Here is a 57,010-nt window from a genome sequence, read left to right as displayed (position 1 = left end):
GGCGACAACTGCGAGGTGTGCGGCGCGACTTACAGCCCGACGGAGCTGATCGAGCCGAAGTCGGTGGTTTCCGGCGCGACGCCGGTGATGCGTGACTCTGAACATTTCTTCTTTGATCTGCCGTCGTTCAGCGAAATGCTACAGGCGTGGACCCGCAGCGGCGCGTTGCAGGAGCAGGTCGCGAACAAAATGCAGGAATGGTTCGAATCCGGCCTGCAACAGTGGGATATCTCCCGCGACGCGCCTTACTTCGGCTTTGAAATTCCGAACGCGCCGGGCAAATACTTCTACGTCTGGCTGGATGCGCCAATTGGCTACATGGGGTCGTTCAAGAACCTGTGCGACAAGCGCGGCGACAGCGTAAGCTTCGACGAATACTGGAAAAAAGACTCCAGCGCCGAGCTGTATCACTTTATCGGCAAAGACATTGTTTACTTCCACAGCCTGTTCTGGCCCGCGATGCTGGAAGGCAGTCACTTCCGTAAGCCGACCAACCTGTTTGTACACGGCTACGTGACGGTGAACGGCGCCAAGATGTCCAAGTCTCGCGGAACGTTCATTAAAGCCAGCACCTGGCTGAACCACTTCGACGCCGACAGCCTGCGCTACTACTACACCGCCAAGCTCTCTTCCCGCATCGACGATATTGACCTGAACCTGGAAGACTTCGTACAGCGCGTCAACGCCGATATCGTTAATAAGGTGGTTAACCTGGCGTCGCGTAACGCGGGTTTTATCAATAAACGTTTCGACGGCGTACTGGCGGCGGAGCTGGCTGACCCTGAGCTGTATAAAACCTTCACCGACGCGGCAGCGGTTATTGGCGACGCGTGGGAAAGCCGCGAATTTGGCAAAGCGATCCGTGAAATCATGGCGCTGGCCGACCTGGCAAACCGTTACGTGGACGAACAGGCGCCGTGGGTTGTGGCTAAACAGGAAGGCCGTGACGCCGACCTGCAGGCGATCTGCTCAATGGGCATCAACCTGTTCCGCGTGCTGATGACGTATCTGAAGCCGGTTCTTCCGACCCTGTCCGAACGCGTGGAGGCTTTCCTCAACACCGAACTGACCTGGGATGCTATCCAGCAGCCATTGCTGGGCCATAAGGTAAATACCTTCAAAGCGCTGTATAACCGCATCGACATGAAGCAGGTCGAAGCGCTGGTTGAAGCGTCGAAAGAGGAAGTAAAGGCGGCGACAGCGCCGGTCACCGGTCCGCTGGCGGACGATCCGATTCAGGAAACCATCACTTTTGACGACTTCGCCAAAGTCGATCTGCGCGTGGCGTTGATTGAAAACGCCGAGTTTGTGGAAGGTTCGGACAAGCTGCTGCGCCTGACGCTGGATCTCGGCGGCGAGAAGCGTAACGTCTTCTCCGGCATTCGTTCCGCGTACCCTGACCCGCAGGCGCTGATTGGCCGCCACACGGTGATGGTGGCAAACCTCGCGCCGCGTAAAATGCGCTTCGGCATCTCGGAAGGGATGGTGATGGCCGCAGGCCCGGGCGGGAAAGATATCTTCCTGTTAACCCCTGACGCAGGCGCAAAGCCGGGTCAGCAGGTTAAATAACCAAAAAGCCGGAGATCGTCTCCGGCTTTTTTTTACGCCTTCTTGCCCTGTGGCGGCTTCGCGCTATGTTCCCGGTTCGTCAGCCCGCGTAAAAAATAACGCATAAACTGATCGCCGCACTCGCGGTAGTTCTTATGGTCCGGCGCGCGCATCATCGCGGTAATTTCCGGCATTGATACGCGGAAATTCTGTTCGGTCATGATGGCAAGGATATCGTCCGTTTTCAGTGAAAACGCGATGCGCAGTTTCTTCAGCACCGTGTTGTTATTCACGCGGCGTTCGAGCGCTAATTCCGGCGCAGAGTCGTCTTTTCCGCGCTTGTCATAAATCAGGCCGTTGAGGAATCCGCTCAGGACAATATCCGGGCAGCGCACAAAACCGTCTTCATCCTCTTTGGTCATCCAGGTATCAAAACCCGCAGAGGTCGATTCCATACCGGCAAGCGCAAGAATGCGTACCATGTCGTTATTATTGGCTTTCAGGGTGTAGCGCAAGCTACGAAGAATATCATTACTAAGCATAGAGCCTTCAACTGTCGATGATGCAATGGCGCGCAGTGTACCAGTTTTACAGGCCAATCGCCTCTTTCAAACTTTTCAGATAGCGACGGCTCACCGGCACGGTTAATCCGTTGCGTAAAATCAGCTCCGCCTGGCCATTATCTTCCAGCCGAATCTCCTGAAGATGCGCCATGTTCACAAGATATTGCCGGTGGCAGCGCAGCAGCGGCGTACGGCTTTCCAGTGTTCTGAGCGTCAGTTCGGTAAAGCCTTCTTTACCTTCGCTGCTGGTGACAAAAACGCCGCTCATTCGGCTGCTGACGAAAGCGACATCATCCATCTGCAACAGATAAATCCGGCTGTGTCCGCTACAGGGAATAAACTTCAGCGCCTGCTGGTTTTCCGGCAGCACGGAAACGTCCTGTTTGCTGCGCTCCTGGCGCAAGCGGTTAAGGGTTTTCTCCAGACGCGCCTCTTCAATGGGCTTTAACAGATAATCAAAGGCGTGTTCTTCAAAGGCTTTGATGGCGTACTCATCAAAAGCGGTCAGAAAAACGATATATGGACGGTGTTCCGGGTCGAGCATACCGACCATCTCCAGTCCGCTGATGCGCGGCATCTGAATGTCGAGGAACAGCACGTCCGGGTGTAATTTATGCACCGCGCCAATCGCTTCTACCGCATTCGCGCACTCCCCGACAATCTCAATATCGCTCTGTTCCTGTAGCAGGATCCGCAGATTTTCCCGCGCTAGCGGTTCATCATCCACAATCAGCACTTTAATCATGCGTTCTCCTCCAGCGGAAGTCGTAGGGTTATTCGGGTAAAGCGGTCAGGCTCGCAGGCCACGCTAATGCCATAGTCATCGCCAAAACGCTCACGCAGGCGTTTGTCCACCAGATTCATTCCCAGGCCGCTGGCATTGGTCGTCGGTTGATACAGCCCGGCGTTATCTTCTATGTCCAGCATCAGGTGTTGTCCCTCCTGACGGGCGGTAATGGACACTTCGCCCGTCTCCAGCAGTTGCGATGTGCCGTGTTTGATGGCGTTTTCCACAATGGGTTGAAGGGTAAACGCCGGAAGTTGCTGGTGAGCCAGCGCCTCCGGCACGTTCAGATTCACCTTTAAGCGCGACTGAAATCGCGCCTTTTCAATTTGCAGATAGGCGTTGACGTGCTCAATTTCATCGGCAAGCGTCACAATTTCTGAGGGTCGCTTCAGGTTTTTGCGAAAGAAGGTGGACAGATACTGCACCAGTTGGCCCGCCTGCTCGCTGTCGCGGCGCACCACCGCTTTAATGGTATTGAGCGCATTGAACAGAAAATGCGGATTCACCTGGGCGTGCAGCAGCTTGATTTCCGACTGGGTCAGCATCGCTTTCTGGCGCTCGTACTGTCCGGCCAGAATCTGGGCGGACAACAGCTGGGCAATCCCCTCCCCGAGCGTCCTGTTGATGGAGCTGAACAAGCGGTTCTTGGCTTCATACAGCTTAATGGTGCCCATCACCCGCTGGTTTTCGCCGCGCAGCGGGATCACCAGCGTTGATCCCAGTTTGCACTGCGGATGCAGCGAACAGCGGTACGGCACTTCGTTACCGTCGGCGTAAACCACCTCGCCGGTTTCAATCGCCCGCAGCGTATAGCTCGATGAGATCGGCTTGCCCGGCAGGTGATGGTCATCGCCAATGCCGGTAAAGGCCAGCAGCTTCTCCCGGTCGGTAATCGCCACCGCGCCGATATCCAGCTCCTGGTACAGCACCTGCGCGACCTTCATACTGTTCACTTCGTTAAAGCCCTGGCGCAAAATCCCCTCCGTCGAGGCCGCCACCTTCAGGGCGGTAGCGGAAAACGCCGAAGTGTATTTTTCGAACATGGCGCGCTTGTCGAGCAGAATGCGCATGAACAGCGCCGCCCCGACGGTGTTGGTCACCATCATCGGCGCGGCGATATTACTGACCAGTCGGTACGCATCGTCAAAAGGCCGGGCGATCAGCAAAATGATCAGCATCTGCACCAGCTCGGCGACAAAGGTAATCGCGCCTGCGGTCAGCGGATTAAAGACTTTGTCGGTCCGCCCCCGCCGCGTCAGAACGCTGTGTACCAGCCCGCCGAGCAAACCTTCGACGATGGTGGAGATCATGCAGCTCAGGGCGGTCATCCCGCCCATGGAGTAGCGATGAAGGCCGCCGGTTAACCCAACCAATCCGCCGACCACCGGCCCACCGAGCAGCCCGCCCATCACCGCGCCTATCGCCCGGGTGTTGGCGATAGAATCGTCGATATGCAGGCCAAAATAGGTGCCGAGAATGCAAAAGATGGAGAAGGTAACGTAGCACAACAGCTTGTGCGGTAAGCGGACAGTGACCTGCATTAAGGGAATGAACAGACGCGTCTTGCTCATCAGCCATGCGATAACCAAGAACACGCACATCTGCTGAAGCAGCAGCAACACCAGATTAAACTCGTACATACCCGCAGACCACACTTCTATTAAAACCGCGTAACATACATCGACAGCGTTGATCTTTCTTTGAACTGTTGCAAAAAAAGATGAAATCGTGAGTACGATCACTCAATGTCGCCGCCGACTCTCAGATTTTTACCGCTAAATTGATTAAAAAACAGACAAAACTACCTGGTTCGAAAAAGAGCGTCTAAAGTTAAACTGGGACCTCGCGAGCAAGGATTAAAAGATGGCGCTTTACACCATAGGTGAAGTGGCTCTGCTTTGTGATATCAACCCTGTCACGCTTCGCGCGTGGCAGCGGCGTTATGGATTACTGAAACCGCAGCGAACAGACGGCGGACATCGTCTTTTCAACGACTCGGATATCGACCGCATCCGCGAGATCAAACGCTGGATCGACAACGGCGTACAGGTCAGCAAAGTCAAAGTGCTATTGAGCAATGACACGTTCGATCGGCAAAACGGCTGGCGCGAGCATCAGGAAACGCTCCTGCATTACCTGCAAAACAATAATCTGCACAGCATCAGAGTCTGGCTTAAAGAGCGCGGCCAGGATTATCCGGCGCAAACGCTCACCAGCCATCTGTTTATTCCTCTACGCCGCCGTCTCCAGTGCCCGCAGCCGACGCTTCAGGCGCTGCTGGGCATTCTCGACGGTGTGTTAATTAACTACATTGCGATTTGTCTCGCCTCGGCGAGAAAGAAACAGGGCAAAGACGCGCTGGTGGTAGGCTGGAATATTCACGACACCACCCGATTATGGCTTGAGGGCTGGATCGCCAGCCAGCAGGGTTGGCGCGTTGACGTACTGGCGCACTCCCTGAACCAGCTTCGCCCGGAGCAGTTTGAAGGCCGCACCCTCCTGGTGTGGTGCGGCGAAAACCAGACACCGGCGCAGCAACAGCAGCTGGCGGCCTGGCGTGCCCAGGGATACGATATTTATCCACTTGGCATTTAATGATTCATTAACAGGAGCGCTTCTCTGTATAATCTCTTGGTTAACATAAGGAGAACATCATGAGCGCAACGAAAATCGGCGTTATCGCCCTCTTTTTACTCATGGCTATCGGCGGTATCGGCGGCGTCATGCTCGCGGGTTATACCTTCATTTTGCGTGCTGGCTAAGCCGCTGAACTAATCGTTCAAACAGGCGGTCAATGACGATCGCCGCCAGCGCGACCAGTAACGCCCCCTGAATGACATAGGCGGTATTAAACCCGCTCAGGCCGATAATGATCGGCGTGCCCAGCGTACTCGCCCCAACCGTAGAGGCAATGGTCGCCGTGCCAATATTGATGATTACCGAGGTGCGGATCCCCGCCAGAATGACAGGCGCAGCCAGCGGCAGTTCGACCTTTCGCAGCTGCTGGCCGCGGCTCATTCCCATCCCGCTGGCGATTTCCCGTACGCTTGCCGGGACAGACCCCAGCCCCGCCAGCGTCGCCTGTAGCACCGGCAGCACGCCGTAGAGGATCAGCGCAATAATCGCCGGCTGCTGGCCAAACCCCATCACCGGCACCGCGATTGCCAGCACGGCGACGGGCGGAAAGGTTTGTCCTACTGCGGCAATGGTTTCCACCAGCGGACGAAACTCCGCCCCGGCAGGTCGCGTGACCGCGATCCCCGCCCCGACGCCAATCAGCACCGCGATCAGGCTCGACACGCCGACCAGCCAGAAGTGGGCCAGCGCCAGCGCGACAAAGCTCTCCTGTTGGTAGACCGGACGCGGCAGTTCAGGAAACAGGCGAGCGAACAGCGCCTCGCTATGCGGCAAGCCTACCAGCATCAGCACAAATACGACGATAAGCCAGAGCAGCGGATCAGTCAGTCGTTTCATCACGCAACGTCTCCGAAAGCAGATCGCGAAAGTGCAGCGTACCGCAGGCAACGCCATGCTGGTTAACCACCGGTAAGATTTCCCGGTTATGCGCCACAAACAGGGAGAGCGCGTCGCGTAGCGTCATCGTTTCCGTTAACGCATCGCCGTCAGTGTGCTCATCACGCCGCACATAGTCGGCGACGTTACGCAGCGACAGCAGACGTACGCCCAGTTCGCTACGTCCAAAAAACTGGCGAACAAAATCATCGTTCGGCGCGGTCAACATCTGGAGCGGAGTGCCCTGCTGCACCACTTCGCCGCCGTCCATCAGTACCAGATGTTCCGCCAGGCGTAACGCCTCGTCAATATCGTGGGTCACCAGCACAATGGTTCGCCCGAGCAGGCGGTGAATACGGGTCATCTCCTGCTGTAATGCGCCACGGGTAACCGGGTCCAGCGCGCCAAACGGCTCATCCATCAGCAGCACCTGCGGGTCGGCGGCCAGCGCGCGCGCTACCCCCACCCGCTGCTGTTGCCCGCCGGACAACTGATGCGGATAGCGTTCCCGCAGCCCCGGCTCCAGACCCAGCAGCGCCATCAGTTCATCGACCCGATCGTCTCGTTTCTGTCGCGACCACTTGAGCAACTGCGGCACGGTGGCAATGTTTTGCGCCACGGTCCAGTGTGGAAACAGACCGATCGACTGAATGGCGTATCCCATACGTCGGCGAAGTTCGAGCAGCGGCAGAGAGCGGATCTCCTCACCGGCAAAGCGAATTCGTCCGCTGTCATGTTCCACCAGGCGGTTGATCATCTTCAGCGTGGTTGATTTTCCCGAACCGGAGGTGCCAATCAGCACCGAAAAACTGCCTTCTTTAAAATGCAGATTGAGATCGTTAACCGCTCTCTGCTCACCGAAGGTTTTACTCACGTGGTTAAATTCAATCATGATGGGTTACCTTCAGCAAAGCGCTCCCTAAGTCAAACAGCGCGTCAATCACTACCGCCAGCACAATCACCGGGATCACGCCAAGCAACACTAAATCGATGGCGCTGCTGAGCAGTCCCTGAAAAACCAACGCGCCGAAGCCGCCCGCGCCAATCAACGCGGCAATCACGGCCATCCCGACCGTTTGTACCATGACCACGCGCAGGCTGCGCAAAAATACCGGTAACGCCAGCGGCAACTGGACGTGAAAAAAGCGCTGGGCGGCGCCCATGCCCATCGCGCGCGCGCTTTCCAGCACGTCACGCGGCACCTGGTCCAGCCCGGCGACCACGCCGCGCACCAGCGGCAGCAGCGCGTACAGCACCAGCGCGATCAGTGCTGGCGTCAGACCGGTTCCCGCGACGCCCAACGATGAAAGCCACGGGAAGGCCTTTACCAGCCCGGCAAGCGGCGCAATTAACAGACCAAACAGCGCCACCGACGGAATGGTTTGGATCACGTTTAACACGGTAAACACCGGTCCCTGACGGGCAGCGGAAAAGTGGCACCAGATGCCCAGCGGCACGCCAATCGCCAGCGCAGGCAAAACGGTTCCCAGCAGCAGCGTCAGATGCTGCGCCAGCGCGTCGTCAAAGACGTCCTGCCGGTTGGCGTATTCTTTAAGCAGAGAAAGCGCGTCGAACGCGCCGGAAAACAGCAGCGCCAGCGGCACGATGGCGATCTGGGCATGCAGAACCCAGCGCCAGAGCGGCTGGACGGTGATTCTGCGAATCGCGTCGCTACATGCCAGCAGCCCTAACGCCAGCGCCAGCCACAGACCGCTTCCCAGGCTGGTCCGCGCCAACGGCGAGCCCGTTTCAGCCAGATGGCTGGCGGCTTTTCCCGCGCTCCAGAGCATCAGGATCACCAACAGTTGCGCAACAGCAAGCGTGAGCGCAGCGCCTCGTCTTCCCGGCACGAAGCACAGCGTGAGCAAGGCGCACCCGGCGCCCACCAGCAGCGAAACCGAACCGGGCCAGACTGCCCAGATCGGACGCCCCTCGCCAGAAACCAGTCGGTTAGGAGCATAGTTTACGAACGGCAGCGCGGCGGCAACTGCGGTGAGCGCCACCAGCAGCAACAGCACGCGGTTAATACTGACTTTTGCCACGTCACCCAGCCTTATTTCAGTCCTTTTACTTCACCCATCCCTTTTGCTTCAGGTAATCTGCGGCGACTTTTTTCGCGTCCAGCCCTTCCACGGCAATACTGGCGTTTAACTGCTGCAGGGTTTTCGCATCAAGGCTGGCGAATACCGGCTGCAGCCATTCGGCCATTTGAGGATAGTCTTTCAGCACTGCTTCACGCACTACCGGCGCAGGGGCATAGATCGGCTGAACGCCTTTCGGATCGCTCAGGGTTTGCAACCCCAACGCGGCCACCGGACCGTCCGTACCGTAAGCCATCGCCGCGTTTACGCCGGACGTTTGCTGTGCTGCCGCTTTGATCGTTACCGCGGTGTCGCCGCCCGCCAGCGAAAGCAGTTGATCCTGACTCAGTTTAAAATCGTAGGCTTTTTCAAAAGCGGGAAGCGCATCGGCGCGCTCAATAAATTCGGCCGAGGCGGCCAGCTTAAAGGTTCCGCCCGCTTTCAGGTAGCGTCCGAGATCGGCCAGCGAAGTGAGTTTATTTTTCTCAGCGACATCGCTACGCACTGCGATGGTCCAGGTATTATTGGCGGGCGCTGGCGTTAACCACACCAGCTTATGCTGTTCGGCATCGAGCTTTTTGACTTTCTCATAGCCCGCGTTGGCGTTTTTCCACGCCGGGTCGTTTTCATCTTTAAAGAAGAAGGCCCCGTTGCCGGTGTATTCCGGATAAATATCCAGTTCGCCGGAGGTGATTGCCCCGCGCACAACCGGAGTCGTGCCCAGTTGGACTTTATTGACCGTTTTAACGCCGTGGCTTTCCAGCACCTGCAAAATGATATTGCCGAGCAGAGCCCCTTCGGTGTCGATTTTCGACCCCACCGTCACCGGCGACGCCGCCTGCAGGGGTAAACTCACCGCCGCTAACAGCGCCAGCGAGCCCGCACAGATCTTTGAGAGTGTCATTATGCTTTCCTCATCCTTTTGCCGCCCTTTTCAGCGACTTGAGCAAAAAGCATAGTCGAAAAGTGTCTCTTTAACCGGAGAATTCAGTTTTTTCGCGCCAGCGCAAAAAAGAGAGACGGGATTACGCCCGCCTCTCGTCTCTGTTACAGCAGCTCAAATTCCCCTTGCTTGACCCGCGCTGAGTCTACGCCGATAAAGACGTTAAACTTGCCCGGTTCGGCATCATACTGCATTTGTTGATTCCAGAACTTCAGCGCCTCGACGTCAATCGGGAAACTGACGGTCTGAGTTTCCCCTGGTTTCAGGGTCACCTTCTTAAAGCCCTTCAGCGCTTTCACGGGACGACTCACAGAAGCCGTCACGTCCTGCAGGTACATCTGAATCACCGTCGCGCCTTCCCGTTTACCGGTGTTCGTCACCTGCACGCTCGCGGTTACGCTGCCGTCACGCGTCATGCTCGGGGCGGAAAGTTTGACGTCAGACACGGTAAACGTGGTGTAGCTCAGACCGTAGCCAAACGGATACAGCGGGCCGTTAGCCTCGTCAAAGTAGCGTGACGTGTATTTATTGGGTTTATCGGCGTTATACGGACGACCGGTATTAAGGTGGCTGTAGTAGACCGGGATCTGCCCGACGGAACGCGGGAAAGACATCGGCAGTTTACCGGACGGGTTGTAGTCGCCAAACAGCACGTCGGCAATGGCGTTACCGCCTTCGGTACCGGCAAACCAGGTCTCCAGGATCGCGTCGGCCTGTTGATTTTCTTTCACCAGCGCCAGCGGACGGCCATTCATCAGCACCAGCACCAGCGGCTTGCCGGTCGCTTTCAGCGCCGCGATCAGATCGCGCTGGCTCTGCGGAATAGTGATATCGGTCCGGCTGGAGGCTTCGTGCGCCATGCCCTGCGCTTCACCGACGACGGCAACCACCACGTCGGACTGTTTCGCCGCGTTCACCGCTTCGTCGATCATCGCTTTCGGCGTACGTGGATCCACCTTCACCGCTTCTTCGTACTGGTTGAGGAACGTGACGATGTCTTTATCGTCAGTGACATTCGCGCCTTTGGCGTAAACGATTTTTGCTTTATCACCCACGGCGTTCTGAATGCCGGTCAGTACGGTCACTGACTGATCCGCCACGCCCGCCGCGGACCAACTGCCCATCACGTCACGTTTGCTGTCTGCCAGGGGGCCTACCACCGCAATGGTGCCGGATTTTTTTAACGGTAGGGTTTCCAGACGGTTTTTTAGCAGTACCAGACTTTCGCGCGCCACTTCTCGCGCCTCTTTACGATGCAGGCGGCTTTCGGCGTTGGTGTCCGCCGGGTCAGACTCTTTCGGCCCCAGATGGCTGTACGGATCGTTGAACAGCCCCATATCATATTTGACGTTCAGCACATGACGGGCGGCGTCGTCCAGTTCCTCCATCGTCACCTTGCCGGATTTGATCAGCCCCGGCAGGTATTTGCTGTAATACTCGTCGCTCATGCTCATGTTAATGCCGGACTTGAGCGCCACGCGCACCGCATCCTCGGGATCGGCGGCGGTGCCGTGTTTTATCAGCTCTTTGATCGCGCCGTGGTCGGAAACGGTAATCCCCTTAAAGCCCCATTTGTCGCGCAGAATATCTTTTAGCAGCCAGGCATCAGACGTGGCGGGGGTTCCGTTCAGCGAGTTCAGCGCCACCATGACGGCGCCACTGCCCGCGTCCAGCCCCGCTTTGTACGGCGGCATATAGTCGTTGAACAGACGCTGTGGACTCATGTCGACGGTGTTGTACTCTTTGCCGCCTTCCACCGCGCCGTAGGCGGCGAAGTGCTTCACGCTGGTCATCACCGAATAGCGGTCCGCCGGGCTTTTACCCTGCATCGCTTCCACCATCGTCTTGCCCATGATCGATGTGAGATAGGTGTCCTCGCCAAAGCCTTCGGAAGCGCGTCCCCAGCGCGGGTCGCGGGAAACGTCGACCATCGGCGCCCAGGTCATATTCAGGCCGTCATCTGCCGCTTCATATGCCGACACGCGCCCGACGGTTTTCACCGCCTCAAGGTTAAAAGAGGAAGCCAGGCCCAGGCTGATGGGGAAAACGGTACGCTGACCGTGCAACACGTCATACGCGAAAAAGAGAGGGATCTTCAGGCGGCTCAGTTCCATCACCTGATCCTGCATTTTGCGGATATCCTGGCGGGTGACGGTATTGAAGATCGCCCCAACCTGTCCGTCCTTGATCATTTCACGGATCGCTTCTTTCGGGTTATCCGGGCCGACGCTAATCAAGCGAAGCTGACCAATCTTCTCATCAACGGTCATTTTGGTCAGGAGTTCAGTCACAAACGCATCCCGCGCTTCCGGCGTCAGCGGGTGGTTACCAAACAGATCTTCCGCCAGCGCTGGCTGCAACGCCAGACTCACCGCGACACCTACAGAACATAGCCATTTCATGTTGTTTCTCTCTTTCTCATTAGCCCGACGTGGCTGCGAAAATATAACAAAAACCGCACGTTGCCATAAGCCTAATTGGCCGCCACGCAGAAAGCGAAGGTTATTCTCTTAATTTTCGCCGCCGCTGATTCACAGACAGGGTAAATGAGTAAGCGCAGGGTCAGACAAAGCGCTATGCTTGAACGTGATATTTTGTCCCACCACAAGGAGTGGAAAATGTCTTCCCTGACAACAACTGATAATAAAGCCTTTCTGAATGAACTCGCCCGTCTCGTGGGTCATTCACACCTGCTGACTGAACCTGAGAAAACCGCCCGCTATCGCAAGGGCTTCCGTTCCGGCCAGGGCGATGCGCTGGCGGTGGTCTTTCCCGGCTCGCTGCTTGAACTCTGGCGCGTCCTTAACGCCTGCGTGAATGCAGACAAAATTATTCTGATGCAGGCCGCCAACACGGGCCTGACCGAAGGTTCAACGCCGAACGGCAACGACTACGATCGCGATATTGTGATTATCAGCACTCTGCGCCTCGACAAGCTGCATCTCCTTGGCAAAGGCGAGCAGGTGCTGGCCTGGCCGGGCACCACGCTGTATTCACTGGAAAAAGCGCTGAAACCGTTGGGGCGCGAACCGCATTCGGTCATTGGTTCGTCGTGCATTGGCGCCTCGGTGATTGGCGGCATCTGTAATAACTCCGGCGGCTCGCTGGTTCAGCGCGGCCCTGCCTATACCGAAATGTCGCTGTTTGCGCGTATTGATGAAAACGGCAAGCTCCAGTTGGTCAACCATCTCGGCATCGACCTTGGTCAAACGCCGGAGCAGATCCTCAGTCAACTGGACGATGAGCGCATCAAAGAAGAAAACGTGCGTCACGACGGGCGTCACGCCCACGATCACGACTACGTAACCCGCGTGCGCGATATCGAGGCTGACACGCCGGCGCGTTATAACGCCGACCCGGACCGCCTGTTTGAAGCCTCCGGCTGCGCCGGAAAACTGGCGGTGTTTGCGGTACGCCTCGACACTTTTGAAGCGGAAAAAAACCAGCAGGTGTTTTACATCGGCACCAATCAGCCTGACGTGCTGACCGAAATCCGCCGCCATATTCTGGCAAACTTTGAGAATCTGCCGGTCGCGGGCGAGTACATGCATCGTGATATTTACGATATCGCGGAGCAGTACGGTAAAGATACGTTCCTGATGATCGACAAGCTCGGTACCGACAAAATGCCGTTCTTCTTTACCCTGAAGGGCCGTACCGACGCAATGCTGGAGAAAGTGAAATTTTTCCGTCCGCACTTCACTGACCGCGCAATGCAGAAGTTCGGTCATCTGTTCCCCAGTCATTTGCCGCCGCGAATGAAAAGCTGGCGCGATAAATACGAGCATCATCTGCTGTTAAAAATGGCCGGGGACGGCGTGGCGGAAGCGCAAAACTGGCTGAGCGAATTCTTTAAAACCGCGGAAGGCGACTTCTTCGCCTGTACGCCGGAGGAAGGCAGCAAAGCATTCCTGCACCGTTTCGCGGCGGCGGGCGCGGCAATCCGCTATCAGGCAGTGCATGCCGATGACGTGGAGGATATTCTGGCGCTGGACATCGCCTTGCGTCGTAATGACACTGAGTGGTATGAACATCTGCCGCCGGAACTTGACAGCCAGTTAGTGCATAAGCTCTATTACGGACACTTTATGTGCTACGTCTTCCATCAGGATTACATCGTTAAAAAAGGCGTTGACGTACATGCGTTGAAAGCGCAGATGCTTGAACTGCTTCACCAGCGCGGCGCGCAGTATCCCGCCGAGCACAACGTCGGTCATCTGTACAAAGCGCCGGAGGCGTTGACCCGTTTTTATCGCGAAAATGACCCGACCAACAGTATGAATCCCGGAATTGGCAAAACCAGCAAGCAGAAATTCTGGAAAGACCCCTCTACCGGGCAAACCGTGTAAGCAGGCCCGCCGTGCAGGCTGGATCTGCTCGAAATATCGTGCAAAAGTAACGACATGTGCCGGAGCTATGACTCCGGCTTTTTATCCTGAAGGTGATAACCATGTCTGCTGCCGATACGCTTTCTGATGATGATATTGTGGTGCGCGACGCTTCGCCCGGCGACGTGGAGGCCATTTCCGCGCTGTACGCCTGGCATGTGCTGAATGGTCGCGCCTCTTTCGAAGAGATCCCCCCGACGGTAGAAGAGATGCGCCAGCGAATGCTCAAGGTCGCGCAGTATGGCCTGCCCTGGCTGGTGGCTTTGTATCGCGGCGTGGTGGTGGGCTATTGCTATGCCACTCAGTACCGCCCTCGCCCCGCCTACCGTTATACCCTGGAAGAGTCGATATACGTTGACGCCAGCATGACCGGGCGCGGTATCGGTAGCCTGTTAATGTCCACGCTCATCAGTCGCTGTGAAGCAGGCCCATGGCGGCAAATGGTGGCGGTGATCGGCGACGGGCACAATAACCCTGGCTCATTACGGTTACATAAAAAACATGGTTTTGAAATTGCCGGACAGCTTCGCAGCGTCGGCTACAAGAAAGGCGACTGGCGGGACACATTGATTATGCAGCGCCCGCTTAACGAGGGTGACTGGACGCTGCCGGAATAACGTTGATGTCGCCGGATGGCGGAGAACCGCCTTATCCGGCTTTCAGCTCAATCGTTTTGCGCGGTCTGCTGCGCCATCTGCGCGGCTTTTTGCTTTTTATAGCTTAATGCCGCCGCCGGAACCGGCATCACTTTGCCGGTCTCAATCCAGGTACGTAAACGGCTGGCGTCGGCAAAATGGGTATATTTGCCAAAGGCGTCCATCACGACCAGCGCCACCGGTTTGTGATTAATTACCGTACGCATCACCAGGCAGTGCCCCGCCGCATTCGTGAAGCCCGTTTTCGTCAACTGAATGTCCCAGTTGTCGCGGTACACCAGATGGTTGGTATTGCGAAACGGCAGGGTATACGCCGGGTTCGAGAAGGTCGCCATATCCTCACGCGTCGTACTCAGTTGTCCAATCAGCGGATACTGCTTGCTGGCAATCAGCATTTTGGTGAGATCGCGCGCGGTAGATACGTTGTGAATGGATAACCCGGTCGGCTCGACAAAACGCGTATGGGTCATGCCGAGCGCTTTCGCCTTCGCATTCATCGCCTTAATAAAGGCGTTATAGCCTCCCGGATAATGGTGCGCCAGGCTTGCCGCCGCGCGGTTTTCCGAGGACATCAGCGCCAGCAACAGCATGTTTTTACGACTGATCTCACTGTTCAGCCGCACGCGGGAATAGACGCCCTTCATTTCTGGCGTCTGGCTGATATCGATCTTCAGCTTCTCGTCCAGCGGCAGTCGCGCGTCCAGCACGACCATCGCGGTCATTAATTTGGTTATCGAGGCGATCGGGCGCACCCGATCCGGATGGTTCGAATAGATCACCTTATTGGTGTTCAGATCGACGATCATCGCGCTACCGGAGGCGATTTCCGGTTGGGAGGCCGCGGTCGTCGCCGCCGCTTTGGCCATCGCCTGCGGTGCAAAAGGCACCGCCAGCATTAACGCCAGGCTAAGAACAGAAACTCGGAATGTCAGCATGATGAGATTTCAGAAAATGATTCACACGTGTGATAACACGCACCGCTTGAGTGAGAATTTACTTAAGCTAGCGAAAGAATCATAGCGAGCTAATAACGTTGCCGCCATAAGAGAATCGTCAGGAAAGGCTGCATTGCTGGCTTTTACACCAACAATGCAGAGAATGACCTCAGAAGACCCGGTAACCGTATCCCCACAGAATAACGGTCAGCGCGAGCAGCACTTCCAGCACCAGCACGCCAATCGCCAGCGTCGAACTGGAGAAGCTCAGCCCCTCCTCCTTATTAATATTCAGGAAGGTTGGTATACCGAGATACAGCAAGTAACCGGTATAAAACAGCGCCACCGTTCCCACCAGCGCGCACAGCCAGACCAGCGGATACAACGCCACCACCCCACTCAGAAACAGCGGGGTCGCAACATAACCGGCAAACACCATACAGTGCGCCAGCGACGGGCGCTGCGGAAAGCTACGCGCCATCCACCAGATCACCCGTCCCATCACCGCCACGCCAGCGAGCATGACGGCGTAGAACAGCACAGCCAGCGCAAGCCCCGTTACCGGCGACAGCTTCAGCACGTTGCCGTCGCCAAAATTCCAGCCGATTTGCGTAGTGCCAATAAACGCGCAGATAACCGGAATCGCCGCCATCAGCAGTACATGATGGGTGTAGTGATGCGATACCGTTTCATTCTCGCTTTTGATCACCTGCATTTCACGATCGGGATGGGAAAACAACCCCCAGACATGGTTCATACCGCCCCCTTGTGTCAGTTCCGGCCCCTAACACCTCAAGTATAATTCGCTTTTCGATTATTTTATGTACAGTTCAGGAAATGTCAGGGCAGACGCTCCCCTCCTCCTTTTTCATTCAGCAACATAAATTCACAAGGTGTATGCTTAAACGTGCGGAGGTCATTCAGACATATGGATATAAACAGTCTTATTGCACAATACGGTTATGCCGCGCTGGTCATCGGTAGTCTGGCGGAAGGCGAAACTGTGACCTTGCTGGGCGGCGTCGCCGCTCATCAGGGATTACTGAAGTTTCCTTTGGTGGTATTGGCCGTCGCCGTAGGCGGCATGATTGGCGATCAGGTATTGTATTTGCTCGGGCGCCGCTACGGTGACCCGCTACTGCGCCGTTTATCCCGTCATCGTGACAAAATCCGCCAGGCGCAAAAGATGATCCAGCGTCGTCCATATCTGTTCGTCATCGGCACGCGCTTTATGTACGGTTTTCGCGTCATTGGCCCGCTGCTGATTGGCGCAAGCCATCTGCCGCCAAAAATTTTTCTGCCGCTGAATATTCTCGGGGCGCTGATCTGGGCGCTGATCTTCACCACACTCGGCTACGCGGGTGGTGAAGTCATTGCCCCCTGGCTGCACAGCCTTGATCACCATATAAAACATCTGGTCTGGCTGTTTCTTGCCATTGCGCTGGTGCTCGGCGTTCGCGGGTGGCTAAAACGCCGCAGCCGCCGCAAAGCCGACTAATACGAACGCTACTGCGGTGTAAACTGTGGATTGGCGAGCATAAATCCGCCGTCGACGATCAGCGACTGGCCGGTGGTGTAGCTTGCCCCGTCCGAACACAGCCACGCCACCAGGCTGGCAATTTCGCGCGTCGCCCCCATTCTGCCCAGTGGGATCGACGGTTCAGCGCCAGGCTTCACGTCGCTGTCGTCCATATCATTCATCGGGGTGGCGATGGCTCCCGGCGCCACGGCGTTGACCAGAATATTGTGTTTGACCAGCTCAAGCGCCATGGATTTGGTCAGCCCGCCAAGGGCGTGTTTCGCGGCGGTATAAGCGCTGGCCTCGGGCAGCGGCGTATGCTCATGTACCGAGGTGATATTGATAATACGGCCGCCCTCCCCCTGTTTTACCATCTGGCGAGCAGCCAGTTGGGAACAGAGAAATGCGCCGTCGACGTCCACCGTGAAAATCTGTCGCCAGTCGTCGAAGGGCATCTCAAGAAACGCGGCTTTGCGCATTGTGCCCGCATTATTCACCAACACGTCAATCCGGCCCAGCCGGGTAATCAGTTGCTCAAGCGCCTGTACCCCCGCAGGTAGCTGGCTGAGATCTAACTGGACGGTCTCAGCGCGAACGCCGTGCTTCATCACCTCTTGCGCTGTCGCGCGCGCGCCCTGTTCATCGGAATGCCAGGTGATGCCAATATCAAATCCCTGCTGCGCCAGATGCAGGGCGCAGGCTTTGCCGATACCTGAATCAGACGCGGTGACAATGGCCACTTTTCTCATAATATCTCCGGTTGAATCAAACTGAACCTTAAGAATCTGTCTCATCAGGCTCTAAGTATAGAAGCTCAGTCTGAGAGAGCCGGAAAGATCAGGAGTGCGGGTAGCCGCCGCCGAGCGCGCTGGTGAGCTGTACCGACGCGTCCAGCCACTGGCCCTGTAAAATCAGGCCGTTACCCTGTTCGCGCAGCGCCGGAATTTTCGCCTCGCTAACGCGGGAACCGGCAATAATCCCCGCCCTGAAGCGCGCTTCAGCCAGCGTTACCACCCGCCGGGCATCGTGCTCAATCTGCTGCTGATGGGCATTTTTTTGCGCCAGCGTTGCCACCTGGCTGGCGGCGCGTGCGACGTCATTTACCGCCTCCACCACCGCTTTGTTGTAATTCGCGATCGACAAATCGCTTTGCGCTTGGGCGATATCCAGATTCGCGTTCAGTCTGCCGCTGTCGAAAATCGGTAGCGTCAGCCCGGCGGTAACGCCCATCTGCTGCGCGGAGCTGCGGAACAGATCGCTTAAATGCAGCGCATCCTGTTGCAGAAAAGCCATCAGGTTGATATCAGGATAAAACGCCGCTTTCGCCGCCTCCACGCTGCTGAGCGACGATTCGATATACCAGTGCGCCGCCTGCAAATCTGCCCTGCGCGCCAGCAATTCATAGCCCAGGCGATCCGGCAGTCGGCTTTCCACGTTCGGCAGCGCCACCGGGTGAAGCGCCAGCGAGGTCGACTGGGCATTAATGAGCGCGCTGAGCCGCGCCTCTATGACCTTCATCTTTCCGGCAGCATCATTCAGTTGCTGTTGTGTTTTGCTGTCATTGATATCGGTTTCAACACCCTCGACCGAAGACGTTATCCCGTTCTGGTACAGCTGGCGATCGCTGTTAATAATATTGCGCTGTTCGTCTTCGATTTGCTGGAGCAGCGTGCTTAACGCCGCCTGCGTTTGCCATTCCCAGTACAACCGCGTGACGCTGCTTGCCAGCAACTGGCGGGTCTGCTCACGTTCCGCTTCCCGCGCTTTCACCGCGCCGATTCGCGCCGTCACTTCCGCACGATTTTTCCCCCATAAATCCAGATCCCAACCGGCGGTTAAGCCAAACGTACCGTTGGTATACCACGGTCCCGTGGTGCCTGCCGCAGGATCGGTCAGTGCGAACGGCCCCATTAACCCTTCCGCTGACATTTTCTGCCGCTCGAGATCCGCTGAAAAATCCAGTTGCGGACCGTCCTGGGTTTCAACCGCTTTCGCCTGCGCTTCCGCCAGTTGAATGCGTTGTTCAGCCACCTGCATATCCGGCGAGTGCAGCAGGGCGTGCTCAATCAGACCGTTGAGCTGGGGATCGTGATATACCTGCCACCATTGGCTTTCCGGCCACCCTTTTTTGAGTGACGCAGGCAGTGAGGCGTCAACGTGAGTCGCGGGGGTTTGCTGCGCCAGCGTCTGATGACTGTCATGCATGGGGGCGCATCCCGCCAGCAAAAGTGCAAAGGGGAAGCACGCTTTCACAGCGTGAAAAGAGTTACGATTCATGAAGAAGTTCTGCTTAGAAAGGGTGCGCGGAGCTTACCCGTTGTTGAATGCGGTTTTTTAGTTACGCGTGGCATAACATCTTTGGCAAATAACCGTCATATCCGGCAATGTATTTTTCAAATAAATATCATTAATGGGATTTATTTATCTGATTTATGTGTTTGTTATTTACGGACGATATCCCGGCGGCAGGTTGCAGAAGATTTCCTATACTTAATCTGAACTTACCAATAAGGGAACGGCAATGAAGATTTTACTGTGGGTGATTTTGATTATTTTTCTGATTGGGCTGTTGGTGGTCACCGGCGTGTTTAAGATGATTTTTTAACGGCTGCGCCGGGTAGCGACGCTTCGCTTACCCGGCCAGTTATCAGAGGGTTATCGCCTGGATCGCCCGTGCAATGTCCGGTGAATGATTTAACGCGCGGATGTGCTGAAAGAGAACGGTGGCTTCATCATATTCTTTACGCAGATACCCCAGCCACTGCTTGATGCGCGCCACATGATAAAGCCCGGTATCTCCCTGCTTTTCCAGACGGGTATATTTTTGCAGTAGCGCCACCACCTCCGGCCACGGCATCCGCGGCTGGTTGTATTTCACTACCCGGCTGAGGTTGGGAATATTCAGCGCGCCACGGCCAATCATTATCGCGTCACAGCCGCTTGCCGCCATGCAGGCCTGCGCGCTTTGCCAGTCCCAGATTTCCCCGTTGGCGATCACCGGAATGGTCAGACGCTGGCGAATCTCGCCGATGGCCTGCCAGTTGATGTGTTCGGCTTTGTAGCCCTGCTCTTTCGTGCGGCCATGCACCACCAGCTCACTGGCCCCGGCCTGCTGCACGGCGTCGGCGATCTCAAATTTTTTATCGCCGCTGTCCCAGCCGAGACGGACTTTTACCGTCACCGGCAGGTGGGCAGGTACCGCCTCACGCATCGCTTTGGCGCCCTGATAAATCAGCTCCGGATCTTTCAGAAGCGTCGCGCCGCCACCGCTGCCGTTAACCATTTTCGACGGGCAGCCGCAGTTGAGATCGACGCCGTAGGATCCCAGCTCAACGGCGCGGGCGGCGTTCTCCGCCAGCCACTGTGGATATTGACCCAGCAGTTGCACGCGCACCAGCGTCCCGGAAGGCGTTCGGCTACCGTTCATCAGTTCCGGACACAGGCGATGAAACACTTTTACCGGCAGAAGTTGATCCACCACGCGCACAAATTCGGTGATGCATAAATCGTAGTCATTCACTTCCGTCAGAAGCTCGCGTACCAGGGAGTCGAGTACGCCTTCCATCGGCGCCAGTAAAACACGCATAAGGTTATCCGCAAAAAAAGAGGCGCTATCATAGCGCCTCTCTGCGAGGATCAAAACCTTTTGCCGGATGGCGGTAAAACGGCTGCCCAGGCCGGTGATGAAGCACAGCGCTAGCGCGGCAGCAGACAGTTATCCTCTTTCCAGCCGTATAACCACTCCATGCCGCGATAAAATTCCGCCTGCGATTTGCCTTTCCACAGCAGATTACGCACCTGACGTTCGACGCCCGCGGCGTGGTAGACGCGCCCCATTTCACGGGTCGACCAGACAATTCGCGCCGTGCGCGGAATACGCACCGACTCATACAGCGCAAAGGCGCTTGCCGCATCGCCCTCGCATTTTTCCAGCGCTTTGCCGAGGGTCACCGCATCTTCCAGCGCCATGCATGCGCCCTGGGCCATATACTGCGCGACCGGGTGCGCGGCGTCACCGACCAGCGTAATGCGCTCCGTTCCCCATTTTTCCACCGGTTCGCGATCGGCGGTGGACCAGCGACGCCAGGAGGTGGGTTTGTCGAGCATCTGACGTGGACGAGGATGGATACCGGCAAAATACGAGAGCACCTCTTCTTTACTGCCGTCCTTCACACCCCACTCCTCCTGCTGACGGCTATGGAACGTCACCACCAGGTTGTACTGCTTGCCGCCGCGTAGCGGATAGTGAACAAGGTGACAGTGCGGCCCCGCCCACAGTACCGGCGCGTTAATGCGCAAATCTTCCGGCATATCGTCACAGTCAATCACCGCCCGGTAGACCACATGTCCGGTCACCCGCGGGGAATCCCCCAGCAGACTCTGGCGCACAACCGACTTCACGCCGTCACAGCCCACCAGAATATCGGCTGTCCAGCTGTTTCCCTGCTCATCAAATACCGTGACGTTGTCCGGCGTCTGGCGAATATCCACCACATTGGTGGACGTCCGGTATTCAACATCAGGATGGGTCAGCACCGCTTCCCAGACCGAGGCATGAATGTCGACGCGGTGAATCACGGCATACGGCCCGCCGAAATGGTCGCGAAACGCCTGGCCGGTTTCAATGCGGACAACTTCCTCCGCGTTTACCGCATCCATCATGGTGATATGGTCGGTAAATACCGCCCGCTGGCGCGCTACGTCGCCAACACCGAGGCTGTCCAGCGCCGAAAAGGCATTTGGACCAAGCTGGATGCCTGCGCCAATCTCGCCAATCTCGTGCGCCTTTTCCAGCAGCATCACCTTGATACCCTGGCGCGCCAGCGAAAGCGCGGTTGCTGCCCCGCCGATGCCGCCGCCAACGATAATTGCGCTCTTCACTTTAGCCATTGTCGTTCTCCTTCTCAGGCTGAGAGTTTATCTTGTTGATTTTCGGGCGCGGCGGCGATAAACGCCGGAAGCTGTGTGCAGGCTTCATACACCGCGTTGCAGCGCGGAAAGGCGCTTAAGTCACACCCCATACGCAGCGCGTTCGCCCACTGCGGGATCAAGCAACAGTCGGCAAGCGTTGGACGGTTTCCGACGCAGTACGACTGAGACTGGCTTTGACGCAACAACTGTTCAACAGCGCTCAGCCCCTGCTGGATCCAGTGCGCGTACCAGCGTTTTTTATCCTCTTCGCTGATCTTCAGTTCGTCAGTGAGATAGCGCAGCACCCGCAGATTATTCACTGGGTGAATATCACAGGCGATGGCGTAGACAATCTCCAGCACCTGGCTGCGCGCCGGATCGCTGGCCGGCAGCAGTGGCGACTGCGGGAAATGCCGGTCCAGCCAGTCGATAATCGCCAGCGACTGGCCAAGCGCGTCGCCGTCATCGGTCACCAGCGTTGGCACCAGCCCCACCGGATTCATCCGCCGGTAGGCCAGTTCATTTTGCTGACCGATGCGGATATTGACGCCCACCGTCTGGTAGTCGATACCTTTCAGCGCCAGTGCAATGCGCACGCGGTACGAGGCCGAACTATTGAAAAAACTGTACAGCTTCATGTCTCACCTCAGACAATCTTCACGGCGAGGGGGGTTAACCCGTCCACATTACCGGTGATCACATCGCCCTTCACCACTGCCCCCACCCCTTCCGGCGTGCCGGTAAAAATGAGATCCCCCGGTTGCAGTTCGAAAAAGCCGGACAGATAGCTAATGGTTTCGTTCACCGACCAGATGAGGTGGCGGATGTCGCTGCGCTGATGATCTTCGCCGTTGACCTGGAGCCAGATAGGCGCGGCATTAACGTCCGGCGCCTGGCTGGCTTTATGCAGCGGCGCGATGGGCGCAGAGAGATCGAACGCTTTGCCAATCTCCCACGGACGGCCCATCTGGCGCATTTCCATCTGCCGATCGCGGCGGGTCATATCCAGTCCGGTGGCATAGCCCCAGACATATTCATGGGCGTTTTCTAACGGGATATCACTGCCTTTTTTGCCTATCGCCACCACCAGCTCAATTTCATAGTGGTAATTGTCGGTTTGCGCCGGATACGGCAGTTCGAGCGTTTCACCTGCCGGCACCGGCACTACGGCATCGGCGGGCTTGCAGAAGAAGAACGGCGGCTCGCGATCCGGGTCGAAGCCCATTTCCCGGGCATGGGCGGCGTAGTTGCGTCCGACGCAATACACGCGGCGGACGGGGAAGCGTTCATCGCTGCCGACCACCGGTACGGTAACGGGCGCTTGCGGTTCAAATACATACTGAGTCATTGTTTTCTCCCTTATTAATAACGTGCTTCGCGGAATAACCCGAGGGCTTCCTGTACCGGCCGGTCTGAAAAACTGAATAACACGGTGTCATCGAAGGATGTAAACGACACGCCGTGCCAGGTCGGCACCACGAAAATGTCTTTGGCGGTAAAGGTGAAGGTTTCATTGCCGATGGTCACTTCGCCGCTGCCCTCCACCACGTGGTAAATGGTGCTGTCGGTGGTACGCGCCATCCGCGAGACAAAGCCATTCGGCAACAGCTGCAGGAAAGTGCCCATCGATGGCATCGGGTACCCGCCGGTGACCGGGTTGACGTAGCGCATTTTGTAGCCGTCCCACTCGTCGGCCTCGCCGAAACGGGTCAGATCGTGCAGCGCTTCGCGACTGCGATCGTAGCGATAGTTGAAGATCGGTGATGAATTCCCCTTTTGCTGACGCAGCGGCAGCATGTTAGCGGCATAGCGCGGCAGGTAATCGCCCTCTTTGCGCGTCACCGGCTGCTGATCTTCCGGGTAATCCTCGGCAAAGCCGCAGCCGAGAAGATTCACCAGCGGCAGGTCCAGCCCGTCAAGCCAGACAACCGGCTCATCGCCCGGGTTGCCATGGTCATGCCACTGCCATTGCGGCGTCAGAATAAAGTCACCGACGTGCATCTGCGTGCGCTCGCCATCCACGGCAGTGAACGCCCCTTTCCCTTCCACAATAAACCGCAGCGCCGACTGGTTATGGCGGTGGCTCGGGGCGACCTCTCCCGGCATGATCAGTTGAAGCCCGGCATACAGCGTCGAGGTGATAGAGGATTGTCCGCGCAGCATCGGGTTTTCCAGCACCAGCACGCGCCGCACCGCCTCTTTTGCGCCAATCAGGTTGCCGCTCTCCAGCAGCAGCGGACGAATTTCCTGGTAGTTCCAGTAAGCCGGCGCGCAGTTGGCGTTCGGGGTTTGCGGCACCAGGTGATGCAGCGACTCCCACAGCGGGGTCAGGTTTTGCCCCGAAATATGCTGATAGAACTGCTGACGGCTGTTTTTGACATCCTGGTTATGTTCAGACATAGGGATTCTCCTTATTCATTTACCATACCGCCAGTGCGCGGCACGTTATCGGGGACAGAGGCTGACTGACGGACAACCACGATCAGCAGGGTCAACATCACCGCGCTGATCGCCGCCGGGACAGCGATAATGAAAAACAGCGTATCGAATGAGAAATTCATCGCCATCATCACGCCGCCGGAGAGCGATCCGACGATGGCGCCGCAGCGACCCACCGCGTTTGACCAACTGACGCCCGTCGCGCGGCTTTGCGTCGGGTAGAGCGTGGCGGTTAAGGCGTTCAGTCCCACCTGCGATCCGCTGATCCCTACCCCGGTACCAAAAATCGCCAGCGCCATCAGCCACAGGCCGTTTTCGCTCAGGCCAATCATGATGATGCACACCGCGCCCAGCGCATAGCTCACCGCCAGAACCCGGAACGGGTTGTGTTTATCCATCAGTACGCCCAGCGCCAGCGCCCCCAGCGTACCGCCAATCTGGAAAGCCGCCGTCACCCAGGAGGCCTGCTGGAGGTCAATGCCGCGGTGGTTGAGCAGCGTGGGCATCCAGCTTGAAAGCAGATAAATAATCAGCAGGCTCATGAAGAACACTACCCATAACATCAGGGTAATGGGCAACTGGCGACCCACGAAAAGCTGACGAATGCTGCCTTTGGCGATCGCCGCCGCTTCATTAAGGTAAAAATGCGTGTCCTCGTAACGCTGACGGGTAATGGCGCTGACCGTGCGGGCAATGGTGGCCTGCGGCAGCTGGCGACGAACCTGCCAGCGCGGAGATTCCGGCAGCACGAACAGCAGCGCGGCGAACAGCATTAACGGCAGCACCCCGCCAAGGATCAGAATGCCGTGCCAGCCAATGACCGCCACCAGTTGGGCGCTGACGATCCCCCCCATCGCCGAACCGAGGGTAAAGCCGCAGAACATCAGGGTCACCAGCGCGCCGCGCCGCCGCGCAGGCAGATATTCAGAGGTCATGGTGATGGTGTTCGGCATCGCGCCGCCCAGCCCAAGCCCGGTCAAAAAGCGCAGGAATACCAGCGTTTGCAGATCCGGCGAAAACGCCGAGATCAGACTCAGAGCGCCGAACAGCGCCACGCAAAGCTCGATAACCCGTTTGCGGCCAAAGCGGTCGGAAAGTGGGCCGCAAAGCAGCGCGCCCGCCGTCAGCCCCAGCAGTCCCGCGCCAAACAGCGGCGCGAGGTCACCGGCGGTCAGTTGCCAGTGGCTGCGAATGTCGGGTGCAATAAAGCCAATCGCGGCAGTATCAAAGCCGTCCAGCATCACCACCAGAAAGCAGCAGATGATCACCCGCCACTGGGTTTTGCCGACGGGGGCGGCATCGATCAGAGCCTGTAGTTCACGTCGTTGAGTCATTGTGTATGCCTCGGTGCAGGTAAGGTAAGAGGTTCTTTTGTTTTTGGTATGTTACGAGTTTGTAGATGGGGCGATAAAATGTACAATGGCTTTTCATGCAGAGACATAACCTGGAGGTTATCGCGGATGGCAAACTGGGCGCAGAAATTGAAACTTCATCACCTGCAAACGCTGATGGCGCTGGGCGAGCAAGGCAATCTCACGCAGGTGGCGCGAATGATGAATATCAGCCAGCCCGCGCTGTCGAAATGGTTGTCACAGCTCGAAGATGAGATAGGGATCACGCTCTTCGAACGTCACAGTAAAGGCCTGCGCCCGTCCGAAGGCGGCAAATTGTTGTTGCAGCATGCTCAGCGCTTAATCAACGACATGGAGCGATCCCAGTATGAAATTGCCCGCTTTAAGGCCGGTGGTCTGGTCGGCAGCCTGAAAATCGGTTGCTCGCCGGTGGCGACTGACTGTGTGTCACAGGCGATCCTCGGTTTGCTTAGCGAAATGCCGACGCTGCACCTCAACATCGAAGAAAAAGTGATGACGCCGCTGCTGCACGATCTGCTGGCGGGGTCAGTGGATGTGGTGGTTGGCCGGGTTGGCGGGCGGGCGCTCCAGCTTCCGCTGAACTATCAGGTCCTGTATACCGAACCCGTCTGCTTTGTTGCGCGGCCGGATCACCCACTGGCCAGCCATGCCAGCCTCTCCTGGAACGATCTTGCCAGCTGGCGCTGGATCGTCTGGCCGACGGGGACGCCCATCCGCATCAGCATTGATAACGCGCTGGTCGATAACGGCGTGATGCTGCCAGAGAACACCATTGAATCGGCATCCATGAACGTCAGCACTAACCTGCTGCAAAGCAGCGACATGATCTCTATTCTTTCTTTACGGCTGGCGCAGCGCTATGCCAGCCAGGGGCAGCTGGTGATCCTGAACCTGCCGAAGATAGAGCAGAAAGGCAGCGTCGGCGTATTCTGGCGCAACAACGAAACGCCTTCGGCGGCGCTCAGCCGCTTTCTGCACTTTCTGACGCAGGTCTAGCCCGACGAAAGGAGAACATGGCACGATGTTCCCGTTGTCTATCCTCAGTATGCTAAGAATTCATGATGTGATCGGTAGCACGTTTTAACGTTTAATTGTATGATGAATCCATCTCATTTAAGGCGTATCCCATGAGTAAGACACTGAATATCATCTGGCAATATTTACGCGCTTTCGTGCTGATCTATGCCTGCCTGTATGCGGGCATTTTTATTGCAACTCTGCTTCCTGTCGCCATTTCCGGCAGCATTATCGGCATGCTGATCCTGTTTGTCCTGCTGGCGCTACAAATCATCCCCGCTAAATGGGTCAATCCTGGCTGCTATGTCCTGATTCGCTATATGGCGCTGCTGTTTGTGCCAATTGGCGTGGGCGTGATGCAGTATTTTGACTTACTGCGCGCGCAGTTTGGCCCGGTGGTGGTCTCGTGCGCCATCAGTACGCTGGTGGTTTTTCTGGTGGTCAGCTGGAGTTCGCACCTGGTTCACGGTGAACGTAAAGTGGTTGGACAGAAAGGATCAAAAGAATGATGGCCTATATCTGGTGGTCGCTGCCGCTGACCTTAGCGGTCTTTTTTGCCGCGCGGAAGCTGGCGGCGCGCTTTAAGTTTCCGTTGCTGAACCCGCTGCTGGTGGCGATGGTGGTCATCATTCCGTTTTTGCTGCTTACGGGGATTCCCTACGATCACTATTTCAAAGGCAGTGAAGTGTTAAACGATCTGCTGCAACCGGCGGTCGTGGCGCTGGCCTATCCGCTATATGAACAGTTGCACCAAATCCGCGCCCGCTGGAAATCCATCATCACCATCTGCTTTGTCGGCAGCGTCGTGGCGATGGTGACCGGCACCTCGGTTGCGCTGCTGATGGGGGCAACCCCGGAAATTGCCGCGTCGGTATTGCCAAAATCCGTCACCACGCCAATCGCAATGGCGGTGGGCGGCAGCATTGGCGGCATCCCGGCAGTGAGCGCGGTTTGCGTGATATTTGTCGGTATTCTCGGCGCCGTCTTTGGCCACACCCTGTTAAATGCCATGCGTATTCGTACTAAAGCCGCGCGTGGCCTGGCAATGGGAACGGCTTCTCACGCCCTCGGCACCGCCCGCTGCGCGGAGCTGGATTATCAGGAAGGGGCGTTCAGTTCGCTGGCGCTGGTGATCTGCGGGATCATCACCTCCCTGATCGCGCCGTTTTTGTTTCCGCTAATTCTGGCGGTAGCCGGCTAAAATTTGCGATACGTCGCGCATTTTTCATTTAAGTTTCATAAGTTGCACAAATAATGAGATTTATATCACATATAAAGCCCTGACAGGCCCGTACACTACGATCCCATTACATTATTTTGAGGCAACGCCATGCACCCACGTTTTCACACTGCCTTTGGCCAACTTGCGGATAACTTGCAATCAGCGCTGGCACCGATCCTGGCGGAAACGCATTTCCCCGCCTTGCTGACCGCAGAGCAGGTCGCGTGGCTGAAAAGCGCCACGGGACTTGACGAAGACGCGCTGGCATTTGCGCTGCTGCCCCTGGCTGCGGCCTGCGCCTGTACCCCGCTCTCCCATTTCAACGTCGGCGCGATTGCGCGCGGCGTCAGCGGCACCTGGTATTTCGGCGGCAATATGGAATATCTGGGCGCCACCATGCAGCAAACCGTCCATGCCGAGCAAAGCGCTATCAGTCACGCGTGGCTGCGCGGTGAAAAAGGCCTTGCGGCGATCACTGTCAACTACACGCCATGTGGTCACTGTCGTCAGTTTATGAATGAACTGAACAGCGGGCTGGATCTGCGCATTCATCTGCCAGGACGCGAACCGCATACCCTGCGCGACTATCTGCCGGACGCCTTCGGCCCTAAAGATCTGGACATTAAGACGCTCTTGATGGACGAGCAGGATCACGGCTTCTCCGCCGAAGGCGACGCGCTGGCGCAAGCGGCCATTGCCGCGGCGAACCGCTCACATATGCCTTACAGCCAGTCACCAAGCGGCGTGGCGCTGGCGTGCAAAGACGGCAACATTTTTAGCGGAAGCTACGCCGAAAATGCGGCGTTTAACCCGACTCTGCCGCCGCTTCAGGGCGCGCTGAATTTATTGAATCTCAACGGATATGATTTTGCCGATATTCAGCGGGCGGTGCTGGCGGAAAAATCGGACGCCTCGTTGATTCAGTGGGATGCCACCGCCGCAACGCTGAAGGCATTAGGCTGTAATAATATCGACCGCGTATTGTTAGCATAAACCTGTCATCATCCAGGCCGGCGTGAGCAACATCCCCCCTCTTGCGCAATTGCCGTTGCTTTTTCCTGCCTGGATGGTACGCGTTTTTTGCCGGGCGTATTGCTGAAAATCCCTTCGATCAGACTGCCGTTTCTTGCGCTTCGCAGGCGGGTAAAGTAGCCTGATTGAAATTTCATCCCGTTACCGAGTTTTCTTCATGCTAAAGCGCGTTTTTTACAGCCTGTTAGTCCTGATCGGCTTGCTGCTGTTGACCGTGCTCGGCCTTGACCGCTGGATGAGCTGGAAAACCGCGCCCTATATTTATGATGAACTGCAGGACCTTCCCTATCGTCAGGTCGGCGTGGTGCTCGGCACCGCGAAATATTATCGCGCTGGCGTCATCAACCAGTACTACCGTTACCGCATTCAGGGCGCGCTCAACGCCTATAACAGCGGGAAAGTGAACTATTTGCTGCTTAGCGGCGACAACGCCCTGCAGAGTTATAACGAACCGAGAACCATGCGTAAGGATCTGATTGCCGCAGGCGTCGATCCGGCGGACATCGTGCTGGATTACGCCGGGTTCCGCACGCTGGATTCAATTGTCCGCACCCGCAAGGTTTTTGACACCAACGACTTTATTATCATCACTCAGCGCTTCCACTGCGAGCGCGCGCTGTTTATCGCTCTGCACATGGGCATTCAGGCGCAGTGCTACGCCGTCCCGTCGCCGAAGGATATGCTGACGGTTCGGGTTCGCGAGTTTGGCGCACGCTTTGGCGCGCTGGCGGACCTGTACTTGTTTAAGCGTGAACCGCGTTTCCTCGGCCCGCTGGTGCCTATCCCGACACAGCATCAGATCCCCGATGACGCGCAGGGTTACCCGGCGGTTACGCCAGAGCAGTTGCTGGAATTGCAAAAGAAACTGGGAAAATAACATGGAAGATAAAACGATTTTTATCGTCATTGGCGTACTGATGATCGTCCTGTGGACCTTTCGTGAAGGGCTCAAAGCGCTACGCGCAGGCAGTGTAGAAAAAACGGTAAAAGGCTCGCAGACGCCGCTTATCATTCAGCGGACCGGGCAACCGGGCGTCTACTGGAGCTACGTTATCGCCTATTTTGGCGTTGCCGTTGGCGCGCTGGTTGTCGGCGTCTGGTTAGTGTTCTTTAAATAAAAAACCGGCGCAGAGGCTCTGCGCCGGTTTTTTTGTCCTGCCGGTTACTTCTTACGTGCGTACTTCAGGGAGTCCAGCGCAACGGCGAAAATGATAATGCCGCCCTTGATAATGTACTGCCAGTACGGGTTAACGCCGATATAGGTCAGGCCGTAGTTGATAACCGTAAAGATAATGACCCCGGTCACCACGCCCAACACCGTCCCAACGCCGCCGCTAAACGATACGCCGCCTACGACACACGCGGCAATCGCATCCAGTTCATACATAAAGCCGAGGTTGTTGGTGGCGGAGCCGATACGCCCCGCTTCCAGCAAACCGCCAAACGCGTAGAACACGCCGGAGAGGGCATAGATCATCAGCAGGTTCAGCGCGACGTTGACGCCAGACACTTTCGCCGCTTCCGGGTTGCCGCCGATAGCGAAAATATTTTTACCGAAGCGGGTTTTGTTCCACAACACCCACACGAACGCCACGGCGATCAGTGCGTAGAATGTGATATAGGAAAGCCGGAAGCTGCCTAACGCGATAAAGCCCTGCGCGAAGGTCGAGAAACCGCTGTCAAAGCCGGAAATCGGCGATGCCCCAACGAAGTCGTAATACAGGGAGTTAATACCGTACACGATAATCATCGTACCCAGCGTGGTAATAAACGGCGTCACGTTCAGATAGGCGATAATGATGCCGTTGATCAGGCCGATAATCGCGCCAATAGCGCAGACAATCAGGATCACCAGCGCAATCGGCATGGTCGCCATTTCCGGAAAGACCTTATTGGCGTTCTCCATCGACTGCAATAGTGTTGCCGCAACCACCGCCGCCAGCCCGACCTGACGCCCGGCTGACAGGTCTGTCCCCTGGGTGACGATCAGCCCCGCCACACCGAGGGCGATAATAATGCGCACCGAGGACTGAGTCAGAATGTTACTCAGGTTAAGCAGACTTAAGAACGTGGGATCCTGAAAAATAATAATTGCCAGTAAAACTAAAAGAACGACGTAAATACCGCCCTCTTTCAGATAAGTGAGAAAACTTTTCTTATTTAACGCACTCATGAGGAGCCCCTGATCTTAAAGGTGCAAAGACGCAAGACGCAAAATTTCATTTTGCGTGGTCGTTTTAGTATCAACAATTCCAGACACGAGTCCGTTGCTCATGACCAGAATACGATCGGTTATCCCTAACAATTCCGGCATTTCGGAGGAGATAATGATGATCCCTTTTCCTTTTTTGGCCAGTTCCGCAATTAACTGATAGATTTCAAATTTGGCGCCAACGTCAATCCCACGCGTGGGCTCGTCGAGCATTAATATCTCCGGCTGGGTCAGCAGCCAGCGACCAATAATCACTTTCTGCTGGTTGCCTCCGGAAAGCGAACCAATTTGCGTGCGGTGGCCAGGGGTTTTTACCCGCATGGAGTCAATAACCCACTGGGTGTCGCTTTTCATCCGCGAATTGTCTAACAGACCGACCTTGTTTTTATAATTATGGATATTGGAGATTAAGGAGTTAAACCCAATATCCAGATAGGCATAAATACCGGTAGAGCGTCTCTCCTCGGTAACCAACGCAAAGCCGTGGTTGATGGCTTCGTTCGCATTATGGTTATTGATTTTTTTGCCGTGCAGGGTAATGGTGCCGGAAGATTTCTCACGAATACCAAACAGCGTTTCGACGATGTCGGTACGTTTTGCGCCTACCAGCCCGGCAATACCGAGAATTTCACCTTTATGCAGATCAAAAGAGACGTCACGAATCGACGGCTGGCGCAGCGACGTCAGATTACGCACTTCCAGTATTACTTCACCGGGTTTGTTCTCTTTATCCGGGAAACGCTGGTTCAGCGAGCGTCCAACCATCATGGCGATGATCTTGTCCATATCCAGCCCTTCGAGCGGCTGAGTGGCAATCCACTGACCGTCGCGCAGCACCGTGACCTCATCGCAGAGCTGGAAAATCTCTTCCATTTTATGCGAGATATACACAATGCCGCAGCCGCGTTCTTTCAGCTTACGAATAATCGTAAACAGATGATTAACCTCTTTTTCGGTTAACGACGAGGTCGGCTCATCCATGATGACGATTTTGGCGTTATAGGAAAACGCCTTGGCAATTTCGATCATCTGCATTTGCGAAACGGAAAGCGTCCCGACGCGCGCCCGCGGGTCGATATCAATATCCAGTTCGTCAAATATCGCTTTTGTGTCGCGATACATTTTGTCCTGATCGACAAACATGCCTTTGGTGGGATAACGCCCGAGCCACATGTTGTCCATCACAGAGCGTTGTAATACCAGGTTTAATTCCTGATGAACCATTGAAATACCGTTTTCCAGCGCTTCTTTCGCTGAATGGAAATCGATCTCTTTCCCCTGAAATAATATGCTGCCAGAATCTTTTTGATAGATGCCAAAAAGACATTTCAATAGTGTCGATTTCCCTGCGCCGTTTTCTCCCATCAATGCATGAATAGAGTGTGGACGGACTTTTAAATTAACATTATCAAGTGCCTTAACGCCGGGAAAAGACTTGTTGATACCGCTCATTTCCAACAAGTATTCGCCTGATGACGGTGTCGTTGTGCTGACCATAATTATACCTTGTCGGCCTCGCAGAGTGCGTGATTAAAGGGCGCGATCGCGATCGCGCCCAACAGTCTTACTTTTTGGAGAACTCGGCCAGGTTATCTTTATCTACGCCCACGTAAGGAACGCGCACAATTTTGTTTTCAATTTTCCAGCTGGTGCCGTCTGCGGCGCCTTTGCCATCCGCCAGGTTTTTCGCCAGATCGAATGTCGCTTTCGCCTGGTTGTTGGCGTCATTCAGCACAGTACCGGCCATCGCTCCGGATTTCACCAGCGCCAGCGCTTCTGGCAGCGCATCCACGCCAAAGACCGGAATGCTGGTTTTGTTGTGCGCTTTCAGCGCTTCTACCGCCCCCATTGCCATCGCATCGTTGTTAGCGATAACCACTTCAATTTTGTTAGCGTTCGGGCCGGACAACCACGCGTCCATTTTGTCTTTCGCCTGAGCGGTATCCCACATGGCGGTATCTAACTGAAGCTGTTCGGTCTTGATGCCTTTGTCGTTCAATTCTTTAACCACGTAAGTGGTACGCGCTTCCGCGTCCGGGTGACCCGGCTCGCCTTTCAGCAGTACGAACTGAATCTGACCGTCTTTATTCAGATCCCAGCCCTGATTCGCCGCCCAGTGTTTCGCGATCAGATCGCCCTGGATAATACCGGATTCTTTGGAGTCAGTGCCGACGTAATAGGCTTTGTCATAACTGTCCAGCGCTTTACGGGAAGGTTCTTTGTTGAAGAAAACCACCGGCACGTTCTGGCCGCGGGCTTTTTCAATAACGGTGCCAGCCGCCGCCGGGTCGACCAGGTTGATCGCCAGCGCTTTCACCCCCTTCGCCAGCAGGACGTCTATCTGATCGTTCTGTTTGGACTGGTCGTTTTGCGAGTCGTTCATCAGCAACTGGACGTCCGGCGCCGCTTTCGCGTCTGCTTCGATAGCCTTACGCACCACGGACATAAAGTTATCGTCATATTTATAGATTGTCACACCGATGCGAGTATCCGCGGCGTGCGCAGCCGCGCCGAACAACATGCCTGCCATTACAGCAGAAAGGGTCAACACCTTCTTATTCATGGTAACTCCGGTTTTATTATGCAGGGTAGTGCTTCAGATAAATGCCCGGCGGGACATAACGTTAACGAAGTGTTAATTGAACGCCGAGGCTCTTTTTAAAAAAATCGTTCTTCCTTGCCCGGTAACGCTCCAGAAATAGGTTTTAATTTTGCTTAAAGCAGCTTTCATTCGTTAAAAGTGATTACTCACGGTTACATCGTAGTTACACTGCGCTAAGCGGTGCCATCATAGCGACGGCAATGTTAATATACTGTGAATTTACTCACATATTGAAAACGGTTACATCTGCCGACGTCATAAGTTAGTGATCACTACCGCATTCTGCCGGGCTGCGACGGAATGTCGCCTGACCAGCGTCGGCATAAAACAGTGGGTCGCCGTTGCGTCCAGCGTCCCCGCCGCGCCCTGTAATGCCAGCTCGGTTGCCAGTTTCGCCATCGACGCGATGGGATAACGCACCGTTGTCAGTTGTGGATCGGTGTAACGGGCAATGGGAATATCATCGAAACCAATGATCGAAAGATGCAGCGGGATGGCAATGCCGTTATCCTTGAGTGCCGTCAGCGCGCCGGCGGCCATGCTGTCGTTATAGGCGAAGACGGCGGTCAGTTGCAGGTTGCGCCCCAGCAGTTCGACCATTGCAGACTCCCCGCCCTGCATGTCCGGCGAGCCCACGCCTGTCCAGCTTTCCGGCGGCGTTATCCCCTGCTCGCCAAGCGCGCTCAGCCACCCTTCCCTGCGCATATCGTCATCTTCAATACCGTGGCTGGAGGCCAAATAACCAATCCGCTGGTGACCGTTGTTCAGCAGCATCCGGGTCGCCATTTTCGCGCCGCTGATGTTGTCCAGGCAGACGCAGCGATGAGCATAGCCAGGCACGATACGGTTAATCAGCACCATGCCGGGGATTTGATCCATAAATTCGCCCAGTTCACGATCGCTCAGCGCCTTTGAATGGACGATCAGCGCGTTACATCGCTGACGGATCAGCACTTCAATCGCATGGCGCTCTTTTTCCGCCTCATGATAGCTGTTGCCGATCAGGACATATTTCTGATGCTGTTGGGCGACCATATCGACCGCTTTCACCAGTGCGCCAAAAAAGGCATCAGAGACATCCATCACCACCACGCCGATGGTTTCACTCACCTGCGTCGCCAGCGCCTGCGCATTGGCGTTGGGGCGATAGCCCAGCAGCGTCACCGCTTTCATTACCGCCTCGCGCGTATCGGGACTGACCAGCGCGCTGTTGTTTAAAACCCGGGAAACCGTCGCCACGGATACGCCAGCCTGACGCGCCACATCACGTATGGTGATCATATTCACTACCCTGTTTGACAATGCAGTGGTTCACTGCACAACTGGCGGCTATTTTGTCAGCGGTAGGAAAAGCGCTACGTGAGTAAGGTCACAGGGATGAAAGCGCTTACATCCGTTTTGTTAATGATTGTGATCCAGATCGTTATCCGGATGTATGAGAGATGCGCGCTCCTGATGCCCGCAGGGTTAACTGACGCCATACCCATTCCACCGGCCCCTGCGGCAGGAAGCGCAACCAGAAAACGGAGAACAGCAGGTTTACCAGCCAGACGGGGATGACGAACAGCAGCAGCGTGCTACGGTCAAACTGCATAAATAAGCCAAACTGATAAAACAGCGTGGTACAGAGGAGCGTTTGTAGCAGGTAGTTGGTCAGCGCCATCCGCCCAACGCAGGCGATGGCAAATACGAGTTTTAGACGACTTAGCTGCGGCCAGTAGCCGAACAGCAGCGCGGCATAGCCGATCGTCTGTAACGGCGCGCTCAGCTCGCGCGGCGCTTGTAACAAAAACGCGCACCAGCGGTAGCTCCACGCCAGTTGCCACTGCGCAACCACGGCAGGCAGATTAATCAGCAGGCCAACGGCAATCAGCAGGAAACCGGTGCGTCGATAGTGGGCAAGGCTATACTGCCCTTTCAGCCAACCGCTGCGCATCAGCGATGCCCCGACCAGCATCATCCCGGCCAGTTGCCAGCCATACTGCGCGCCCAGCGCCAGCAGACTGTTGGACAACGCGTCAACCCGGTTGCTGATGGCTTCCATACCCCCGTTCACCTTCCAGTATTTTTCATACAGAAGCGCCGCGTCGTCTGGCGTCCACGCGCGACTGGTTTGGCTGTCAGAGATCGCGCCGAGCAGCAGTAAAACGCCAATACCGACCAGATACAGCAGAATGCCCGTATTCATCAGGCTTTTTACCGAAGGCGCATCGCGCACCAGCCGCCAGCAAATCAGCCCGACCAGGCCATAAGCCAGCAAAATATCGCCATCCCAGAACAACAGGGCATGCAAAAAACCCAGCAAAACCAGCAGGGTCAGTCGCGCCTGGATCCAGCGTTTTCCGCGCGGCAGCAGCATATGCAGTCCGGCGCCAAACAACAAGGCAAAAAGCGTGAGGAATTTGGCCTGGGCGAACACATCGAGTACAGCCCAGGTCCAGGCATCCTGCGCGGTAATCTCGCCATACCAGGCAGGATTAAGGTAAGCCGCCTTTGGTAAACCAAAGGCGCTGATATTCAGAAGCAGAATGCCCAGAACGGCGACGCCACGAACAACATCCAGCGTGACATTTCGCGCCATAGCCTCTGCCCCGATCAGTTATGGTGACGCACTGCGCGCAAGAATTCCTGACGCGTATTCTGGCTGGACTTGAACAGACCGCCGAGCGAAGTGGTGGTGGTGGCGCTGGTCGCATCGCGGATACCGCGCGCTTTCACGCAATAATGCACAGCATCAATCGATACCGCGACATTATTCGTGCCGAGCAGGGTCTGTAAGGCGGTCAGGATCTGCTGGGTTAAGCGCTCCTGCACCTGCGGACGCTGTGCGAAGAACTGCACGATGCGATTGATTTTTGACAGGCCGATCACCGAATCTTTCGGGATATAGGCGACCGTCGCTTTACCGTCGATAGTCACAAAATGGTGCTCACAGGTACTGGTTAGCGTGATATCGCGCACCGTCACCATTTCATCCACCTTCATTTTGTTTTCTATGACGGTAATTTTCGGGAAGTTGGCGTAATCCAGACCAGAGAAAATTTCATCGACATACATTTTCGCAATGCGATGCGGCGTTTCCATCAGGCTGTCATCGCTCAGGTCGAGATTAAGCAGCTGCATAATTTCGGTCATATGGCCGGCGATAAGACGTTTGCGCGTTTCGTTATCCATCTCATGCACGGGCGGGCGCAACGGTGTTTCCAGCCCTCGCGCGACCAGCGCTTCATGTACCAGAGCCGCTTCTTTACTCAGTGATGACATCAATTTTTCTCCTGCAGGTGTGGCGCCTCTGCCCTGCGTGGGGCAAAGTTTGTCGGCTGTGTGACAGCCCGATTATTGTGCGTGAGGCCGTGCACATAATCCAGTATTCACAACGATAATTATTGAAATCGTCGTTGCCTTTCGTTCCGCCGCCAGAACAGACTGCGGAAATCTGTTAATTATACGTTGTGCAAATGATGAGGCATCTTTGCTGAATGCGGAAGTGAAAGTTACTCACAGCACCATGAATTATCTGTATTATGGGGCGTTTGCGAACACATTCCGATCACATAACAAGGAGCCACGCATGGAAATGCTTGAGGAGCACCGCTGTTTTGAAGGTTGGCAGCAACGCTGGCGACACGACTCCACCGCGCTGAACTGTACAATGACGTTCAGCATTTTTCTTCCGCCGCCCCGCGACAACACGCCGCCTCCGGTCCTGTACTGGCTCTCGGGCTTAACCTGTAATGACGAAAACTTTACCACCAAAGCGGGCGCGCAGCGGATCGCCGCAGAACTGGGGATGGTACTGGTCATGCCGGACACCAGCCCGCGCGGTGACGCGGTCGCCAACGATGACGGTTACGATCTCGGCCAGGGCGCCGGTTTCTACCTCAATGCCACGCAGCAGCCCTGGGCCGCGCATTTCCGCATGTACGACTATATTCGCGACGAACTGCCTGCGCTGATCCAGGCGCAATTCAACGTCAGCGATCGCTGTGCGATCAGCGGCCATTCAATGGGCGGACACGGCGCGTTGGTACTGGCGTTAAAGAACCCCGGCAAATATACCAGCGTTTCCGCCTTTGCGCCGATCGTTAACCCCTGTCGCGTGCCCTGGGGCGAAAAAGCTTTTTCCGCTTATCTGGGTGAGGATAAAGCCGACTGGGCACAATGGGACAGCTGCGCGCTGATGTATGCCAGCAAGCCGGAAGAGGCCATACCGACGCTTATCGATCAGGGCGACAGCGATCAGTTCCTCGCCGATCAGCTCCAGCCTGCCGTTCTGGCGGAAGCCGCCCGGCAGACCGCGTGGCCCATGACGCTGCGTATTCAGCCGGGCTACGATCACAGCTATTACTTTATCGCCTCCTTTATAGAGGATCATCTGCGGTTCCACGCCGAACATCTGATGAAATAATGCGCATGCCCGGCTATGTCGCCGGGCACAACGTCGGTGGGGTCACGCGCCCTCTCCTGTTTACCGGGCTTGCCGCGCCTCTCCAATTTTTCCGTCATATCTCCTTTTTTTCTTCATTTTTTCGTCACATTTACGTTTACGTATCCTGTTGACTTGCAAGCTTTTTCTTTATAAATCAACTAAACACAAATGATTTCAATTATCATTTGTGTTTACAAATATAGATTATTTTGTACAATTCTTCCGCTTCTTTACCGCAAAGAGTCCTTAAAAGACAAATACATACAGTTGTCATGGCCTTTTACATGACAAGCGGATTTTACTCGTTTAATGGAATGACAAAATGACCATACCTCACGTTAAGGCTCTCGCTGTCGCCGTCGGCGCGGCATGCCTCCCATCGCTCGTTCAGGCTGCCGATCAGGATACCGTTGTGGTGACAGCAACCGGATTTGAGCAGAAAATTCAGAACGCGCCTGCGTCGATTTCGGTTATCACCAAACAGCAACTTGAAGATAAAGCGTATCGCGACGTGACCGATGCGCTGAAAGACGTCCCCGGTGTCGTGGTCACCGGCGGCGGAAGCAGCAGCGACATCAGCATCCGCGGGATGGCGTCGCAGTACACGCTGTTCCTCGTCAACGGCAAACGCATTAGCACCCGCGGAACCCGCCCGAACAGCGACAATTCCGGTATCGAACAAGGCTGGCTGCCGCCGCTGGAGTCTATCGAACGTATCGAAGTGATTCGCGGCCCGATGTCCTCGCTGTACGGTTCCGATGCCATGGGCGGCGTGATTAACGTGATCACCAAAAAAGTCTCCAACACTAAAGGCTGGAGCGGCTCGCTGCATGGCGACGCCACCTTCCAGGAAGACAGTGATTCCGGCGATCTGTTCCAGACCAACGCCTATGCCTCCGGTCCGCTGATCGACGGCCTGCTGGGGGCGAAAGTGACCGGCCTGCTCTCTCGCCGCGCGGAAGACCAGATCGTCAACGGCTATAATGAACAGCGCCTGCGCAACGGCGGCCTGACCCTGAACTTCACGCCGGACGATAAAAACGATTTCGATTTTGATATTGCCCGCGAGCTTCAGGATCGCAACAGTACGCCGGGTAAATCCATGGCGGCGGAAACCTGCCGCAATGGCACCTGCAAGCCGAACAGCAAAAGCGAAAACCGCTATGAGCATACGACATATTCACTGACTCACAGCGGCTACTATGAAGACGTCAACAGCACCAGCTACATCCAGCAGGAAGAAACCAACAATCCTGGCCGTGAGATGAAGTCCTATAACACTATCTTCAATAACCAGAACCAGATTTTCCTCGGGGCGCATACGCTGACGCTGGGCGGTCAGTATCGCTATGAAAAACTGACGGACAACGGCAACCAACTGGAAGCGGCAGACGGTCTGAACAAACTCACCCGCTGGAGCTGGGCGCTGTTTGCGGAAGACGAATGGGCGATGACCGACAGCTTCACGCTGACCGGCGGCATTCGGATGGATAAAGACGAAAACTACGGCGATAACTGGACACCGCGCGGTTACGGCGTCTGGCATCTGAACGATCAATGGACGTTGAAAGGCGGTGTATCTGCGGGCTATCGCGCGCCGGATCTGCGTCAGTCCTCTGCAAGCTGGGGACAAGTCACCGGCGGGGGCCGTCTGAACGGAATCATCGTGGGCAACCCGGACCTGAAACCGGAAAAAAGCCTGAGCGAAGAGCTGGCGTTGCTGTGGGATAACGGTGAAAACCTTAACGCAGGCGTCACCCTGTTCAATACCGATTTCAAAGATAAAATCACCGAAGTGCGCCGCTGTAACAGCAGCGCCGACCCGGCCTGCACCATCGGCAGCACCCAGTATGATTTTGTCAGCGATCGCGTCAACGTTGATGAAGCCACTATGCGCGGCGTGGAATCCACCTTCGGCTGGAAAATCACCCCCGATATCAACTGGACGGCGAACTATACCTATACCGAATCAGAACAAAAGAGCGGTCAGTTCTCTGGCAAGCCGTTAAACAAAATGCCTAAGCATATGTTCAACACCACGCTGGACTGGCAGGCCACACAGGACGTGGGTTTCTGGAGCCGGGTGAACTTCCGCGGTAAAACCTCTGAATACCTGAGCCGAACCTCGATGTCGCAGGGCACGCCGTCGTATACCCAGGTGGATGTTGGCCTGCGCTATAACGCGAATAAAAACCTGCTGGTGACCGCCGGGGTGTATAACGTTCTGGATAAACAGATCGATTACGACACGTATGACACGGTACTGGATGGCCGTCGCTATACGGTGGGGCTGACGTATAACTTCTGAGGCTGAGAGCATAAAAAAACCCCGGCATGATTTATGTCGGGGTTTTTTGTTTGCCGGAAGGCGATGCAATAGTCTTTTCCGGCCTACAGGTAAGCGCTTAGCGCGGTTTCTTCAGGCGTTCGGGGAACTGCATTTCGCTGTAGCGAACAAAACGAGAGCCTTTTACCAGCTTGTAGCCAAACCAGATAATCAGGAACAGCGGGATACCAATGTAGGTTGCCGCGACGCCGCCCCAGTCAATGGTGTCTTTCAGGAATGCTTCGTAGTTCTGGCCGAGCGTAATGATCAGGCACAGCACAAAAGCGAAGATGGGTCCCAGCGGGAAGAAGCCTGAACGATACGGCAGGTCGTTAATATCGTTGCCCTGCATAACATAGCCGCGACGGAAGCGATAATGGCTGATCGCAATCCCCAGCCAGGCGATAAAACCGGTCATCCCCGAGGTGTTGAGCAACCACAAATAGACCGTCTGGTTTCCGAACATGGAGGTCAGGAAGCACAGACCGGCAATCACGGTGGTGGCATACAGCGCGTTACGCGGTACCCCGCCGCGGGACAGCTTCGCGAAAATACGCGGCGCTTTACCGTCGCAGGCCAGGGTGTAAAGCATACGGGTTGACGCATACATCCCGGAGTTACCCGCCGACAGTACCGCCGTCAGGATCACCGCATTCATTACCGCCGCCGCCGAAAGCAGACCCGCATGCTGGAACACCAGCGTGAACGGACTGACGCTGATGTCTTTCACATCGTTACGCAGCAGGCTCGGATCGGTATACGGAATGATCAGGCTGATAATCAGGATCGCGAAGACGTAAAACAACAGGATTCGCCAGAACACCTGACGTACCGCGCGCGGAATGTTTTTTTCCGGATCTTCAGACTCACCGGCGGCGATACCGATAAGCTCAGTCCCCTGGAAGGAGAAGCCGACAATCATCGCCACGCCGATCATCGCCGCAAAGCCGCCCGCAAACGGCGCATCGCCGGTTGTCCAGTTGCTCCAGCCCACCGGCTGCGTGCCTTTGAAAATACCGACAATCATCATGATGCCCACGATGATAAAGATGATTACCGTCGCCACTTTGATCAGCGAGAACCAGTATTCCGCTTCACCAAACCCGCGTACCGATATGTAGTTCAACAGGAAAATCACACCAAGGAACAGCGCGCTCCAGATCCAGCCGGGCGTGTCCGGGAACCACCAGCTCATCACCAGTTGCGCGGCGACCAGGTCAACAGCGATCGTCACCGCCCAGTTGTACCAGTAGTTCCAGCCCAGCGCAAAGCCAAAGCCTTCTTCAACATAGTTCTGGCCATAGGTGGCAAACGAACCTGAAACCGGCATATACGCCGCCAGTTCGCCAAGACTGGTCATCAGGAAGTAGACCATCAGGCCAATCAGGATATAGGAAAACAGCGCGCCGCCTGGACCCGCTGCTGAAATGGTTGCGCCAGATGCAACGAAAAGCCCCGTACCGATAGAGCCGCCGATGGCGATCATCGTCAGGTGGCGCGCCTTCAGTTCGCGACGTAGCGCGGGCGCTTCTGTGGTTTTAGTTTTGGAAACCATGTGAAAATGCTGTCCATCCAAAAAATGAGGCGCGATTGTAGCAGACGAAACGCTATCCTTCCGGCACAAATGCGCAGTTATAAGAGACCTTCATGACTGGCCGCGGATTATAAGTAAAGCACTAAAGTGTAGGCCGGACAGGACGATTTCGCGTCCCGGTTCGTTAAGGACGCGAAGAGGACGTCGGATAGAGGAGAGACCGCCTCCCGCTTGCGGAAGTTATTCGCAGTAGCGTAAAAAGCGCAGCAGCGCGTTTGACAGGTGTTTCTGGCGATGGTGAATGCGCCACAGGGTACGCACCAGCCGCGGCAGCGGTACCGCTACTTCGCTCAGCGTGCCGGCGTGCAACTGTTCTTCAATCACCCGCCGCGACAGGCAACTGATGCCCAGTCCGTGGCGTACGGCGTGCTTAATGGCTTCCGAATTTCCCAGCTCCATCGCCATTTCAAATTTGGGTAAATGCGACAACAGCAGGTAGTCCACTATTTCCCGCGTGCCGGAACCCCGTTCACGCAAGATCCAGGGGGCGGCGGCAAGCTGCTCCAGCGTCACCGGTTTTTGCGCCAGCGGCGAAGAGGGCGCGGCAAACACCACCAGCTCATCCTCAAGCCACGGCTCCGAAATGATTTCCGTACTGTGACATGGCCCTTCGATCAGGCCGATATCGACGCGAAAATCGAGCACCGCGGTGATCACATCCTGACTGTTACCCACGCTCAGCTCCAGCGGTAAATCCGGGAAGTCATGACGATAACGGGCAATGACCGCAGGAAGAATATAGTTACCAATGGTGCTGCTGGCATAGACCCGAAGAGCGCCGTTATCTTCGCGAAACAGTTGTTCAATTTCCGAGGCCTGTTCCAGCAGCGCCAGCGCCCGTGGGTACAACAATCGCCCGTGTTCGTTAACCACCAGCCGCTTTCCCACCCGGTCAAATAGCTGAACGCCAAGCTGTCCTTCCAGGTCGGTGAGCGCCGCGCTGACCGCCGATTGCGACAGCGCCAGCATCACCGATGCCTGGGTTGTCGAGCCGCTTTTTAAAACTTCGGTGAATACTTCCAGTTGTCGCAGGGTGATGTGCATGGTCGCTTACCACTTATAAAGATTAATTATAAATATATAATCAATTTTATTTTTAAACCAGATCGCCGTAATCTTTTGCCCAGATAAAGGAGAAGGTTATGACAGAACTCACCTTAACGAATCATCGTCGTACTGTGTGGCATTTTATTCCGGGGCTCGCCCTGAGTGCAGTGATTACCGGGGTGGCCCTGTGGGGTGGTTCCATTCCCGCCGTAGCGGGGGCCGGGTTCAGCGCCCTCACCTTAGCTATTCTGTTGGGCATGGTGATAGGTAACACCGTATACCCGCACATCTGGAAAAGTTGTGACGGCGGCGTGCTGTTTGCCAAGCAGCATCTGTTACGTCTGGGGATCATTCTCTACGGCTTTCGCCTGACCTTCGCGCAAATTGCCGACGTCGGGGTAAGTGGGATCCTGATCGATATTCTGACCCTTTCCAGCACCTTTATGCTGGCCTGCTTCCTCGGGCAGAAGGTCTTTGGTCTGGACCGTCATACCAGTTGGTTGATTGGCGCGGGCAGCAGTATCTGCGGCGCGGCCGCCGTACTGGCGACCGAACCTGTCGTCAAGGCAGAAGCGAGCAAAGTGACGGTTGCGGTGGCGACGGTGGTGATCTTCGGTACGCTGGCGATCTTCCTCTACCCGGCGATGTATCCGCTGCTGGCGCACTGGTTCAGCCCGGAAACCTACGGCATTTACATAGGGTCAACCATGCATGAAGTGGCGCAGGTGGTTGCCGCCGGACATGCAATTAATCCGGATGCGGAAAACGCGGCGGTGATTGCTAAAATGCTGCGCGTGATGATGCTGGCGCCGTTCCTGATTTTCCTGGCGGCGCGGGTAAAACAGCTTTCCCCGGCAAGCGGTGCGGAAAAAAGCAAAATTACCATTCCATGGTTTGCGATTCTGTTCATCGTGGTGGCGATTTTCAACTCGTTCCACCTGTTACCGAAGGCGGTGGTCGATATGTTGATCACGCTGGACACGGTACTGCTGGCGATGGCGATGGCGGCGCTGGGGCTTACCACCCACGTGAGCGCGCTGAAAAAAGCGGGAGCGAAGCCGCTGCTGATGGCGCTGGTGCTGTTTGCCTGGCTGATTGTAGGCGGCGGCGTGATTAACATCCTGGTTCATCACGTTATTGCATAAACTGCTACATTCCCCCCCTGTTAACCCGTTATGATTGGAGATTGTCTTTATCAGATACGCAACGTCCTTCACGTTTTATCATGGTTGCGTAGGCGGGTTAACAGGAGTCCCTTATGAAATACATCGGAGCGCACGTCAGCGCGGCTGGCGGCCTGGCAAACGCCGCGATTCGCGCCGCGGAAATCGACGCGACGGCCTTTGCTTTATTTACCAAGAATCAGCGCCAGTGGCGCGCCGCCCCGCTTACCGCGCAAATCATTGATGACTTCAAAGCCGCCTGCGAGAAGTACCACTACACCTCCGCGCAAATTCTGCCGCACGACAGCTATCTGATTAATCTCGGTCACCCGGTCAGCGACGCGCTGGAAAAATCCCGCGACGCGTTTCTCGATGAAATGCAGCGCTGCGAGCAGTTGGGGTTGTCGCTACTGAACTTCCACCCGGGCAGCCATCTCCAGCAGATTGCGGAAGAGGCGTGTCTGGCAAAGATTGCCGAGTCAATCAACATCGCCCTCTCGCGTACCGATGGCGTGACCGCGGTCATTGAAAATACCGCCGGTCAGGGCAGCAACCTCGGGTTTAAATTTGAACACCTCGCGGCGATTATCGATGGCGTGGAAGACAAGTCACGCGTCGGGGTATGCATCGACACCTGTCACGCTTTCGCGGCAGGCTACGATTTACGTTCCGCAGACGCGTGCGAGAAAACCTTCGCCGAATTTGAGCGAATCGTCGGCTTTCGCTATTTGCGCGGCATGCACCTTAACGATGCAAAAAGCGCCTTCGGCAGCCGCGTTGACCGCCATCATAGCTTAGGGGAAGGCAACATTGGTCACGACGCGTTCCGCTGGATCATGCAGGATCCGCGCTTTGACGGCATCCCGCTGGTCCTTGAAACCATCAACCCGGATATCTGGGCCGAGGAGATCGCCTGGCTAAAGGCGCAGCAAACTGAACAGGCGGAAGCGTTGTCATGAACGACAGGGAAAAACAGATCCTTAAAATCCTGCGCCGCAATCCACTGATTCAGCAAAATGAAATCGCGGATATCCTGCAGATCAGCCGCTCCCGTGTTGCCGCGCATATCATGGATTTAATGCGAAAAGGGGTGATTAAAGGCAAAGGGTATATCCTCACCGAGCAGGCGTACTGTGTGGTGGTCGGGGCGATCAACATGGATATTCGCGGCGTGGCGGATATCCATTATCCCCAGGCGGCGTCGAATCCCGGCAGCATCCAGTGCTCCGCGGGCGGCGTGGGGCGCAATATCGCCCATAACCTCGCGCTGTTAGGGCGCGACGTGCATCTGATTTCCGCCGTCGGCAGTGATTTTTACGGTGAAACGTTGCTGGAGCAAACGCGCCAGGCTGGGGTGAATATTTCCAGCTGTATCCGGTTGCACGGGCATAACACCTCCACCTATCTCTCCATTGCCAACCAGCAGGAAGAGACGGTGCTGGCGATAAACGATACCCATATCCTGCAACAGCTGACGCCGCAGTTGCTGAACAGTTCCCGCGACTTAATCCGCCATTCCGGCGTGGTGCTTGCCGATTGCAACCTGACCCCGGAAGCCATTGAGTGGGTCTTTACGGTGGCCGACGATATTCCGGTGTTTATCGATACGGTGTCAGAGTTTAAGGCCACAAAAGTGAAAACCTGGTTCACGCGCATTCATACGCTGAAACCCACGCAAAAAGAGCTGGAAATATTGTGGGGCCACCCTGTTCACAGCGAAGCGGATCGGATTGCCGCCGTTAATGCGCTGCATCAACAGGGCGTTCAGCAGATTTTCGTCTGTCTGGAAGATGAGTCGGTATTTTGCAGCCAGAAAGACGGCGAGCAGTTCCTGCTCACACCGCCTGCGCACACGGTCGTCGACAGCTTCGGCGCTGACGACGGTTTTATGGCCGGGCTGATTTACAGCTTCCTGGAAGGCAACGATTTCCGCGAAAGCGCGCAGTTTGCTATGGCCTGTGCGGCGCTTTCGCGCGCCAGCGTCAGCATCAACAACCCTACCCTGTCTGCCGATAACGCCGCGTATTTGTTAGAGCACAGCGCCTGATGGCGCGGTGCTTCTTTCTGGCCGGACAGGACGCGAAGCGTTGCTGTCCGGCTCTGTTCGCTACGCCAGTCCGATAAAGAACCCGGCGATTGTCGCGCTCATCAGGTTAGAGAGCGTGGCCGCCGCCAGCGCCCGCATACCTAACTGCGCAATCTCCGGCGCGCGCTGGGGAGAAATGGCCGAAAACGCCCCGACAACCACGCCAATCGAGCCAAAGTTAGCAAACCCGCAGAGCGCGAAAGAGATAATGGCGATGGTTTTCACATCCAGCGTGCTCCCGGCCTGCAAATATGGCGAGAAGTTCAGATACGCGACAAACTCATTGATCGCCAGCTTCTGCCCGATCAGGCTGCCGGCCAGCGTCGCATCGCTCCAGTCAACGCCCATAATCCACGCCAGCGGTGCAAGAATGTAGCCGAAAATGCCCTCCAGCGTTGCCGGACCAAAGCCCGCCCAGCCGCTGATGCCGCCGATAATGCCGTTAATCAGCGCGATTATCGCCACAAACGCCATCACGACCGTCGCCACCCCGGCGGCAATTTTCAGTCCGGTCATTGCGCCGCTGGCGGCGGCCTCAATAATACTTTTGGGCGGCGTCTCGGTGAATGAAAGATTCTCAAAGCTAACCCGGGATTCTTCCGTTGCCGGACTGAGAATACGGGCGAACAGGATCCCTCCGGGGATCGCCATTAACGATGCCGCCAACAGATAATCAATCGGTACGCCCATTCCGGCGTAGCCAATCATCATCGAACCGGCAATGGAGGCCATCCCGCTACAGATTGCGGTGAACAGTTCGTTGCGGTTAAGGCGATCGATAAACGGCTTTACAATCGCCGGGATCTCATTTTGCCCGAGGAAAATGGTGGTAACCGCCACAAACGACTCAATCTTGCTGATATTCAGCGCTTTCTGGAAAATACCGCCCAGAATGCGGATCAGCAGGCCCATGACGCCGATGTAGTACAGCAGACTGATCAGCGCGGTGACAAAGATAATGGCGGGCAGCACGCGGAAGGCGAAAATAAACCCTGCGCCGTCAAACAGCACATCCATTTTTGGCCCAACCAGAGAGCCAAAGATAAATGCGCTGCCCGCGTCGCTGTAAGACATGACCTTGTGCACACCCAGCGCGGCCTGCTCCACCAGCCATTTCCCGGGGGGAAAATAGAGCATGATACCGCCAATGGCGATTTGCAAAACCAGCGCTGCGCCCACGGTGCGTAAACTGATGCGTTTTTTATTCACTGACAGTAAGTATGCGATCGCCAGCAGTACCGCCATACCCACGAGACTTCTCATGACGTCCATAATGATTTCCCTTCATGCCAGGAAACCCGGCGCGAAGCCAGGTTTTGGTTATTTCGGGCGACCGCATCCTGCCCGTGTGTGATCAGGCGAGACGCTGATACTCTTTAGCAATCTCACAGGCCAGAACGGCGTTATTGAACACCAGCTGAATATTCGACTTCAGGCTGTCGCCTCCGGTCAGCTCCGCCACGCGCGCCAGCAGGAACGGCGTGCTTTCTTTGCCCACTACGCCCTGCTCTTCGGCTTCCCGGACCGCCTGGTCAATGGCGGCATTGATTTTTTCCTCCGCCATCGCATACGCGTGCGGAATCGGGTTAGCGACCACCAGACCGCCGTTCAGACCGGCTTGCCACTTCACCGCCATCGCGCGGGCTATCTCTTTCGCGCTGTCGAGGCGAATGCTGACCTCAAACGGACTGGTGCGGCAGAAAAACGCCGGTAGCGCGGCAGTCTGATAACCAATTAACGGTACGCCGAAGGTTTCTAAATATTCAGTGGTCAAGCCGAGGTCGAGAATAGATTTTGCGCCCGCGCACACGACTGTCACATTGGTATGCGCCAGTTCCTGTAAATCGGCGGAAATATCAAACGTATGCTCAGCTCCGCGATGAACGCCGCCAATTCCACCAGTGGCAAAAACATGAATACCGGCCAGTGCGGCAATAATCATGGTAGAGGCGACGGTCGTTGCGCCATGTTTTCCGGCGGCGACCACAAAAGGTAAATCGCGACGGCTGACTTTTGTGACGTTATGTCCTTCGCGACCTAATAATTCGATTTCGTCTTTGCTCAGCCCTACTTTCATTACGCCGCCAATAATGGCGATCGTTGCCGGCACGGCGCCGTGTTTACGAATCGTTTCTTCAACCTCAATTGCGGTTTGCGCATTTTGTGGAAAAGGCATACCGTGAGAAATAATTGTCGACTCCAGTGCAACAACAGGTTTTTTGTTATTTAAGGCTTCCTGTACTTCTGGTGAAATTTGTAATAATTCAGAGGAAATCGTTAATTCAGACATTCGGTGTTCTCCACAAGAGTTCTGACGTTCGCAACGGATAATTCAGGGTTATTGGTATATTCACTGGCCAGCGCCATAGCGGAACAACCCTGGGCAAATCGAATGGAATCCATTAATGGCATGTCTTCCATCCAGCAGGCGGCAAGTCCGGCCATCATGGCGTCACCTGCCCCGGTGACGTTGATCACCTGCGTTTTAATCGGTGGCGACCAACCGCTGTCGCCCTGTTTTTCGCTGTAATACACCCCGTCGCCACCCATGCTCAGCACCAGACGATGCAGCCCGCGCGCGTGGAACCAGGCGGCCACGTTTTCCACATCATCGCGTCCGGCAAGCGCAATACCGCTCAGGGTTTCGGCTTCCAGACGATTGGGTTTAAGGGTATGAATACGGGACAGGCGGTCGCGAATTTTGACGCATTTCCACGCCGAGACCGGGTCGACAAACACCGGCACCCCACCGGCGTTATCCAACAGCCACGCCAGCGCGTCTTCACTGATATTGCAGTCGGCGACAATCACCTTCGCGCCGTGGATAAAATCACGATGCTGTGCAAGAAACGCTGCGGAAATATGGTCGGTAATACTCATGTCATTTATCGCCACCAGCATTTCACCGGTATTATCAAGCAGCGATAAATAACTCGACGTATTTTCGCCGGGAACGATCAAGCATTTGTCGACATGCACACCCGACTGGTTTGTTTGCGCCAGCAGCGAGCGACCGTAAAAATCTTCGCCAACCGCGGTCATTAACCAGGAGTGCTTACCCAATAAAGCAAGGTTATGCGCGATATTGCGCCCTACGCCGCCGGGCGTGAATTTTATTTTCCCTGGATTCGAATCCGCATAATTTAATGACGCATGCGAATATCCAGCGACATCCATATTGGCGGAACCAATGGTGATTATGTATTCCTTTTCGCGCATAGCACGCCCTCTGGTAAGAAAATACCATTACGATAGCGAGAATAAGACCTGACTTCGCCTTAGCAAAAACTATTTGAGCACATGTTCATATTCAAACACGTGTTTATGGTAAACCTCTTTTGTCGAAAGTAAACGGGCTGACAAGCGCCAAAAGTGACAGATATGAACAGAATCACAATTTTTTATCGTGACAGTTTATTAGGGAGGAAAAACTTGAGAGGAAGAACACAAAACAGAGATAAAAAAAGGGCAGAGATCTCTCTGCCCTTGAGGAAATTCGGTTTATACCGCTTTCGCGGCGATCTCGGCTTCCGGACGTTTCAGGAACGCATAGGCCAGCCCCGCCACCAGCGTACCGGCGACAATCGCCAGCAGATATCCCAACACCGGGCTGATAGCGCCAGGGATCAGCAGCACAAACAGGCCGCCGTGCGGCGCCATCAGCTTCGCGCCAACGGCCATGGAGATCGCGCCGGTCAGCGCACCGCCAACAATACAGCACGGCAGAACGCGCATGGGATCACGCGCGGCGAACGGAATCGCCCCTTCGGTGATAAAGCACAGGCCGAGCACCAGCGCCGCTTTGCCGCCTTCCTGCTGCGCTTTATCAAACTTACGACGCGCAACCAGCGTAGCCAGCCCAAGCGCCAGCGGTGGCACCATGCCTGCCGCCATTATCGCTGCCATTGGCGCGTAGGTTTGCGTACTGAGCAGACCCACGCCGAACGCGTATGCCGCTTTGTTGACCGGCCCCCCCATATCGGTACACATCATCCCGCCTAGGATCGCGCCCAACAGTACCGCATTCGCGGTACCCATGGTTTGCAGCCAGTGGGTCAGACCTTCCAGGATACCGGCTACGGGTTTGCCGATGAGGTAAATCATCGCCAGGCCCACCACCAGGCTGGAGATCAACGGAATAATCAGGATCGGCTTCAGCGCTTCCATACTCTGCGGCAGTTTCAGCCGGGTGCTGATCCCCTTCGCCACATACCCGGCAAGGAAACCGGCGATAATCCCGCCGATAAAGCCAGAACCGGTGCTGACAGCCAGCATACCGCCGATAAGGCCCGGCGTCAGACCCGGACGGTCAGCAATCGAGAAGGCAATATAGCCCGCCAGAACCGGCACCATCAGCGCGAACGCCGAGCCGCCGCCAATCTGCATCAGCGCCGCCGCCAGCGTGCCTTCTACTTTGAACGCTTCTATACCAAAGGCAAAGGAGAGCGCGATACACAGCCCGCCAGCCACCACCATCGGCAACATATAGGAAACGCCCGTCAGCAGATGACGGTAAGCGCCAGCACTCTCTTTCTTCCCTTCCGCCGCCGCAGACTGCGTTTTGGCCGTTGGTTGATACGGCGTCGCTTCCGCTACCGCTTTGTCCAGCTCCTGTGCCGTTTTCTTCAGGGCCAGCCCGGTAGAAGTACGGTACATCGGCTTACCGGCAAACTTCGCCAGATCCACTTCGATATCTGCCGCAACAATCACCAGATCCGCTTCAGCCACTTCTTCCGGCGTGATGGCATTGCCTGCGCCAACCGAACCGCGGGTTTCGACCTTCACCCACCAGCCGCGTTTTTTCGCTTCGGTTTCAATCGCTTCTGCCGCCATAAAAGTATGGGCGACGCCCGTCGGACAGGCGGTGACCGCCACCACGCGCTTCGGCCCGCTGGTTGCAGGCGCCACCGTCGTTGCGGTTGGCGCGCTATAGGGTTTTGCGTGACCTTTCGCTTCGCTCAGGAACAGTTCAGGATGCGCCACCGCCCGGGCAATGTCGCCCAGCCAGACTTTTTTGCCGTTCAGCGCGCTGTCTTCCGGGATACGGTCGCCCAGGACGATAGCCAGCTCAGCATCGTTTGGGTTATCGATAATCTCCAGATGTGCTTTTTGTGCCGCCGCGCCAAGCAAGGTTTTCGCCATATACGCGCGAGCCTGCCCGAGGTTAGCGTCAATAATCAGCAGCGTTTTCATTATGCCTCTCCTGCTGTCAGTTAAACGGTTGTAAGTCGACGCGCGCCATCATTGCGGCCAACTGAGGACGATCGGTAATGCCGACATTGCTTTGGCTAACCGCCAGCGCGGCGACAGCGGTCGCCAGGCGCAGCGTATGCTCGCTGGATTCGCGCATCAGCAGGCCATAAATCAGGCCGCCAACCATCGAATCGCCTGCGCCCACGGTGCTCACAACGTCCACCGAAGGCGGTCTGGCGATCCATTCGCCCGACGCGTTCACCCACAGGGCGCCTTCTTCCCCGAGGGAGATCACCACGTGTGCGATGCCCTGCTCACGCAGGGCGTGGGCGGCTTCGATCACATCTTTCATCTCTGGCAGCTTGCGGCCTGCCCAGATCTCCAGTTCGCGACGGTTCGGTTTAACCAGCCACGGCGCCGCTTTCAGGCCCGCGACCAGCGCTTCACGACTACTATCAAAGATAATGCACGGACACTGGCTGCGCAGGCGGGTCATCCAGTCGGTAAAGGCTTCCGGGCTAACGCCGGCCGGCAGGCTTCCGCTGACGCAAACCATATCGAACTGACCGAGCCAGCTCAGGGAATCGTTAACAAAACGCTCCCAGTCGGCAGGGGTCACGTCGAAACCAGAGAAGTTAAAGTCGGTGACTTCGCCATCTTTTTCCGTCAGCTTGACGTTGATACGGGTACGCCCCTGCACCACCTGAAAACGGTTAGCAATGCCCAGTTCGCTGAACAACTGCTGAAAACCGTCCTGGTTGTCTTTGCCGAGGAAACCGCCTACGGTGACATCAATGCCCAGGTCTTTCAGCACCTTGGCGACGTTGATGCCCTTGCCCGCCGCGTGCAGGCCGGTCGTTTTCACCAGATTGACTTCGCCGCGCTCAATTTCTGGGCAGAAGCCCACCAGATCATAAGCCGGGTTAAGAGTGATTGTGGCAACGCGTCTGCTCATTACGCGCCCTCCCCAAGACCGGCAGCGATAGCATCGCCTATCGCCTTCAGCGCCTGTTCAGCATCTGCCCCCTGCGCGGTAAAGCGCAGACGGTGTCCTTTTTTCACGCCCAGCGCTACCACTTTCATCAAACTGCGTCCATTAGCCGGTTTGCCGGTTCCATCAAGATTTGCCACGGTAATTTCACTGCTAAATTGTTTAATCGTATTGACCAGCATGGTCCCCGGACGGGCATGCAGCCCGTGTTCGTTGCGCACGACAAACTCTGCGCTCAGCAGATCCTCAGTCAATGCCTCATCGCTGGTCAGCAAGGCCAGCACTGTCGCCGCATCCGCGTTCAGCAGTCGGTCAGCTTTATTGTCTAGCAGCAGATCGCCCAGACGCTTCAGCACGGACACCGGCTGATCGTCAGCCATCGCAACGGTGACCAGCAGCGACGCTTTTTCGCCGCCAACATCGAAGGCCTTCGCCGCACGGCTGACAGCAACGGCGCTACGCAGGTTGCCTTCCGCGCTGTCGCTCAGCCAGACGCCTTGTCCCAGGTTCATCGGCAGTTCGTTGATGGTTTTGGCGACAAACGCCGCGTCCACGGCGCCCGCTTCTTTCAGCCGCGCTGCGTTCAGCGCCTGGAGCGTAACCAGAGATTGGGCCGCCACATCAAGCGACAGCGTGTCGTTGTCCAGCTTCAGTTGTTCGCTCTGTTTTTCTCCCATCAGCAGCGCGCGCAGTTCCTCTGCGGTGGTGGCGGATTTCAGCTGTTCAGCAACGGAATCATCACTAAGGACATGCGTCAGCTGACGCAGCAGTCCGAGGTGTTCATCGGAGCTGGCGGCGATACCGATTGCCACATAGGCAACCTGACCTTCCCCCCAGGTGACGCCCTGCGGAAACTGAAAAACCTGTACGCCGGTTTTCAGCACCTGGTCACGCGTGTCGGTCGTGCCATGAGGAATAGCGATCCCGTTGCCGAGAAAGGTAGACGTCTGTTGCTCGCGCGCGAGCATGCCGTCAACATAGCCTTCCGCCACGTTGCCCGCCTGTACTAACGCGGCGGCAACCTGGCGGATGGCCTCTTGTTTATCTCCGGCCTGTTCGCCCGGATGAATGTCCTGAACGGATAACTGGAACATGGTTCTCCTCTCCTGCTGAAATGAAACGATTCAGCTTACATGAGAAAAAAGGCGCTAACGGGCTTCGTTGAGTGAAACACGACAGCGCTGAAACGTTTCAAGAAGTCTTGCGCTTTCTGCTTCAGCACGCAAGAAAAGTTGTATTTTTGATCGCAAAATTTAGATGTAATGCACATTTTTCCGCCATCGCTTTTGCCTTGCTGAAGCAAATCGGGCCGCGTTTCGTTTAAGGTTCAGCAGCGTCAGCACCCGCTTTGCATAATGAAATGCCATTTTGATTTTTCGTGTCGAATTTGATTCAGGCACCTGTTTATTTTCTGACAAGCGGCGTAAACTCCGCGTCTCGTCACCTCATTGATACTGAAACATGCATAACAGTCCCGCTGCCGCCGCGCCAAAAACGTTTGACCTGACGTCTACGGCCTTCCTTATTGTCGCCTTTCTTACCGGCATTGCCGGCGCGCTTCAGACCCCGACGCTGAGCCTTTTTCTCACCGATGAAGTGCATGCGCGACCGGGTATGGTCGGCTTCTTTTTTACCGGCAGCGCCGTGATCGGCATACTGGTAAGCCAGTTTCTGGCGGGACGTTCAGATAAAAAGGGCGATCGTAAAACGCTGATTGTTTTTTGCTGCGCGCTGGGGATGCTGGCCTGCGTGTTATTCGCCTGGAACCGCAACTACTTTGTTCTGCTGTTTATCGGGGTGTTCCTGAGCAGCTTTGGCTCGACAGCCAACCCGCAGATGTTTGCGCTGGCCCGCGAGCACGCCGACCGTACCGGGCGGGAAGCCGTAATGTTCAGCTCGATCCTACGCGCCCAGGTATCGCTGGCCTGGGTGATTGGTCCGCCGCTGGCTTATGCGCTGGCGATGGGCTTCAGCTTTACGGTAATGTACCTGAGCGCCGCAGTGGCGTTTGTGGTCTGCGGCGCGATGGTGTGGTTCTTTTTGCCCTCTATGCGTAAAGAGACCACGCTGGCGACCGGCGCGCTGGAAGCGCCGCGCCGCAACCGTCGCGATACCCTGCTGCTTTTCGCGATCTGTACGTTGATGTGGGGAACTAACAGCCTGTATATCATTAATATGCCGCTGTTTATTATCAACGAGTTACATCTTCCGGAGAAGCTGGCTGGCGTGATGATGGGAACCGCTGCCGGGCTGGAAATCCCAACTATGCTGATTGCGGGCTACTTCGCGAAACGTCTGGGTAAACGGCTGCTGATGTGCATCGCCGTCGCGGCGGGCCTCTGCTTTTATGCGGGAATGTTGGTCGCCCACTCCCCGGCGGTGTTGTTGGGTCTGCAATTGCTGAACGCTATCTATATCGGCATTCTTGGCGGTATCGGCATGCTCTATTTTCAGGATCTGATGCCGGGCCAGGCGGGTTCCGCCACCACCTTATATACCAATACCATTCGCGTGGGCTGGATCATCGCCGGTTCGCTGGCGGGCATTGCCGCGGAGATCTGGAATTACCACGCGGTGTTCTGGTTTGCGCTGGTGATGATTATTGCCACCATGGCCTGTCTGGCACGAATCAAAGACGTTTAAGGCGCGGTCATCGCTTCCAGTTCGATGAGGTACGTCATCGCCTGTTCGCGGCTGCGTCCGCACATTTCGGCGTCCGGTTGCAGTCCGGCACAAACTTTAGGACGCTGCGGCGAACCAAAAATTTTGCAGCGCAGGCGCGCGTCCAACTGGACGCACGGCGTATTGGCGGGCTTGCCAAAAGTACAATTATTCATTGTTTAAAATTTGTATGTCTACTGTTAGCATCTGAGCATCAGTCTATGACTCACTTGCTACCCGAAGGTAAGTACGATTAATGAAGCCTAAACTGTATTCATATGTTCGTTTTTCATCAGCTAAGCAACGTGACGGAAACTCACTTGAACGTCAGCAAGATACTGCTGCAAAGATTGCTGAACGCTATGATCTTGAGCTGGATAGCACCGCATACCACGATCTCGGCATGTCTGCCTTCAAAGGTAAAAATGCTTATGAAGGTAAGCTTTCAGAATTCATCTCTCAGATAGGAAAAAAGGTTCCTAAAGGATCATGGTTAGTTGTAGAAAACCTTGACCGCATTAGCCGTGACGATGCCTGGAGTGCTTTGGACTGAATCGCCACGGATAACCTAGACACTTCTGAGTCGTTGATAATATAGGTTTTCATATTCAACTGGTGGCATCTGCTCGCTCGAACCATGCCGACGCTTACTGTTATAAAACATTTCGATGTAATCAAAAATATCGCTTCTGGCTTCGTCTCTAGTTCCGTAGATCTTTTTCTTAATCCGTTCGCGCTTCAGTAGCTGGAAAAAGCTTTCCGCAACCGCATTGTCGTGGCAGTTTCCGCGACGGCTCATGCTGCCTTCCAGACCGTGTGATTTCAGGAACGACTGCCACTCATGGCTCGTGTACTGACTGCCCTGATCAGAGTGAACCAGTACCTGCTTTTGAGGATTACGCCTCCACACCGCCATAAGTAATGCGTTCAGGACAATCTCTTTTGTCATTCGGGGTTGCATTGACCAGCCGATAACTTTTCGGGAGAACAGGTCAACCACCACGGCCAGATACAACCAGCCTTCGTGGGTTCGGATGTAGGTTATGTCCGTAACCCAACGTTCATCCGGTGCTTCCGGGTTGAACTGCCGCTGGAGCTTGTTGGGCGTCACAATACTGGCTTCACCTTTACGCGCCCGTGGACTTCGGTATCCGACCTGAGCCTTTATCCCCACACGTTGCATCAACCGCCAGACTTTGTTTACACCGCATTGTTGCCCGGAATCCCGCAGATCGAGATAGATCTTGCGATAGCCATAAACACAGCCCGACTCCAGCCAGAACTGCTTAATATGTCCCGTCAGCTTCAGGTCAGCATGATACCGTCGTGAATGTGGCTGCTTAAGCCAGGCGTAAAACCCACTCGGATGCACATCCAGCACCTGGCAGAGCAGGCGGACAGGCCAGCAACGATTGTTGTCACGGATAAAGGCGTACCTCAGTCGGACAGCTTTGCGAAGTACGCCGCGGCTTTTTTTAATATATCCCGTTCGTCAGTAACCCGCTTTAACTCCTTCTGGAGTCGGCGGATCTCGGCCTGAGCATCTGACTGTTCATTATTAGTGGAAGAATCCGGACCGTACTTCTTTATCCAGGCGTAAAGGCTGTGGGTGGTGATATCGAGACGAGTTGCAACGCTGGAAACAGAATGACCACGATCAACAACCTGTTTGACTGCTTCAATTTTAAACTCTTCAGGATAACGCTTACCGCTCATGGGCACCTCTCTTTAAGTCATCTTAAATGACTCTGGGGTGTCTGTTAAACCCGTGGCGATTCA

At 55.8% G+C, this 57,010-nt stretch carries 53 protein-coding genes and 1 pseudogene (1 of these 54 cut by a window edge); 20 read left to right on the top strand and 34 right to left on the bottom strand.

Features of this window, described 5'->3' with window-relative positions:
• A protein-coding gene (metG, locus tag OGY07_RS09375; RefSeq protein ID WP_286600137.1) for a methionine--tRNA ligase crosses the window boundary here: on the top strand, positions 1 to 1,569 show its 3' portion. It extends 465 nt beyond the left edge of the window; the window shows 1,569 of its 2,034 coding nt (coding positions 466–2,034); its start codon lies beyond the left edge, outside the window; it ends in the stop codon at positions 1,567 to 1,569.
• Positions 1,570 to 1,601: 32 nt separating this feature from the next.
• Here metG and OGY07_RS09370 read toward each other — a convergent pair whose 3' ends face one another.
• The 3 genes from OGY07_RS09370 to OGY07_RS09360 are packed head-to-tail and all read right to left on the bottom strand — an operon-like array spanning position 1,602 to position 4,538.
• The gene (locus tag OGY07_RS09370) at positions 1,602 to 2,090 is read right to left on the bottom strand and encodes a YehS family protein (protein WP_042284424.1); all 489 of its coding nucleotides are present in this window, start codon (positions 2,088 to 2,090) and stop codon (positions 1,602 to 1,604) included.
• A 46-nt stretch (positions 2,091 to 2,136) separates the two neighbouring features.
• Positions 2,137 to 2,856 carry a two-component system response regulator BtsR gene (gene btsR, locus OGY07_RS09365; RefSeq protein ID WP_060569304.1) on the bottom strand — a complete coding sequence of 240 codons (720 nt, stop codon included), beginning with the start codon at positions 2,854 to 2,856 and terminating at the stop codon, positions 2,137 to 2,139.
• Positions 2,853 to 4,538 carry a sensor histidine kinase gene (locus OGY07_RS09360; protein WP_181822912.1) on the bottom strand — a complete coding sequence of 562 codons (1,686 nt, stop codon included), beginning with the start codon at positions 4,536 to 4,538 and terminating at the stop codon, positions 2,853 to 2,855. Before OGY07_RS09360 ends, btsR begins: the two co-directional genes overlap by 4 nt.
• 223 nt (positions 4,539 to 4,761) lie before the next feature.
• Here OGY07_RS09360 and mlrA point away from each other — a divergent pair, with 223 nt between their 5' ends.
• Positions 4,762 to 5,493, top strand: a complete 732-nt coding sequence (gene mlrA / locus OGY07_RS09355) for an HTH-type transcriptional regulator MlrA (RefSeq protein WP_286600130.1) — start codon at positions 4,762 to 4,764, stop codon at positions 5,491 to 5,493.
• A gap of 59 nt (positions 5,494 to 5,552) precedes the next feature.
• A complete protein-coding gene (locus OGY07_RS09350) occupies positions 5,553 to 5,660 on the top strand; it encodes a protein YohO (protein WP_042284438.1) in 108 nt (35 codons plus the stop codon).
• Here OGY07_RS09350 and OGY07_RS09345 read toward each other — a convergent pair.
• The 5 genes from OGY07_RS09345 to bglX form a co-directional block, all read right to left on the bottom strand.
• Positions 5,641 to 6,372 carry an ABC transporter permease gene (locus tag OGY07_RS09345; RefSeq protein ID WP_042284443.1) on the bottom strand — a complete coding sequence of 244 codons (732 nt, stop codon included), beginning with the start codon at positions 6,370 to 6,372 and terminating at the stop codon, positions 5,641 to 5,643. The two genes, OGY07_RS09350 and OGY07_RS09345, sit on opposite strands and share 20 nt — an antisense overlap.
• Positions 6,356 to 7,303 carry an ABC transporter ATP-binding protein gene (locus tag OGY07_RS09340; RefSeq protein WP_211935539.1) on the bottom strand — a complete coding sequence of 316 codons (948 nt, stop codon included), beginning with the start codon at positions 7,301 to 7,303 and terminating at the stop codon, positions 6,356 to 6,358. The genes OGY07_RS09345 and OGY07_RS09340 overlap by 17 nt, the downstream gene beginning before the upstream one ends.
• Positions 7,296 to 8,462, bottom strand: coding sequence for an ABC transporter permease (locus OGY07_RS09335; protein ID WP_042284449.1), 1,167 nt, complete (start codon positions 8,460 to 8,462; stop codon positions 7,296 to 7,298). The genes OGY07_RS09340 and OGY07_RS09335 overlap by 8 nt, the downstream gene beginning before the upstream one ends.
• A gap of 16 nt (positions 8,463 to 8,478) precedes the next feature.
• Positions 8,479 to 9,396 carry a glycine betaine ABC transporter substrate-binding protein OsmF gene (gene osmF, locus OGY07_RS09330; protein ID WP_042284451.1) on the bottom strand — a complete coding sequence of 306 codons (918 nt, stop codon included), beginning with the start codon at positions 9,394 to 9,396 and terminating at the stop codon, positions 8,479 to 8,481.
• 143 nt (positions 9,397 to 9,539) lie between these two features.
• Positions 9,540 to 11,837 (bottom strand): beta-glucosidase BglX, encoded by a 2,298-nt coding sequence (bglX, locus tag OGY07_RS09325; protein WP_042284453.1) that lies wholly within the window; start codon positions 11,835 to 11,837, stop codon positions 9,540 to 9,542.
• Between the two features lie 216 nt (positions 11,838 to 12,053).
• On the opposite strand from bglX, the gene dld reads away from it, so the two are divergent.
• Together dld and OGY07_RS09315 are read left to right on the top strand one after the other, a co-directional pair.
• Positions 12,054 to 13,784, top strand: coding sequence for a D-lactate dehydrogenase (gene dld / locus OGY07_RS09320; protein WP_060569309.1), 1,731 nt, complete (start codon positions 12,054 to 12,056; stop codon positions 13,782 to 13,784).
• 101 nt (positions 13,785 to 13,885) lie between these two features.
• The gene (locus OGY07_RS09315; RefSeq protein ID WP_042284457.1) at positions 13,886 to 14,440 is read left to right on the top strand and encodes a GNAT family N-acetyltransferase; all 555 of its coding nucleotides are present in this window, start codon (positions 13,886 to 13,888) and stop codon (positions 14,438 to 14,440) included.
• A 47-nt stretch (positions 14,441 to 14,487) separates the two neighbouring features.
• Here OGY07_RS09315 and pbpG read toward each other — a convergent pair whose 3' ends face one another.
• Both pbpG and OGY07_RS09305 read right to left on the bottom strand, forming a co-directional pair.
• Positions 14,488 to 15,414, bottom strand: a complete 927-nt coding sequence (pbpG, locus tag OGY07_RS09310) for a D-alanyl-D-alanine endopeptidase (protein WP_205613030.1) — start codon at positions 15,412 to 15,414, stop codon at positions 14,488 to 14,490.
• Between the two features lie 169 nt (positions 15,415 to 15,583).
• Positions 15,584 to 16,171 carry a Yip1 family protein gene (locus tag OGY07_RS09305; RefSeq protein WP_042284461.1) on the bottom strand — a complete coding sequence of 196 codons (588 nt, stop codon included), beginning with the start codon at positions 16,169 to 16,171 and terminating at the stop codon, positions 15,584 to 15,586.
• Positions 16,172 to 16,342: 171 nt separating this feature from the next.
• Here OGY07_RS09305 and OGY07_RS09300 point away from each other — a divergent pair, with 171 nt between their 5' ends.
• Complete coding sequence (locus OGY07_RS09300; RefSeq protein ID WP_286600120.1) at positions 16,343 to 16,912, top strand: DedA family protein; 570 nt, start codon at positions 16,343 to 16,345, stop codon at positions 16,910 to 16,912.
• An 8-nt stretch (positions 16,913 to 16,920) separates the two neighbouring features.
• Here OGY07_RS09300 and OGY07_RS09295 read toward each other — a convergent pair whose 3' ends face one another.
• Together OGY07_RS09295 and mdtQ are read right to left on the bottom strand one after the other, a co-directional pair.
• Positions 16,921 to 17,682, bottom strand: a complete 762-nt coding sequence (locus OGY07_RS09295) for an SDR family oxidoreductase (protein WP_042284467.1) — start codon at positions 17,680 to 17,682, stop codon at positions 16,921 to 16,923.
• Between the two features lie 88 nt (positions 17,683 to 17,770).
• The gene (gene mdtQ / locus OGY07_RS09290; protein WP_199956698.1) at positions 17,771 to 19,210 is read right to left on the bottom strand and encodes a multidrug resistance outer membrane protein MdtQ; all 1,440 of its coding nucleotides are present in this window, start codon (positions 19,208 to 19,210) and stop codon (positions 17,771 to 17,773) included.
• 244 nt (positions 19,211 to 19,454) lie between these two features.
• Here mdtQ and yohP point away from each other — a divergent pair, with 244 nt between their 5' ends.
• On the top strand, positions 19,455 to 19,538 hold the full coding sequence (gene yohP / locus OGY07_RS23465) for a small membrane protein YohP (protein WP_015572324.1): 84 nt from the start codon (positions 19,455 to 19,457) through the stop codon (positions 19,536 to 19,538).
• A gap of 42 nt (positions 19,539 to 19,580) precedes the next feature.
• Here the strand turns inward: yohP and dusC are convergent, their stop codons facing one another.
• The 6 genes from dusC to mhbT all read right to left on the bottom strand — a co-directional run bounded on the left by dusC (position 19,581) and on the right by mhbT (position 25,617).
• A complete protein-coding gene (dusC, locus tag OGY07_RS09285; protein ID WP_042284470.1) occupies positions 19,581 to 20,519 on the bottom strand; it encodes a tRNA dihydrouridine(16) synthase DusC in 939 nt (312 codons plus the stop codon).
• A 110-nt stretch (positions 20,520 to 20,629) separates the two neighbouring features.
• Entirely contained in the window at positions 20,630 to 21,823 is a 1,194-nt protein-coding gene (locus tag OGY07_RS09280; RefSeq protein WP_286600116.1) for a 3-hydroxybenzoate 6-monooxygenase, read from the bottom strand.
• A 14-nt stretch (positions 21,824 to 21,837) separates the two neighbouring features.
• Positions 21,838 to 22,482, bottom strand: a complete 645-nt coding sequence (gene maiA / locus OGY07_RS09275) for a maleylacetoacetate isomerase (protein WP_042284474.1) — start codon at positions 22,480 to 22,482, stop codon at positions 21,838 to 21,840.
• Between the two features lie 8 nt (positions 22,483 to 22,490).
• Positions 22,491 to 23,192 carry a fumarylacetoacetate hydrolase family protein gene (locus OGY07_RS09270; RefSeq protein ID WP_042284475.1) on the bottom strand — a complete coding sequence of 234 codons (702 nt, stop codon included), beginning with the start codon at positions 23,190 to 23,192 and terminating at the stop codon, positions 22,491 to 22,493.
• Between the two features lie 14 nt (positions 23,193 to 23,206).
• Positions 23,207 to 24,244, bottom strand: coding sequence for a gentisate 1,2-dioxygenase (gtdA, locus tag OGY07_RS09265; protein ID WP_286600115.1), 1,038 nt, complete (start codon positions 24,242 to 24,244; stop codon positions 23,207 to 23,209).
• An 11-nt stretch (positions 24,245 to 24,255) separates the two neighbouring features.
• On the bottom strand, positions 24,256 to 25,617 hold the full coding sequence (mhbT, locus tag OGY07_RS09260) for a 3-hydroxybenzoate transporter MhbT (protein WP_060569313.1): 1,362 nt from the start codon (positions 25,615 to 25,617) through the stop codon (positions 24,256 to 24,258).
• A gap of 126 nt (positions 25,618 to 25,743) precedes the next feature.
• On the opposite strand from mhbT, the gene OGY07_RS09255 reads away from it, so the two are divergent.
• The 6 genes from OGY07_RS09255 (at position 25,744) to OGY07_RS09230 (ending at position 30,045) form a co-directional block, all read left to right on the top strand.
• Positions 25,744 to 26,652 carry a LysR substrate-binding domain-containing protein gene (locus tag OGY07_RS09255; protein WP_042284482.1) on the top strand — a complete coding sequence of 303 codons (909 nt, stop codon included), beginning with the start codon at positions 25,744 to 25,746 and terminating at the stop codon, positions 26,650 to 26,652.
• A gap of 131 nt (positions 26,653 to 26,783) precedes the next feature.
• Positions 26,784 to 27,182, top strand: a complete 399-nt coding sequence (locus OGY07_RS09250) for a CidA/LrgA family protein (RefSeq protein ID WP_042284484.1) — start codon at positions 26,784 to 26,786, stop codon at positions 27,180 to 27,182.
• Positions 27,179 to 27,874, top strand: a complete 696-nt coding sequence (locus OGY07_RS09245) for a CidB/LrgB family autolysis modulator (RefSeq protein WP_042284486.1) — start codon at positions 27,179 to 27,181, stop codon at positions 27,872 to 27,874. Before OGY07_RS09250 ends, OGY07_RS09245 begins: the two co-directional genes overlap by 4 nt.
• A gap of 129 nt (positions 27,875 to 28,003) precedes the next feature.
• A complete protein-coding gene (cdd, locus tag OGY07_RS09240; RefSeq protein ID WP_286600113.1) occupies positions 28,004 to 28,888 on the top strand; it encodes a cytidine deaminase in 885 nt (294 codons plus the stop codon).
• A 196-nt stretch (positions 28,889 to 29,084) separates the two neighbouring features.
• Positions 29,085 to 29,804: an outer membrane permeability protein SanA gene (gene sanA, locus OGY07_RS09235; RefSeq protein WP_042284490.1), complete on the top strand. Its 720-nt coding sequence runs from the start codon at positions 29,085 to 29,087 to the stop codon at positions 29,802 to 29,804.
• Between the two features lies 1 nt (position 29,805).
• A complete protein-coding gene (locus tag OGY07_RS09230) occupies positions 29,806 to 30,045 on the top strand; it encodes a DUF2542 family protein (protein ID WP_042284493.1) in 240 nt (79 codons plus the stop codon).
• 44 nt (positions 30,046 to 30,089) lie between these two features.
• On the opposite strand, the gene mglC is transcribed toward OGY07_RS09230, so the two are convergent.
• From mglC to folE, 6 genes are all read right to left on the bottom strand, one after another.
• A complete protein-coding gene (gene mglC, locus OGY07_RS09225) occupies positions 30,090 to 31,100 on the bottom strand; it encodes a galactose/methyl galactoside ABC transporter permease MglC (protein WP_042284495.1) in 1,011 nt (336 codons plus the stop codon).
• Positions 31,101 to 31,115: 15 nt separating this feature from the next.
• The gene (gene mglA / locus OGY07_RS09220) at positions 31,116 to 32,636 is read right to left on the bottom strand and encodes a galactose/methyl galactoside ABC transporter ATP-binding protein MglA (protein WP_181822901.1); all 1,521 of its coding nucleotides are present in this window, start codon (positions 32,634 to 32,636) and stop codon (positions 31,116 to 31,118) included.
• A 67-nt stretch (positions 32,637 to 32,703) separates the two neighbouring features.
• Positions 32,704 to 33,702 (bottom strand): galactose/glucose ABC transporter substrate-binding protein MglB, encoded by a 999-nt coding sequence (gene mglB, locus OGY07_RS09215; RefSeq protein WP_042284499.1) that lies wholly within the window; start codon positions 33,700 to 33,702, stop codon positions 32,704 to 32,706.
• A gap of 294 nt (positions 33,703 to 33,996) precedes the next feature.
• Complete coding sequence (gene galS, locus OGY07_RS09210) at positions 33,997 to 35,022, bottom strand: HTH-type transcriptional regulator GalS (protein ID WP_286600108.1); 1,026 nt, start codon at positions 35,020 to 35,022, stop codon at positions 33,997 to 33,999.
• Between the two features lie 142 nt (positions 35,023 to 35,164).
• Positions 35,165 to 36,322, bottom strand: a complete 1,158-nt coding sequence (yeiB, locus tag OGY07_RS09205) for a DUF418 domain-containing protein YeiB (RefSeq protein WP_286600106.1) — start codon at positions 36,320 to 36,322, stop codon at positions 35,165 to 35,167.
• A gap of 14 nt (positions 36,323 to 36,336) precedes the next feature.
• Positions 36,337 to 37,005 (bottom strand): GTP cyclohydrolase I FolE, encoded by a 669-nt coding sequence (folE, locus tag OGY07_RS09200; protein WP_042284508.1) that lies wholly within the window; start codon positions 37,003 to 37,005, stop codon positions 36,337 to 36,339.
• A 307-nt stretch (positions 37,006 to 37,312) separates the two neighbouring features.
• Here folE and fghA point away from each other — a divergent pair, with 307 nt between their 5' ends.
• Positions 37,313 to 38,149: an S-formylglutathione hydrolase gene (gene fghA / locus OGY07_RS09195; protein ID WP_286600104.1), complete on the top strand. Its 837-nt coding sequence runs from the start codon at positions 37,313 to 37,315 to the stop codon at positions 38,147 to 38,149.
• Positions 38,150 to 38,492: 343 nt separating this feature from the next.
• A complete protein-coding gene (locus OGY07_RS09190; protein ID WP_042284512.1) occupies positions 38,493 to 40,478 on the top strand; it encodes a ligand-gated channel protein in 1,986 nt (661 codons plus the stop codon).
• Between the two features lie 97 nt (positions 40,479 to 40,575).
• On the opposite strand, the gene lysP is transcribed toward OGY07_RS09190, so the two are convergent.
• A complete protein-coding gene (lysP, locus tag OGY07_RS09185; RefSeq protein ID WP_042284515.1) occupies positions 40,576 to 42,051 on the bottom strand; it encodes a lysine-specific permease in 1,476 nt (491 codons plus the stop codon).
• A 219-nt stretch (positions 42,052 to 42,270) separates the two neighbouring features.
• Positions 42,271 to 43,134: a DNA-binding transcriptional regulator YeiE gene (gene yieE / locus OGY07_RS09180; protein WP_042284517.1), complete on the bottom strand. Its 864-nt coding sequence runs from the start codon at positions 43,132 to 43,134 to the stop codon at positions 42,271 to 42,273.
• Positions 43,135 to 43,232: 98 nt separating this feature from the next.
• Here yieE and OGY07_RS09175 point away from each other — a divergent pair, with 98 nt between their 5' ends.
• The 3 genes from OGY07_RS09175 (at position 43,233) to OGY07_RS09165 (ending at position 46,347) form a co-directional block, all read left to right on the top strand.
• Positions 43,233 to 44,282 (top strand): YeiH family protein, encoded by a 1,050-nt coding sequence (locus OGY07_RS09175; protein WP_042284519.1) that lies wholly within the window; start codon positions 43,233 to 43,235, stop codon positions 44,280 to 44,282.
• Between the two features lie 113 nt (positions 44,283 to 44,395).
• Positions 44,396 to 45,259, top strand: coding sequence for a deoxyribonuclease IV (nfo, locus tag OGY07_RS09170; protein WP_286600099.1), 864 nt, complete (start codon positions 44,396 to 44,398; stop codon positions 45,257 to 45,259).
• Positions 45,256 to 46,347: a sugar kinase gene (locus tag OGY07_RS09165; protein ID WP_286600097.1), complete on the top strand. Its 1,092-nt coding sequence runs from the start codon at positions 45,256 to 45,258 to the stop codon at positions 46,345 to 46,347. Before nfo ends, OGY07_RS09165 begins: the two co-directional genes overlap by 4 nt.
• A gap of 60 nt (positions 46,348 to 46,407) precedes the next feature.
• Here the strand turns inward: OGY07_RS09165 and OGY07_RS09160 are convergent, their stop codons facing one another.
• From OGY07_RS09160 to fruB, 6 genes are all read right to left on the bottom strand, one after another.
• Positions 46,408 to 47,658 (bottom strand): NupC/NupG family nucleoside CNT transporter, encoded by a 1,251-nt coding sequence (locus OGY07_RS09160; protein WP_060569321.1) that lies wholly within the window; start codon positions 47,656 to 47,658, stop codon positions 46,408 to 46,410.
• 82 nt (positions 47,659 to 47,740) lie between these two features.
• The gene (locus OGY07_RS09155; protein ID WP_286600095.1) at positions 47,741 to 48,676 is read right to left on the bottom strand and encodes a pseudouridine-5'-phosphate glycosidase; all 936 of its coding nucleotides are present in this window, start codon (positions 48,674 to 48,676) and stop codon (positions 47,741 to 47,743) included.
• Positions 48,664 to 49,605: a pseudouridine kinase gene (locus tag OGY07_RS09150; RefSeq protein WP_060569323.1), complete on the bottom strand. Its 942-nt coding sequence runs from the start codon at positions 49,603 to 49,605 to the stop codon at positions 48,664 to 48,666. The genes OGY07_RS09155 and OGY07_RS09150 overlap by 13 nt, the downstream gene beginning before the upstream one ends.
• A gap of 282 nt (positions 49,606 to 49,887) precedes the next feature.
• Positions 49,888 to 51,579 (bottom strand): PTS fructose transporter subunit IIBC, encoded by a 1,692-nt coding sequence (gene fruA, locus OGY07_RS09145; protein ID WP_042284531.1) that lies wholly within the window; start codon positions 51,577 to 51,579, stop codon positions 49,888 to 49,890.
• A gap of 16 nt (positions 51,580 to 51,595) precedes the next feature.
• Entirely contained in the window at positions 51,596 to 52,534 is a 939-nt protein-coding gene (gene fruK / locus OGY07_RS09140) for a 1-phosphofructokinase (RefSeq protein ID WP_042284532.1), read from the bottom strand.
• Positions 52,534 to 53,664 carry a fused PTS fructose transporter subunit IIA/HPr protein gene (gene fruB, locus OGY07_RS09135; protein WP_286600091.1) on the bottom strand — a complete coding sequence of 377 codons (1,131 nt, stop codon included), beginning with the start codon at positions 53,662 to 53,664 and terminating at the stop codon, positions 52,534 to 52,536. The genes fruK and fruB overlap by 1 nt, the downstream gene beginning before the upstream one ends.
• A 367-nt stretch (positions 53,665 to 54,031) precedes the next feature.
• Between fruB and setB the strand changes: the two genes are divergently transcribed.
• Positions 54,032 to 55,213: a sugar efflux transporter SetB gene (gene setB / locus OGY07_RS09130; RefSeq protein ID WP_042284537.1), complete on the top strand. Its 1,182-nt coding sequence runs from the start codon at positions 54,032 to 54,034 to the stop codon at positions 55,211 to 55,213.
• On the opposite strand, the pseudogene OGY07_RS09125 reads toward setB, so the two are convergent.
• Positions 55,210 to 55,389: pseudogene (locus OGY07_RS09125) on the bottom strand (YkgJ family cysteine cluster protein); the annotation flags it as partial. The gene setB and the pseudogene OGY07_RS09125 sit on opposite strands and share 4 nt — an antisense overlap.
• Positions 55,390 to 55,487: 98 nt before the next feature.
• Between OGY07_RS09125 and OGY07_RS09120 the strand changes: the two are divergent.
• On the top strand, positions 55,488 to 55,784 hold the full coding sequence (locus OGY07_RS09120) for a recombinase family protein (RefSeq protein ID WP_286600089.1): 297 nt from the start codon (positions 55,488 to 55,490) through the stop codon (positions 55,782 to 55,784).
• A 15-nt stretch (positions 55,785 to 55,799) separates the two neighbouring features.
• Here OGY07_RS09120 and OGY07_RS09115 read toward each other — a convergent pair.
• A protein-coding gene (locus OGY07_RS09115; protein WP_199957947.1) for an IS3 family transposase occupies positions 55,800 to 56,947 on the bottom strand; the annotation gives its coding sequence in 2 pieces (ribosomal slippage) (positions 55,800 to 56,710 and positions 56,710 to 56,947; 1,149 coding nt in all).
• Between the last annotated feature and the right edge of the window lie 63 nt (positions 56,948 to 57,010).

The organism is Citrobacter sp. Cs237 (genome assembly GCF_030332325.1).
GTDB classification, from domain to species: domain Bacteria; phylum Pseudomonadota; class Gammaproteobacteria; order Enterobacterales; family Enterobacteriaceae; genus Citrobacter_A; species Citrobacter_A sedlakii.
Note: the sequence above shows the minus strand (reverse complement) of the source record. Positions and strands in the feature narration are given on the sequence as shown.

Bases quoted from the DNA above. Each gene is read 5' to 3' on its own strand.
- OGY07_RS09370 (WP_042284424.1), bottom strand. From the start codon at position 2,090: ATGCTTAGTAATGATATTCTTCGTAGCTTGCGCTACACCCTGAAAGCC.
- btsR (WP_060569304.1), bottom strand. From the start codon at position 2,856: ATGATTAAAGTGCTGATTGTGGATGATGAACCGCTAGCGCGGGAAAAT.
- OGY07_RS09360 (WP_181822912.1), bottom strand. From the start codon at position 4,538: ATGTACGAGTTTAATCTGGTGTTGCTGCTGCTTCAGCAGATGTGCGTG.
- mlrA (WP_286600130.1), top strand. From the start codon at position 4,762: ATGGCGCTTTACACCATAGGTGAAGTGGCTCTGCTTTGTGATATCAAC.
- OGY07_RS09350 (WP_042284438.1), top strand. From the start codon at position 5,553: ATGAGCGCAACGAAAATCGGCGTTATCGCCCTCTTTTTACTCATGGCT.
- OGY07_RS09345 (WP_042284443.1), bottom strand. From the start codon at position 6,372: ATGAAACGACTGACTGATCCGCTGCTCTGGCTTATCGTCGTATTTGTG.
- OGY07_RS09340 (WP_211935539.1), bottom strand. From the start codon at position 7,303: ATGATTGAATTTAACCACGTGAGTAAAACCTTCGGTGAGCAGAGAGCG.
- osmF (WP_042284451.1), bottom strand. From the start codon at position 9,396: ATGACACTCTCAAAGATCTGTGCGGGCTCGCTGGCGCTGTTAGCGGCG.
- bglX (WP_042284453.1), bottom strand. From the start codon at position 11,837: ATGAAATGGCTATGTTCTGTAGGTGTCGCGGTGAGTCTGGCGTTGCAG.
- dld (WP_060569309.1), top strand. From the start codon at position 12,054: ATGTCTTCCCTGACAACAACTGATAATAAAGCCTTTCTGAATGAACTC.
- OGY07_RS09315 (WP_042284457.1), top strand. From the start codon at position 13,886: ATGTCTGCTGCCGATACGCTTTCTGATGATGATATTGTGGTGCGCGAC.
- pbpG (WP_205613030.1), bottom strand. From the start codon at position 15,414: ATGCTGACATTCCGAGTTTCTGTTCTTAGCCTGGCGTTAATGCTGGCG.
- OGY07_RS09305 (WP_042284461.1), bottom strand. From the start codon at position 16,171: ATGAACCATGTCTGGGGGTTGTTTTCCCATCCCGATCGTGAAATGCAG.
- OGY07_RS09300 (WP_286600120.1), top strand. From the start codon at position 16,343: ATGGATATAAACAGTCTTATTGCACAATACGGTTATGCCGCGCTGGTC.
- OGY07_RS09295 (WP_042284467.1), bottom strand. From the start codon at position 17,682: ATGAGAAAAGTGGCCATTGTCACCGCGTCTGATTCAGGTATCGGCAAA.
- mdtQ (WP_199956698.1), bottom strand. From the start codon at position 19,210: ATGAATCGTAACTCTTTTCACGCTGTGAAAGCGTGCTTCCCCTTTGCA.
- yohP (WP_015572324.1), top strand. From the start codon at position 19,455: ATGAAGATTTTACTGTGGGTGATTTTGATTATTTTTCTGATTGGGCTG.
- dusC (WP_042284470.1), bottom strand. From the start codon at position 20,519: ATGCGTGTTTTACTGGCGCCGATGGAAGGCGTACTCGACTCCCTGGTA.
- OGY07_RS09280 (WP_286600116.1), bottom strand. From the start codon at position 21,823: ATGGCTAAAGTGAAGAGCGCAATTATCGTTGGCGGCGGCATCGGCGGG.
- maiA (WP_042284474.1), bottom strand. From the start codon at position 22,482: ATGAAGCTGTACAGTTTTTTCAATAGTTCGGCCTCGTACCGCGTGCGC.
- OGY07_RS09270 (WP_042284475.1), bottom strand. From the start codon at position 23,192: ATGACTCAGTATGTATTTGAACCGCAAGCGCCCGTTACCGTACCGGTG.
- gtdA (WP_286600115.1), bottom strand. From the start codon at position 24,244: ATGTCTGAACATAACCAGGATGTCAAAAACAGCCGTCAGCAGTTCTAT.
- mhbT (WP_060569313.1), bottom strand. From the start codon at position 25,617: ATGACTCAACGACGTGAACTACAGGCTCTGATCGATGCCGCCCCCGTC.
- OGY07_RS09255 (WP_042284482.1), top strand. From the start codon at position 25,744: ATGGCAAACTGGGCGCAGAAATTGAAACTTCATCACCTGCAAACGCTG.
- OGY07_RS09250 (WP_042284484.1), top strand. From the start codon at position 26,784: ATGAGTAAGACACTGAATATCATCTGGCAATATTTACGCGCTTTCGTG.
- OGY07_RS09245 (WP_042284486.1), top strand. From the start codon at position 27,179: ATGATGGCCTATATCTGGTGGTCGCTGCCGCTGACCTTAGCGGTCTTT.
- cdd (WP_286600113.1), top strand. From the start codon at position 28,004: ATGCACCCACGTTTTCACACTGCCTTTGGCCAACTTGCGGATAACTTG.
- sanA (WP_042284490.1), top strand. From the start codon at position 29,085: ATGCTAAAGCGCGTTTTTTACAGCCTGTTAGTCCTGATCGGCTTGCTG.
- OGY07_RS09230 (WP_042284493.1), top strand. From the start codon at position 29,806: ATGGAAGATAAAACGATTTTTATCGTCATTGGCGTACTGATGATCGTC.
- mglC (WP_042284495.1), bottom strand. From the start codon at position 31,100: ATGAGTGCGTTAAATAAGAAAAGTTTTCTCACTTATCTGAAAGAGGGC.
- mglA (WP_181822901.1), bottom strand. From the start codon at position 32,636: ATGGTCAGCACAACGACACCGTCATCAGGCGAATACTTGTTGGAAATG.
- mglB (WP_042284499.1), bottom strand. From the start codon at position 33,702: ATGAATAAGAAGGTGTTGACCCTTTCTGCTGTAATGGCAGGCATGTTG.
- galS (WP_286600108.1), bottom strand. From the start codon at position 35,022: ATGATCACCATACGTGATGTGGCGCGTCAGGCTGGCGTATCCGTGGCG.
- yeiB (WP_286600106.1), bottom strand. From the start codon at position 36,322: ATGGCGCGAAATGTCACGCTGGATGTTGTTCGTGGCGTCGCCGTTCTG.
- folE (WP_042284508.1), bottom strand. From the start codon at position 37,005: ATGTCATCACTGAGTAAAGAAGCGGCTCTGGTACATGAAGCGCTGGTC.
- fghA (WP_286600104.1), top strand. From the start codon at position 37,313: ATGGAAATGCTTGAGGAGCACCGCTGTTTTGAAGGTTGGCAGCAACGC.
- OGY07_RS09190 (WP_042284512.1), top strand. From the start codon at position 38,493: ATGACCATACCTCACGTTAAGGCTCTCGCTGTCGCCGTCGGCGCGGCA.
- lysP (WP_042284515.1), bottom strand. From the start codon at position 42,051: ATGGTTTCCAAAACTAAAACCACAGAAGCGCCCGCGCTACGTCGCGAA.
- yieE (WP_042284517.1), bottom strand. From the start codon at position 43,134: ATGCACATCACCCTGCGACAACTGGAAGTATTCACCGAAGTTTTAAAA.
- OGY07_RS09175 (WP_042284519.1), top strand. From the start codon at position 43,233: ATGACAGAACTCACCTTAACGAATCATCGTCGTACTGTGTGGCATTTT.
- nfo (WP_286600099.1), top strand. From the start codon at position 44,396: ATGAAATACATCGGAGCGCACGTCAGCGCGGCTGGCGGCCTGGCAAAC.
- OGY07_RS09165 (WP_286600097.1), top strand. From the start codon at position 45,256: ATGAACGACAGGGAAAAACAGATCCTTAAAATCCTGCGCCGCAATCCA.
- OGY07_RS09160 (WP_060569321.1), bottom strand. From the start codon at position 47,658: ATGGACGTCATGAGAAGTCTCGTGGGTATGGCGGTACTGCTGGCGATC.
- OGY07_RS09155 (WP_286600095.1), bottom strand. From the start codon at position 48,676: ATGTCTGAATTAACGATTTCCTCTGAATTATTACAAATTTCACCAGAA.
- OGY07_RS09150 (WP_060569323.1), bottom strand. From the start codon at position 49,605: ATGCGCGAAAAGGAATACATAATCACCATTGGTTCCGCCAATATGGAT.
- fruA (WP_042284531.1), bottom strand. From the start codon at position 51,579: ATGAAAACGCTGCTGATTATTGACGCTAACCTCGGGCAGGCTCGCGCG.
- fruK (WP_042284532.1), bottom strand. From the start codon at position 52,534: ATGAGCAGACGCGTTGCCACAATCACTCTTAACCCGGCTTATGATCTG.
- fruB (WP_286600091.1), bottom strand. From the start codon at position 53,664: ATGTTCCAGTTATCCGTTCAGGACATTCATCCGGGCGAACAGGCCGGA.
- setB (WP_042284537.1), top strand. From the start codon at position 54,032: ATGCATAACAGTCCCGCTGCCGCCGCGCCAAAAACGTTTGACCTGACG.
- OGY07_RS09120 (WP_286600089.1), top strand. From the start codon at position 55,488: ATGAAGCCTAAACTGTATTCATATGTTCGTTTTTCATCAGCTAAGCAA.